The organism is Acidobacteriota bacterium (assembly GCA_028874215.1).
Taxonomy (GTDB): domain Bacteria; phylum Acidobacteriota; class UBA6911; order RPQK01; family JAJDTT01; genus JAJDTT01.
The window spans coordinates 1-53,350 of sequence record JAPPLF010000069.1 but is presented as its reverse complement, the minus strand read 5'-3'; the positions used below and the strand labels follow the sequence as shown (position 1 = coordinate 53,350).

Sequence of the window (53,350 nt, the reverse complement as noted above, 5' to 3'; positions counted from 1 at the left end):
TTAGCTCATCCATTTCCAGGGAGCATGAAATGACAACGGAACACGGGAACCAACCTCCAAAACGAATCTTCAAGCTGGTGATCTATCCGGCCGTGGATGCTCACCGCCTCGCCGCCATCGTGGAAGTTGCGGGCGACGGCGGCACCGTGGTGAACGCGCCCGACGAGGACGCCGCGGCGTCGGCGATCGCCGACGCCGACTCCTTCTTCGGCAAGATGACGCCCAAGCTGCTGGCGGCAGCCACCCGCTTGCGCTGGATTCAGGCACCCAGCGCCAGCATGGAGCACTATCTCTTTCCCGCCCTGGTGGAACATCCCTCGATCCTGACCAACATGCGGGGGATCTTCTCCGACGTCATTACCGAACACGTCTTCGGCTTCATCCTCTGCTTCGCCCGGAATTTCCACCATTACGTCCGAACCCAGGCCAAGGCCACTTGGGAGGTCATGGGAGACCCCAGTTGGAAGGCTCCCAATTTCGCGCGCAGCCTGCGGGACGTCGCTCCCGCGGACCTGGCCCACATCCAGCTCTCCGACTCCACGTTGGGGATGGTCGGGCTGGGAAGCATCGGCGCGGAGGTGGCCCAAAGAGGACTGGCCTTCGGGATGCGGGTGCTGGCGGTCGACCCCAAACGGGAGGAATGCCCCCCGGGCGTCGAGTCGCTCTGGAAACCGGACCGGCTGCACGATCTGCTGGCGGAAAGCGATTTCGTAGTGATCGCCGCGCCGCACACGCCGGAAACGGTCAAGATGTTCCGGCGGCTCCAGTTCCGGCAGATGAAGCGGACGGCGTTTCTGATCAACATCGGACGGGGAGTCATCGTGGACCTGAACGATCTGGTCGCGGCGTTGGAGGCGGGAGAGATCGCCGGAGCCGGCCTCGACGTGTTCGAAACCGAGCCTCTTCCCTCGGAGCATCCTCTCTGGCGGATGGAGAACGTCATCATGACGCCGCATTGCGCCGCCCGGTCCCCCAGGATTCCGGATCGCTTCGCTCAGGTGGTGGTGGACAACGTCCGGCGCTACGCCGCCGGCCAGCCGGTCAAGAATGTGGTGGACAAGACCGCATGGTATTGAGGGAGCGGCGACAGGAAACTCGCCCCTCCTACAGGGAGACCACCTTGCCGGTGGCCGCCGACTCGTAGCCGGCCATGAGCACTTTCAGGACCTCGGCAGCCTCCGCGATGCTCATGTCGCTCTCACGATTCTGCTCGATGCAGTCGATGAAATAGGACTCGTCCGACTGCGCCGCTGGAGGGACCGTACGCCAGTTGAACTTGTGGACTCCGCCGGCCTCCCGCGTGCTGCTTCTCCAGAATCCCATGGGATCTTCGGGATGCGGCGGTCCGGGCCGCCAAGCGGGAGCGTCGCAGGCGACTTCGAACCGGGGGCGTGAACCGTCGACGAATCGGCAACCCCGGGTCCCGGCCAGAAAGATCCCCGAAATTCCCCCGGCCAGGTGACTCAGCCAGCCGATTCTCCCGCCGCTCAGGGTCCCCACCAATCCGTCTTCGAACTCCATGGTCAGGGCCGCGAAGTCTTCCACGTCGTTCTTCTGGTGCTCCCGGAAGAAATAGTTGGCAGTCCGGGCATAGACCCGTTTCACCGCACGGCCTGAGAGCCAACGCATGATCCCGATGGAATAGACCCCCATGGTGAAGAGTTCCCGCTTCGAGTCGATATAAGTGAACCTTCGGGGCGGGAAATGCTCCTGGCGGGGACGGTTCAGGTCGGCGGTCCCGGTGTGGCCCTTGGAGAACAACAGGTCGCTGTGCATGCTCACGAGTTGCCCCAGGGCCCCGCTGTCGGTGAGCCGCCGAGCCCTTCGGGCCCACGGGGAACGGAACAGGCTGTACATCTGGCTCCGAACTCCGGCCTTTCGGATCTCGGAAACCAGGGAGGCCGCCTCCCGGTTGGAGACGGTCAAAGGCTTGTCCACGTAGACGTGCTTGCCCGCTCGGGCGCATTGAGCAGCCACGCGGGCGCGCCGTTCGAACTCCACGCAGACGCTGACGACGTGGACGTCACTGCGCTTGAGCGCATCGGACAGGTCGGGGATGAACGGAATTCCGAAGCGCCGGGCCAACCTTCGATTCAAACGATCCCGCCGTTCCGGAACTCCCGGCTCGTCGGTGACCGCCACCACTCGGCACCGCGGATCTCTGCCGAAAGCCGCACCGTAATTCTCCTGGTGGGTCAAGTCTCCGGCCACCAGGAGTACCCCGTAGGTTTTGCCCATGGATCGTTCCGTTATCCGAGCCGCACCGGCGACCGCTTGCGCAGCGACTCCTCCACCGCCGCGACCAACTCACTCCGAACCCCGTCCGCGCTCCAGAGACCGTCCTCGGTCTCGCCGGCGAGACCGGCTTCCGCAAGGTCATGCCGCAACGTCCCGTGGTTCCCCACCAGCAGCAGGTCCGCTCCCGGATCACCCTCCCGCCTGAGGATCGATATGACCTGGCCGGTGCGTCCACCTTCCAGATGAAGTTGCAACGACAGATTCCCGGACTCTACGCTCCCGGCGGCGAAGACCTCCGTGATCGGCGGCCCGAGCAGTTCCCGGACCACTTGCATGCACGCCACCGAACTGGGGACCAGGTGTCCATGATCGGAAGACGCCACGATCACCAGGCGCACATAGACGGGAGTTCCCAGCCGGCCCTCTTCCAACTCCTTCTTGATGGCTGAGGTCAAGCGGGTCAGGTAGGTCATGATTTCGGCGCCGGTTGTTGCCTGTTTCCGGCGTTCCCCGGAGCGTTCATAGCATGATTCAGTACGGGTCAGAAATCCAGCAGATAGGTGAACTTGGCCAGGATCGTCCGGTCCAGGGTCCGCTGCGTCCGATAGGGGCCGGGCACCATCGGCCCTTCATGCGGGTCGATGCCCGTGGGGTCGAAGTGGCTGTTGTAGACGATAAAAAACCCGGTGCTGCCGGTGCGGAGAAGAGCAAACCGGATGTTGGCCCCGATCTCCCGCTCGGTGCTGTTGTACTGGATCAGCGACTGGATATAGCTCTTGGGAGTGAAGGAGTAGTTCAACTGGACCATGGCCAGATCCGTATTGAAGCGTCCTTCCGGGAGTTCCACCCCATTGCGCACATAGCGGGCGGCCAGCAAGAACTCGGCGCCGACGCGGAACCCTGCCCGCAGGCTCAGGGTCTTGATGTGACCCGAGTAGAATTCCCCCCAGGAATAGTTGGCGACGCCGAATAGATCGGCGCTCTCGTCCGATTCCACAGTCAACAGAAAATTGTCGAAATGGTACCTTCCCTTCGGCAAGACGACGTCCTCGAAGATCTCGAAGGGTTCGAAGAGCTGTTCGAAGTTCTGGTTGTACGCGAGACCCACCGACCCGCCGTTCTGGAAGAAGACCCGCATGTCGTTGTGACGCCAACCCGACTCGGGGGAACCGTCGAAGCGATAGTGCCCGCGCCAGGAATGATGCGGCCAGAAGCGGCGGAAGAATGGATGATTCTTGGGCCGGGGATTGAAGTAGATCCCATAGGAGGGCTTCCGGTAGCCTGACCGGGGCACGAATCCCACTTCCGGATTGAAATCCTCTCCCACTTCCAGGTAACCCACGTCCCAGCTGAAGAAATCGGTGGCGTAGCGCACTTCGGAACTGGCGGCGTGATCGCGTCCGTCGAGGCCCGGAGTCTCGGTGCGGGCCGCGTAGTTGAAGAAGGTCCACCGTTCTCCGATTCCGATATTGGCGTCCATGCCGTAGGTCCGGTTGAACTGGTTCGGCCGCGCCGCGGTACCGGTGGCCACCTTGTTGATGAAGATGGCGCCGAACGCGCTGCGGGAACCCACCTCCCGGGCCACGCGCAGGACGGTGAAGTTGTGAGCCGGCGTCACCTCCTCCACGTCGTTGGTCTGCATGTTGAGGACACCCAGGTTGAAACGATCCAGCTTACCGGTAAGACGGGCGCCGCCCAGGATGGGGACCTCCACGCCAGTGGGATCGATGCCGATGCGGCGGCTGAAGAAGAGTTCCGCCTGCCGCGGACTTCCGACCTGGAAATAGCCGGCGTTCTCCAGGAAGAAGGGTCTCTTTTCCGGGAAGAACAGGTCGAAGCGGGTGAGATTGACCTGCTCTTCGTCCACCTCCACCTGGGAGAAGTCGGTGTTCAGGGTCGCGTCCAAGGTCAACGTCGGCGTGAGCGTGGTCTTCAGGTCCAAGCCGGCGTCCAGAATCCCGTCCTTCAATGGATCGGATCCCCGGTAATCGTGGAGAAACCCGCCCTTGACGTAGGGAATGACCTGGCGGCTCGGACGAAAATCCAGGTCCAGACCGGTCAAATCGCCCGCCATTGAAACACGGTGGATCTCGAATCCGCGGGTGACCGGGGCCCAGTAGGACTGCTCGTTCTTGCGGCGCAGGTTGCGTTTGAAGTTGACCCCCCAGGTGCGATCCGCGCCCGGTTCGTAGCGCAGGCTCCGGAGCGGAATCGCGAACTCGGCTTCCCAGCCTCGCGGAGTGATTTTGGCCTGGACCGTCCAGACCGCATCCCAATTCAGGTTGAAAGCGGACGCCTGGCCCCCTTGCGCTCCACCGAAACCGCTGCCGCCCACGGAGCCGGCGCGGCCCGGTCCTCCTCCGGCGCGGCTCTGGCCGCCGTGGATGATCTGGGCGTCGAACTCGATACCTCCGGGAGTCGTGGCAAAGAGGAATCCGCTCTGGTCGTCGTCGTACGTGTCCAGGAGAACCTCGAACGAATCGGTCTCGTTCAGGACCCCGTCGCGCCGGGCCTGGGTGGAAACGATCTCCTCCGGCCGGGAATCGAAGCAGATGACGCCGATGAAGAGAGTGTTGCGGTCGAATCCGATCCGCACCTCCACCCGTTCGGTCGCCGGGGCCCCTGTTTCCGGAAGCTGTTGTTTGAATCCGGTCGCCGGCTCCATGGACATCCAGGAGTCATCCACCACGCCGTCCAGCACCGGCGGCGCCGACACTCGATAGGCCCTCATGCTTGGGTTGCCGGGGGTGGCTTCCAAGAGGTGTTGGCCTCCCGGCAGGAGCGCCAGCAGAGCGAACAACGGAATAACAGTCGCCGTCGCCAGGAACTGCGACGGATTTTTCAGGCTAGCGCGCATTTCTCACCGGGTGGAATTTCCGAAACTCCTGTGGGTCGATCCATTCAAGAGGTCAGTTGGTTTCCGATTGTCCCCTTCGGATCTCGCCCGGCCAGCGTCCGATTCCCCCGGCCAGATTGTAGAGGTTGACATATCCCTGAACACCCAGTTGGGCGCAGGCCTGCGCCGAGCGGCCTCCGGCGGCGCAGTGGACGATGACGCGGTCGGCCTCCTGCGGGATCTCGGAAGCACGGGCGCTGACTTCCCCCAGCGGGATGAGCTTGGCGCCGGGGATTCGGACCGCGGCGTGCTCATGGGGCTCCCGGACGTCGATGATCAAGGTCTCCGGATGCCGGCGAAGCATATCCAAAGCTCCTTCGCCGTCGATTTCATCGAAAAGGCCGCCTGAGAGAACTGCATCCGTCACATGGTTCCCCTGGGCCACGCGCCGGAGCAGTTGTCCCTGATTCTCGAGTTGCTCCTTCTGCCGGGACCCCGAACTGGCGACGTCTTCTTCCAGGGACTTGAGCGTCCGCTCCAGCTTTCCGGCCCGGCTCTTCGCCGCGGAAGCCGACCTGAGGGCCAGCAGGGCCGACGCCAGAGCCAAAAACGAAACCACGGCCAAAATCGTCTGAGTCTCCATGTTCAACACCTCATTCCCTGGCGAGAATCTGATCGAAAAAGATGCGGCTGCCGGGGATCCCTTTCGCCCTGAGGACCTCCGTCACCATCTTCACCATGATCGGCGGCCCGGCGAGATAGGCCTCGGCTTCGGACGGGGCCTCCACGTGCTTGTCGACGGAGAGCTGAATATAACCCGTCTCTCCATTCCAGTCGTCCCCTTCGCGGGGGGAGGACAGGGCCGGCGTATAGGTGAAGTTCTCTTTTTCCGCCGCCCACTTGGAGAACCGGCCGTGCAGGAGGAGGTCCCTCCGGCTGCGGACACCGAAGAAGAAGTGGATTGTCCGCGTCCGGTCCATTCCCTGTTCGAACCAATATTCCAACAAACCGACGAAAGGCGCGGCGCCGCTGCCCCCGGCCACCACCAGGATGGGCCGGTCGCTGTCCTGGCCCAGGTAGAGAGTCCCGGTGGGATCGCTGAGGTGGAGGACGTCGCCGGGCTGGAGCCGGGTATGGACGTAGGTGGACGCGACGCCGGGCGGCACGTCCTTGCCGGGCGGCGCCCGGAAGTGCTTGATGATGAAGTCGAACTCCGGAAGCCGGCTGGGCGGGGAGGCGAAAGAATAGGGTCGAAAGACCGACCCATGCGCCGTCTCGTATCGGGAGTTCCATTCCTGAACGAATTCTTCCGGGACCTCGAGGAAGACGAATTGTCCCGGCTTGAAGGAGAACCCGCCGGGACGGAGCAACGTCAGCCGCACTCTCTTCACGTCGTGGGTCAGGTCCTCGATGGCCAGCACCCGGGCTCGATGCGGAAAGTCGAGCGCCAGAATCTGGGCGCCCACTCCCAGGCACAGCAGCCAACCGAGACGTATCATCCACCCCATTGGAGCCTCCCGGGGACTCATTGAGCCAGTCTTCTCCTGAGGAAATCAAGGGCGCGCGTGATGAGCCGCTCACGTCCCGACCTGCCGGTGCGGAATCCGACCGACTCGACGGCGAACCCGTGGGCCCTGGACCCGGCGCAGAGGGTAACGCGGTCGGCGTCCCCCTCTTCCAGTTGGGAAACCAGAAGGACCCATCGATCCCGCTGATCACTTGCGACCTTGCGAGCCAGATCGAGGATCGCCTCATTCCCCTCCGGAACCTGTCCCGAAGCCTCCGACCCCTCAGACGCCAGCAATCCTTTTATTCCGGCATTCGTGGCAGCCACATAGCTGCCGAACAGAACCGACGGCGCGGAGGGAGTCCCGGTCAACCGGGATGAGAGGCCGCCTCCCGTCGCCACCTCGGCCACGGCCAACGTCGCCTTGCGATCGGCCAGAAGCCGCAGGATCGTTTCTTCGAGCGTCGATCCGCCAACGGAATAGACATGTTGTCCGAGCTGCTCCAGCATCCGATCCCGCAAACCCAGCAGGCTTTTTCGAATGCCGGGCAAGCCGGAGTGGCCGTAGAAGGTGAGGTCGACCCGTCCCGCTTCGAAGGTGGAGGCGACCCTGACCCCGGACGGCAGGTTGACGTGCTTGTCGATGACACTCTGGATGCTCGATTCTCCGATCCCCACAAAGCGTAGCGTGACCGATTCGACCGCCGCCTGGATCCCGAATCGGCGGGCCAGAAACGGAATCAGTTGCTCCCTGACCATGGGCCGGAGTTCCCGGGGCGGACCGGGCAGCGCCACCACAACTCGTTGTCCGTCGTCGAAGACCAAGCCGACGGCGCTTCCGACCCGATTCTTCAGATAGGCGCCGCGGGACGGAACCTGCGCCTGCCGCCGGAGACTCGGGCGGAATACCCGGTCTCCGTAGCGGCGCCGATACTCTTGGATCACCTGGGACGATTCCTGAAGCGGGATGCCCGTGTATTCGGCCAGGGTCTGACGGGTGATGTCGTCGCCGGTGGGACCGAGCCCCCCGGTGACGATGACGATCCGGCTGCGCCGGGAGGCATATTCGAGGGCTCGCAGCATCTCCTTTTCGTCGTCGGTGACGGTGACCGATCCGACACATCGGCCTCCGAGAGGCAGGAGCGTCCGCGCCAAAAACTGAGTGTGCGCGTCGGCGTAAGCGCCTTCGAGAAGTTCTCTGCCGGTAACGACGACAACGAATTCGGTCTCCGAATCGGAAGCTCGCGGAACCTGCGCGCAGATTTCGGCTGAAAGAAAAATGGCGATAAGCCCGAAAATCAACATCCGCCAGCTTACAGGAAACTGCATCCCACGCTCCCGATCGGCTCCCGGTCCAGTCTACTACGGCGACGCCTCCCAATCCGATGGGCCGGTTGCCGTATCCCGCACGCGCTGGTATCTTTTTGCCGAGCGGGCGCCCCGCTCACCCAGGAACAGCGAAAGGAGATCTCATGCCATTCGAATTGCCGTCCCTTCCCTATGCCACCGACGCCTTGGAGCCCCACATCGACTCCGCCACCATGGGGATCCACCACGGCAAACACCACGCCGCGTACATTGGGAACCTGAACAATGCCCTCTCCTCGCATCCGGAGCTGGCCGGACTGAGCCTGGACGAACTGCTGGCCGACAACTGCGCCGCGGTTCCCGGGAGCATTCGGACCGCCGTGAGGAACAACGCCGGCGGCCACGCCAATCACTCCCTGTTCTGGACGCTCATGGGACCCGGTGGCGGAGGAGAACCCGGCGGCGCCCTGGGCGACGCCATCAATTCGACGTTCGGCAGTTTCGCCCAGTTTCAGCAGGCCGTCGCCGCCGCGGGCATAGGACGGTTCGGATCGGGGTGGGCCTGGCTGGTGAAGAACGCGTCGGGAACGCTGGAGGTCCTCTCCACCGCCAATCAGGACTCTCCCGTCATGGCCGGACAGGTTCCTCTCCTGGGCGTGGACGTGTGGGAGCACGCCTACTATCTCCGCTATCAGAACCGGAGGCCCGACTACATCAAGGCCTGGTGGAACGTCGTGAACTGGGATGCCGTGGCGGAGCGGTTCGGTTCCTGAGATCTCGATCAGCGTTTGACTAGTCCCGCGCTCCGAAGCTTCCCTTTCTGAAAACGGCGAGGCGTTTGGAGCCGCCTCTCTTCAGGCTTCCCAGGAGCAGCCACAGGATCAGGTACAGATAGCGGGGAAGAAACAGCACGGCCTTGACCAGGATCGGCGCCCGATAGCGGAGACCCCTTCTCGAGAGGCGCCGATACGGATCGATCTTGGCAAAAGATCCGGCCCGCAAGAGGCCGGCCAGGCCACGCAGGTTCCGCTTGACGTAGTGGCAATCTCCGTGCTCGTTGAACACCAGGCGAGCGCGTGCGGGTAGCAGCAAAAACAGCCTCTTGTGGGCCCGGAATATGGGCCGGCCCGAAAGGATCGCCACCACCACGTCTACCCTCATCCGGGCCAGCCTCAAAACGATTCGCAGTTTTTTCAGCTTCTGCCCGAATCCGTAGGCGACCACCTCGCTCACTTCCGGCCGCGACTCGAAGAGATCTTTCTTCGCCTCCGAGCAAAACACCAGAATCCGGCCGGGACCGATGATCTTTCGGTCCTGAAGCCTTTCCAGGACCTCCAGGGCGATCGAATCGCTTTCAGTGGGCAGATACAGAATCGTCGCCTCAGCGTCGGGGAATACTTCCCGGTAACGGCTCCGGCGGCGGATCGCGGCGATATTGCCGAGACGCAGCGGGTAGGGCCGAGTCCGCGCATCGAAGATGAGCCGGCGCCGGCCCGGAACCAGAAAGAAAAGGAGCTTCTGCAGCCGGAAGACAGGACGGCCGCCGAAGACCGCGCAGACCAGATCGGCACGGAAACCGGACATCCGCCGCCACAAGCCGGAGAACCGATCGCCCCGCCACCGGGAATAGGGCAGAAACTCCACGTCCGGGAGATCTTCAAAAGACCCCAGGTCCTCCTGCCGGCACACCAGAAGTACCTTGCAGCCGGGATGCAGGTCCGATTTCCTCAATTTTTCCACAGCGGCGCGCACAAGCTCCGGTTGCTCCGTCTGGAGCATGAGGCAACGGGAGACGTGCCGGGAGGCGGCGGAACGCGCTCCTGTTCGCTGAGGACGCAGGCTCGGGGACAGATCAACCATGGTTCAGACCAGAGGACAGCGCTTCAAAGCCTCGAGGAAATTCTCCACGTCTTCAGTCGTGTTGTAGAGATGAGTCGACACGCGAATCCGCTGGGAATCTCCCCAGATCAGGATGCCCCGTTCATCAAACCAATTCATCACGGCCTTGGCCCGGGGGGCGACGAAGCAGGCATTGCCGGCGCGTTCCCGGCGCCGGGACGGCGTCATGATTTCCAAGCCGAGTTCGTCGAGGCCGCGCAACACCCTTTCGCTCAGATCCAGCACATAGCTTTCGATCTCGGGAACACCCACGCGGGAGAGATAGCCCAGGGCGTTCTCCAGGATGTAGACCGAAATCCAGGATGGATTCCCGGGCTCGAATCGGGCGGCGTCGGGCCGCGGCTCGTAACGGGTCGGATGGCGCCAACCGGTGAGATCGGCCGGGGTGTGCCAACCCAGGAACGGTGGCTGCAGGTCGGGCAGGCGACTTCGATTCCAGTAGAAGATGGAAACGCCGTGGGTGCCCAACAGCCACTTGTAGCAACTGCTCATGACGAAGTCGGCGAGCCCCGCTTCCACCGGGACCGCCCCGGCCGCGTGAGTCGCATCGACGCTGAGTAGCGCCCCTTTGGAGCGGACCGCTCGGGAGAGTTCACGAAGCAACTGCCGCTGTCCGGTCAGGAAGCTCACCAAGCTGATCGCCACCACACGGGTCCTGGAGTCGATACGCGAATCCAGATCGGCGACGGACACCCGCCAATTGCGATGCCGCACCAGGCGAAGTTCCACTCCCAGCCGCTCCAGGCGGGTCCAGGGAAGAACGTCGGAAGGGAATTCCACATCGGCGACCACCACATTGTCGCCCGGCTCCCAATCCAGAGCGTGAGCCAACAGGTTGACCCCTTCCGAAGTAGAGGAGAGAAAGGCGATCTCCTCCGGGGAGACGTTGAAAAGCCGTCCCGCCCTCTCCTTGCACTTCAGATAGGTCTCTTCGAACTGCTGCCGGCCATCTTCTCCCCGGGCCTTGCTGCGGAAGAAACGCGCCACGGCGTCCTGATGGCTCTTCAAAACCGGAGTCTCACCCCCGGCGCAAAGATGGACCTGATCATCAAGACCGATGAAGTCGTTCTTGGGCACCAACATCTCGTTCGCTCCTTCCGGCCGGCAAGGCGAGAACCCTGGACAATGGAGGCGGTCCGCATCGCCGGCCACTCATCAAATTATAATGTCCCGGTGCAGGGGCCGGGATACCCGGCATTTGGAGGAAGAAATATCCATGTTCATGACCCATTTGGAGTGCGCACGCTGCGGGGACGTCCACGATTGCGACAAAAGGGCCCACCTTTGCGGATGCGGCGGTCCACTTCTGGTTCGCTACGACCTGAACCGCGTTCGGGAGACGGTGCAACCGTCGGAATTCGCAGGACGTGAGCCGAGCCTCTGGCGGTATCGGGAGCTGCTTCCCTTGCGCGACCCCGATTCGCCGGCTTCTCTGGGAGAGACGATGACGCCGCTTCTGAGATTGCACCGGGCCGGCGCCCGGGCCGGGCTTCCCAGGCTCTACATGAAGGACGAAGGCCTGTTGCCGACCGGGACCTTCAAGGCCCGGGGAGCCGCCGTCGGCGCCTCTCGCGCCCGGGAACTTGGAGTCGAAGCCCTGGCCATGCCCACCAACGGCAACGCCGGGGCCGCCTGGGCCGCCTACAGCGCCGCCGCCGGCATCGAGTGCATCATCGTCATGCCCACGGACGCTCCGCTGATCCATCGCAAGGAGTGCGCCGTGACGGGTTCAACCTTCTACCTGGTGGACGGCCTGATCAGCGACGCGGGCAAGCAGGTGGCCGGCGGGGTGAAGCGGCACGGCTGGTATGACGCCTCGACCCTGAAGGAGCCCTACAGGATCGAGGGCAAGAAGACCATGGGACTGGAGTTGGCCGAGCAATTCCAGTGGCAGCTCCCCGATGTGATCGTCTACCCCACCGGAGGAGGAGTGGGGCTCATCGGCATCCACAAAGTCTTCCGGGAGCTACGGGAGCTGGGATGGCTGGATCAGCCATTTCCTCGAATGGTGGCCGTTCAGTCCACCGGATGCGCCCCCATCGTCCGCGCCTGGGAGGCGGGCCGCCGGGAATCGGAGTTCTGGACCGGCGCCCGGACCGTCGCCTTCGGGATCACGGTCCCCAAGGCCTTGGGAGACTTCCTGGTCCTGGACGCCCTTTACGACACCAACGGCTGCGCCGTCGAAACCTCGGACGAGGAGATCCTGCAGGCCCAACGGCTGTTGGCCAAGAGCGAGGGAACCTTCATCTGTCCGGAGGGAGCGGCCACTCTGGCCGCGGCGCGGAAACTGAGTCAATCGGGTTGGATCCGATCCGGCGAGAGGGTGCTTCTGCTGAACACCGGATCGGGACTCAAGTACCCGGAGTCCGTGTCCACTTCGCCTCCCGTCCTCTCGGCCGGCGACTCACTGCCGTTTTGAATCGGTCTGTTCCGGCGGAGGAGGCGGGGTTTCGGAGCGAAAGCGTTCCAGCGCTTCCTCTTCGGTCTCGTAGATTTCCAAAAGAGGCAGGAGCTGGCTGAGAGAGAGAACGTGCCTGACCCGATCGCCCGCCCGCAGGAGCTTCACCGAGCAGTTGAAACGTTTGGCCAGCCTGATTCCGGCGACCAGTTCGCCGATACCGGAGCTGTCGATCCAGGAGACTCCGGAGAGATTTAACAGGATCTTCTGCCATCCCTCGGCGATCAACTCATCCATGATCTCCCGCAGGATCTGATCCCCGACACCGGCCACCAGGCGGCCTTCCATATCGACGAGGATGACATCCTCCAGGTTTCGGACTTCTACGTGCATTGTCTTTCCGCCAGATTCGAATAGCGAAGGGATGAGCGATCGCGCGTTACTTCCATTCGACACTCTTGGGTGGAGTCTCGTTGCACCGCATGCTCTCCGTCCGGCCCGCGGCCAACACGGCGCAGGCGAGTTCTACAGCCGTTCTTTGAGCTTCTTCCCGAGTCGCCCCGGCCGCCGTTCGGCAGACGGTCTGGCCACGGAATTCGACACAGACCTCGCAACGGAACTTACGGAGACTCAGGCTGGAATACAGGAGGTAGCCCACAAAAAGGGCTACACCAAGCAGGACCAGGAGCTTGGCAGGAGCAGACATGGGAGATGAGCCTTCAGCTACGGCTCATTCGGGCGACTCTGATTCCTGCGTCGCCTGTAAGATAGGGAACGCAACTCACGAATCCGCACGACCCACGCCAGTCCCACTCCGGCAGAGCGTCGGACTGACGTGAGGATGCGAGATTTCGAGCCGTGGAGGGGAAACCCCTCTATTGGGCCACCTTGCTGATCGAGGAGGCGGTCAGCATCATCTTTCCGCCCTCTTTGGCCACGGTGCCCTTGGCCTTGACCTTGGTGCTGCCCTGGCAGACGTTGCCGTGAAACTTCTTGGCCACGTCGTTGGCGACCATGTAGTAGGTGACGGTCTTCCCATCCTTCTTCACCTGGATGGCATTCTGGCAGGAAGCCGTTTCACCCAGGCCGCACTTGGCACAGGTGCCTTCACCCTTGATCGTCTTTTCGTGGCCGGCGCCCATGACAAGACCCGTACCGACGAGCAGGACGAAGACAGAGGCGAATACGAAGATGTGCTTTTTCATGATTCATCCTTTCTGAGCTTTGGCGCCCGGTTGCGCCTTGGTCTCTGAATTGCCTCACGTGACGGCCGATTCAAAAGATCCGGCCACCTCCGACAAAGATTAATCGCTATTGGGAGAAACTTCAACGTATTTATCTCTGATCAGACATCGTTGCATTAAGTAGACCGATATGGCAAGTTGTCGCTATGAAATTCGGAGATTTGCTCGCAGTAGCACCTCCCAATGGAGTATTCAGAACAGGCCAGATTCTCGCTGGGCAAACCTCTCCTGCTCATGTCAGGCGGCAACTGGGCCGGTGGGTCAAGAGCGAACGAGTCATCCGTTTGAGGCGCGGAGTGTACCTGCTGGCCGATCTCTACTCCAAAACTCCAGCTCACCCCTTCGCGGCTGCGAACGCGCTCAAGAAAGCCTCCTACGTCAGTCTACAGTCAGCGTTGGCCCACCACGGCATGATTCCCGAGTACGTTCCGGTCACTACCAGCATCACGACGGGCCGACCGGAAGAGCTTTCGACGCCCAAAGGACGATTCCAGTTCCGACATGTCCGCGTCCCACTTTTCTTCGGGTTTACGGAAATGGAAATCGCAAGAGACCAGATGGCGTTGCTTGCGCGCCCGGAAAAGGCGCTGGTCGACCTGCTCTACCTGACTCCGCACAGCGACCGCGTCGAATACCTGCGCGAACTTCGGCTTGAAAAGCCCCGTGGACTCGACCTGGAAGGACTCCATGCCGTCGTTGAGAGGTGTCGGTCCGCCAAAATCGAACGCGCCGTGGCGCGGCTCCTGGAACTTTGGGAGAACCAAGATCCGAGATGAAACCCCTTCTGTTGGAGATCCTTCGGGATCAGCCTGATGATTTCCGGCGGCGCAGCACGGTTCGGGAATACTTGCAGGCGCGAATTCTCCTGGCGCTCCATGACTCCGGGGCCTTCAGCGACTGGGCCTTTGTCGGGGGTACGGCCCTGCGGTTCCTGTTCCAGCTTCCCCGTTATTCCGAGGATCTCGATTTCTCCCTCGCCAATCCGGGAGAAAATGCTCGATTCGAAAAGCACATGCAGTCCGTCGGCAAGGATCTTGCACTGGAGGGATACGACGTGGAGATCCTGCCCCGGCCACGCCCCCCGGTAGCGACCGCCGCGATAAAGATACGCGGGCTCCTGTACGAAATCGGTCTGTCTCCCCACCCCAGCGAGGTGATCATGGTGAAGGTCGAGATCGACACCAACCCTCCCCGCGGTGCGCGCACAACGACGCGCCTGGTGCGTCGCTTCGTCTGGTTGAATCTTCTTCACTACGACCGGAAATCGTTGCTGGCCGGCAAGTTGCGTGCCGTGCTGATGCGCAAGTATACGAAGGGGCGTGACCTGTATGACTTGGGTTGGTACCTTGCCGATCCCACTTGGCCGGCTCCGAACCTGGTTCAATTGAACAACGCCCTCCGGCAGTCGGGTTGGGACGCACCCAACGTCACACCGGCAAACTGGCGCGGGCTGATCAGGAATAAATTGAACACGATTGACTGGGAACAGGTTCTTCGGGACGTTTCGCCATTCCTGGAACGCAGACAGGACATGGCTCTGATTTCCAGGGACGTTCTCCTTCGGCTGCTGGCCGACCCGTAGACGATCTCCACCCTCGGTCCGAGAGTACGTTTCGGCACAAAGTTATAGTCACGCGGTTACGGAATTCTCCCCCGGCTCGTATGGACCGGGCATCGAACCGGTTGTATAGTCGTTTCAACCAACTCCACGAAACAGCCGCCTGAGAGCCGATTGCTCAATTGGATTCCTGGGCTGTAGGTACCGGCTTTCAAGGAAGGAACGAAATGAGAAGCCATGTTTCTCTAACCTGTCTTGGTGTATTCCTGCTTACCCTCCTGAAGCTTCACGGAACATCCGAACCTACGAGCCTGCTGGAGATCGGGAACCGCAAACAGCTCTTCATCGACGACTACATGATCCAGAGCCTCAGCGATGCCCGGCAGGTGCTCAACCCAGCCACCAAGTCGGCCAACAATCCTGTCGTGAGGCCCGATCGCCCCTGGGAGGGCCGTCTCAGTCCCATCGCCAAAGTTCTCTACGACGAGGAGGAGGGCCTGTTCAAGATGTGGTACAGAACCACAGATGAATACAAGGCCCAGCGCGGGCGCGGAGCGCTGACCGATTACCAATGGACGGACAAGGGCGCAGCCCGGAAGCGGGTGGAAGCGGCCTATCGCTACATAGGGGACCCTGGCCAGTACACTTATCGTCTCTGTTACGCGACCTCCCGCGACGGAATCCACTGGGAAAAACCCGGTCTGGGCAAGGTGGAGTTCAACGGCTCCCGTTCCAACAACATCCTGCCCGAGGACTGCCGGGCCCCGACCTTTTTCGACACCAATGAGAAGGATCCGGCGAGGCGCTACAAGGCGATCCGTCAAACCCGCTCCAGCGATCCCCCAGGCATGCAACTCCACCTCTACACCTCCGGCGACGGCTTCGAGTGGACGCCCCACCCGGACAATCCTGTGATGGATACCACACCGGAGCCGGGACGCTGGGGACCCACGCACTACATGGGCTGGGATCCGATCCGGCAAGTGTATGCGGCCCACATCGAGAACTGCCTCCACCGCGCTTGTCCCCTGGGACTGCGCATCGTGGGAAGGGCCGAAAGTCCCGATCTGAGGAACTGGAGTCTGCCCCAGAACATCCTGCTGCCGGACGAACGGGACTATGTCGATACCGAGTTCTACAATTTCCCCGTCGTCGCCTACGAGGGAGTCTACATCGCCCTGCCCTGGATCTTTCGGACCACCAACAATCTCCACTACCCCACCCTGGCCTTCAGTCGCGACGGGGTGCACTACGAGAGAAGATTCCGCGAGCCCCTGGTCCGAAACGGGGACCACGGCAGTTTCGACGAAGTGAGCATCTACTCCTCGGCACCGATCATGCGTGACGGCAAAATCTGGATCTACTACACGGGCGCCAACTGGAGGGGACCCCAGCAGCTCTTTTTCGCCGGAGATTCGGCGATTCGGGCACCCGGTCTGGCCACGCTTCGGGAGGACGGCTTCGTTTCCATCGACGCCGGAAAGCTTCGGCCCGGGATCCTGCTCACCCACCACTTCAGCTTTGAAGGCACCACACTTGAGGTGAACCTGGAAGCTGCCCCTCACAACTATGGCGCGGGGCGTGCGCAAATCAAGGTGGAGATCCTGGATCATCAGGTCCAGCCCTTGTCCGGCTTCTCCTTGGATCAATCCGATCCCCTGACCATGACGGGAACGCACCAAGCCAGTTGGCAGGGTCGAAACGACCTCAGCGAACTGGCGGGCCGCCCCATTCAACTGCGCTTCTGGATTCGGAACGCCAAGCTCTTTTCCTTCCAGTTCAAGTAAGGTGTGCCCCTGCGCTGCTCCGTTTCGACCGGAGCACGGGAATGGGACCGCCCGCCGGTTGACAGGGGTAGGGGCGGGTGTTCCAATTCCACTCCAGTCAGAGAGGAGAGTTGATGCGAGTGGGACAGGGCGACTATCAGTACGAACCCGTGCGCGATTGGGCCAAGCTCCCGTCGGGTTGGACCTTCGGCTGGATTCCCGCCATCGCCGTCGACAGCCGGGACCGGGTCTACGTCCACAGCCGAAGCGAGCACCCCATGGTCGTCTTCGACCGGGACGGAAACTTCCTCACCTCATGGGGAGAGGATCTGCTGCACCACGCTCACGGTCTCCGGATCGATGCCGAAGACAACCTTTACTGCACCGAGTGGAAAGGCCACTGCGTCCACAAACTCACCACCGACGGCGAACTGCAGTGGACCCTGGGCACCCCCGGCGTCCCCCGTCCTCCCGGCGTGCCGTTCAACCTGCCCACGAATCTGGCCATCGCCCCGGACGGCTGCCTGTTCGTCAGCGACGGATACGGCAACGCCAAAGTGCACAAGTTCTCATCCGAAGGCGTGCTCCTGAAGAGTTGGGGCGAGCCGGGCACGGGACCCGGGCAGTTCGACCTGGTCCACGACGTCTGGGTCGATTCCGAATACCTGGTCTACGTCTGCGACCGCTCCAACAACCGGATCCAGATCTTCGACGGCGAGGGAAACTACTTGAGGGAGTGGGCCGATCCTCATGGTCCCGACTTCGTCTGGTTCGATCCGGACGAGACCATTTTCGTTGCCGAACTCCGGCATCGCGTCAGCGTCCTCGACCGGGAGGGCCAAGTGCTTTCCCGCTGGGGTGAAAAGGGGGACGGTCCCGGACAATTCCCAGGCTTCCCCCACGCCATCTGGGGGGACAGCCGGGGCGACATCTACGTCGGCGAGGTGGGCGTCAACGGCGGCCTGACCAAATTCGTCCGGGTGTGAGAGCCGTCTCCTCCCGGACCTTCATGGAGACCATCATGACAAGAACAGCAACCCTGCTCTCGGGAATATTGGTTTGCTTCGCCTCCTGCGCCGCACCCGACTCGGAGCCGGCGATGGAGGAAGAGGCGGCCCCGATGTTGAACACCCTGACCGACGAGGAGCGGGCCGAAGGTTGGACATTGCTCTTCGACGGAAAGAGCCTGGATCAGTGGCGAGGTTTCCGGAGCCAGGAGACTCCGGAAGGATGGGAGATCAACGACGACTCCATCCACTACACGGGAAAGGTCCGGGCCGGGGACATCCTCACCCGCGAACAGTACGGTGATTTCGATTTGCGGCTGGAATGGAAGGTCCTGGAGGCCGGCAACAGCGGGATTTTCTTTCGGGCCAGCGAGGAATACGAAAGCCTCTGGTACACGGGACCGGAGATGCAGGTTCTGGACGATGCCGGCCACCGCGACGGCGCCAGGCGGGAGACCAGCGCCGGCGCCAACTACGCTCTTCACCCCCCCTCGAAGGATGTGGTTCGAAAGGCCGGCGAGTGGAACCAGGTGGGAATCGTCGCCCACGGCAACCACGTGGAGCACTGGATGAACGGCGAGAAGATCGTTGAATACGAGCTGCGTAGCGAGGACTGGAAAAAGCGGGTAGCCGCCAGCAAGTTCAAGGATCTCCCCCACTACGGGCTCATGGACGCGGGTCACATCGTCCTGCAGGACCACAGCGACCCGGTCTGGTTCCGAAACATCAAGATCAAGAAGCTGAACTGATTCGTCCCTTCGAACAGGAACAAGGAAAGAAGCGGCGGTTTCCTAACCGCCGAACCGGGGCGGCGATTTCCAATCGCCGAACTGGAGCGCCTATTACCGAGAAGGGGACATCCCTGTCCCCTCGACAATCGGATCAAGCATTGATGACCAGGAGGACCTCGCCGGCGAAGATGCGCGGGTTGGTCCGGATCATCACCAGAACACCATCCTGAGGGCTCCGGACTTCCTCCAACGGCGTTCCGTCCAGGTCCCGGATCATTCCCAGCAACTCCCCTTCGCGAACCCGCATGCCCACACGGGCGCCGGAGAAGAAGAGTCCGCTGCTTCCGGACTTCATGGAGACATCCACGTCGCCGTCGCCGCAAAGCCGCAGCGGCTCGTAGTCCACTTCCAGACCGGCCGCGGGGAGTTTCGCCATGTCGAGAAACGCCAGCAGATTGGCCAGCCCCCGGGTGTAGCAATCCACGTCGTCGGGATGGGCGCGGCCTCCTCCCCGGGCTTCGGTGTAAAGGGACGGAATCTCCAGCTTCAGGGTCTCGGTCAGAGTGCGGCCGGGAGAGACCTTGGGATGCTCCCAGACCAAAGGGGCTCCGAAGCACTCCGCTGCCGCCCGGGCCGTCTCGGCCTGCCGGCCCAGGGAGGCGTAGCCGACGAGAGTCATCATGGCGTAGTTCCGGCCCGAGCTGTGCAGGTCGATGTAGAGGTCGGCATGACGGAAGACCTTCTCCAGCATCAGGGCCGCCAGACGCTCGCTCATGGACCCCGACGGAGACCCGGGGAAGATGCGGGCCATGTTGAGGCCGTCCACGGGGTTTGCCCGCGTCGCCTGCCAGAACGCCGGAAGCGTCACCACCGACACGGCGACGAAGGCCCCGGACAGGTTGGAGGGATCCAGGGCTTCGTAGATCCGAAAGATGGCCTCCATGCCCTCGTATTCGTCCCCGTGCACTCCGGCCGTCGCCACCAGAGTCTTTCCCTTTCCCGAGGCGCCCTTCACCGCCAGGACGGGGATCGACAGCGAACCGGCATCCAGCCGCGCCGCAATGGCGTCGGTGATCGCGTCCGGGGAAATCGTGTCGCCGCAGGTCGTCCGAACGGCGCCGGCCAGGCCGGTCAGATCCGGTGCTTCCATCCGCAGCTCGTAGATGTCCTTGCTGGCCTGAGGCAAGTTTTCGAAATCGAATTCCTTTTTTCGGCTCATCAGCAACCCCTCCTGTTGACCGCCCTTGGCGAGAACGCTTCCGAAACGTATCCTCACATGATTGCGATTTCAACAGGGACAGAATCGGAATTGTCGGCATCCACGCGGCAACCCGCGGGACAGCGGACCCAATTGCGACCGAGGAGTGAATCATGCGCGTAACCTGGCTTCGAGTCTTGGCGTTGCTGGCCGTATCTGCGGCTGCGACCGGTTCCTTTATTGCCGCGGGGGAGGCCAATTCCATGGAAACCGTTGACATCGGTTCCCGGCTGGAGTTGTTCACCGACGACCATCTGATCGCCGAGATGGAGGGTGTGGAGATCCGGCTTCACTCACCCTGGTCCGGCGGCAAGGTCCTGGAATTCGATCGTCCCTGGGAGGGGAACACCAGTTGGCAGTTGACCGTCTTCAAGGACGGCGACCTCTTCCGCATGTACTACATGGGCCGCACCGACCCGACCTATGCGAGGAAGGCCGGACTGCGGCAGGACGAGAAGCTCACGCCTGCACATCCCAACTTTCTCTGCTATGCCGAAAGCCGGGACGGAATCCACTGGACGCGGCCGAATCTCGGCCTTTACGAGTTTGACGGATCCACCGAAAACAACATCGTCACCGATAGGCCTCAGGGTGCGCCCCTGCTGGACACCCGGCCCGGCGTCGATCCGGCGATGCGTTTCAAGGCGGGGGGCGGAGTCGGCATCAATCCCAGGTTCGGCCAAACCAGGGAACGCTCCGTGGGCCTGGTGCTCTGGGTCTCGCCTGATGGACTCCAATGGAAGAAGTGGCGGGAGGACCCCCTCTTCGTCACCTCGCTTCCCAATGCCTTCGATTCCGTCAACGTGCTGTTCTGGTCCGAATCGGAGCAACAGTACGTCTTCTACTTCCGCTACATGCTGCAGGACGTCCGCACCTTCGCCCGGACCACGTCCAAGGACCTCGTCGATTGGACGGAGCCGGTCCCCTGCACCTTCAACGGCAACACCCGTCCGGTGGACCACCTCTACACGAATGCCGCGACGCCCTATTTCCGGGCTCCCCATATCTCTCTGGGGTTTCCCAAGCGGTTCCAACCGTTGAGGCAGATCCACGACGACGCTCCCCGGCCCGGTATTTCGGAGACCGTCTTCATGACCAGCCGCGACGGGATCGACTGGAACGTCTGGCCGGAGGCATTCATCCGGCCGGGAAGGGAGGAGCGGAACTGGATCCACCGGACCAACAGCACGGCAGTGGGCGTGGTGCCGATCATCAATGACGAGATGTCGATCTACGTGTCCCGCAACTACACCTACCCGTCCACCTACTTGGAACGATTCGTCCTGCGCACCGACGGCTTCACTTCCATCAAGGCGCCATACTCCGGTGGAGAATTCGTGACCAAGCCGTTCCGGTTCGAAGGCAGGGATCTGGTCCTCAACTTCTCGACCTCGGCCGTGGGCAGCATCCGAATCGAGGTCCAGGACCAGGACGGACAACCGATTCCGGGTTTCACGCTGGAGGAATCGCCGGTCATCTTCGGCGATCACATTCAGAGAAGGATCCGGTGGAGCCGGCCGGGGTTTCTGCCCACCGACCCCATGAGATTCGACCGGCTGGCGGAAAGGCCGATCCGGCTTCGCTTCGTCATGAAGGACGCGGATATCTATTCCTTCCGGTTCAAGTGAGAGGAGCAGACCGACCAGATCGCCGGTCTGAAGATTTCGAGCACGCCGGAAGCCCCGTAAGGTGTGTGTTTCGGCGTAGATGTCGACAGTACCATAGCTTCAAAGACGATCAACCTGCTCCCAGGATCCAATTCACCCTACGATGAGAGGTACAGCCTCGCAGATGCGATTCCGCGTACAGGCTTGGGCAGTTCCTTGCAGCGGTCGGAATCCGTATTTCACCGTGCTCTGCCGAAGGCACTACTTCCATCGACATTTAGGATTCCCTCGAACCCTCTAGCCAGTTGCGATGGAAACTCGCTACGATGACCTTTACTCTTGACGTAACGCATATTTTCGGGTAAATTCGGAATGATCATTAGCTACCGCGACAAGCGGACTAGGGACTTCGCCACCGGGAAACGGATAAAGGCTTTCTCCGGTATCGAACGGGCTTCACTCTTGAAGATCGATCGACTTGAAGCGGCAACCGCTCTTCAGGACCTTGCCGCCTTGCCCGGCAATCGTTTCGAAGCACTCAAAGGTGACCGCAAGGGCCAGTACAGCATCCGTATCAATGACAAGTGGCGGATTTGCTTCGAATGGCCGAAGGAATCCTCTGGACCTGAGAATGTAGAGATTGTTGACTACCACTAGGAGAACCGCTATGAGCTTGCCTGCAATCCATCCCGGCAAACATGTCGCCGAAGAACTGAAAGAGCTCAATATGAGTGCCGCTGCGCTCGCGCGTAACCTGAATGTTCCTACGAACCGCATTACTGAGATTCTGAACGAACGGAGGGCAATTACCGCCGATACCGCCTTGCGCCTCGGCCACTTCTTTGGCACCAGTGCGGAGTTTTGGCTCAATCTTCAAAAACTCTATGAACTGCGCCTTGCCGAGAAGAAAGCCCGCAGGGAGATCAAGACCTTGCCAACGCTAAAGCCCCAACATGCTCATGTCTGAAATCTCAATACGGACCTCCTAGAAAGTTGCCGTGAGATCCTCGGATACGCGAGGTGGGGACAGTCACTTTCTTGCCCAGGATCGGGCCGAGCAGAGGGACGGTCAACTTCGGCTCCGCCGAGTGACTCCGCGAACATATGGGTTTCCCTGGTGTAGGTTGGCTTTTCCTGGGAGTGGCTCCATACATTGGTCACTCAGGAGGGAATGGGTTCGCATTGTGGCGAATCTTCCAGAGCAGGAGGAATCATGAAACTGAAAGTCGTGACCCATGAAGTGGAGGAGGGCGGATACTGGGCGGAGGTGCCGTCCATCCCAGGGTGTGCGACCCAGGGAGACTCATTTGAAGATCTGTTAGGCAACCTCTACGAAGCCGTCGAGGGGTGCTTATCTGTCGAGGCCCGGGATATTACTGTCTCCGAGAAGGACAAAATCATCAAGATTGCCGTGTGAGAACCGTCAGCGGGAAGCAATTCTGCCGGCGGCTCGAGTCGCGAGGTTGACGTTTGAAGCGAGTCAGAGGCAGCCACCACATCTATGTGAAGGCAGGGATTCCTACCCGTATCTCGGTCGCTGTGCACAGCGGCGCTCTGAAACGTGGTCTGCAGAAGCACCTGATGAAGATCGCTCAAATCAAGGAATCTGAACCATAGGGACTGTAAGAGACCTTACCTGGCCTCAATCCCTCCTTCTCTCAGGGGGGCACCAGCCTACCCAGGCCTTGGCCGGAGGAGAACCGAGAAGAACAGTCAGTCTCTTTCTTCCGCCCGAATGATCGTCGCGGAATGACGTCATGCACCGGGACCGGTTCTTCGAAGGGGCTGGTCGTCCGTCAGGATGTGAAGATATTCGTGGTAGGAGTAGGCGCGTCCACGCCGCCTTCCCGTGATCTCGCGCAGCACGCCAAGGCCCTCCAGCAACGCCACGGCCTTGCGGGTCGGCGGCGCCGTGAGGCCGAGGAGATCTGACGCCGCGGCGACGGTCACGACCGGACGGGACGGCAGGCGCTCGATCAGCCGGATGGCGGTCACAGTCGCACGCTCATGGACCAGAACGCGGTCACGGTCGCGCCCGACAAGCGCATGCAGCTCCCGGGCGACCCGAACGCCGTCATCGGCGGCCTCGCGCACGCAGTCGAGGAAGAACCGGATCCAACCCTCCCAGTCGCCATCGCTGCGCACGGCCGCGAGCCGGGTGTAATACTCCGGCTGGTTCCGCTTGAATGCCAGGCTGAGGTAGAGAAGAGGCAGATCGAGCAGCCCCCAGTGCTCCATCAGGAGCGCAATCAACAACCGGCCGATGCGTCCGTTGCCGTCGAGGAACGGATGAATCGTCTCGAACTGTACGTGCGCAAGACCCGCCCGGACCAGCGGCGGGAGATCGCTGTCCTGGTGCAGCCACCGTTCCAGCGCGCCGAGCGCGCCCGGCACCTCCTCTGGTGGAGGGGGCACGAAGCGGGCGTTGCCCGGCCGGCTGCCACCGATCCAGTTCTGCGAGCGGCGGATTTCACCGGGCTGCATGTTCTCGCCTCGTACACCCGCCATCAGGATGTGGTGCGCCTCGCACAGGAGGCGGATGCTGAGCGGAAGCCCCTTGGGATCTGCGATTCGCGCGCGGGCGTGGGCGAGCGCGTCCACATAGTTGCAGACCTCGCGTACGTCGTCCGGACGGTCGCTACGGTGCGTGGCTTCGAAGGTGATCACGTCGCGGAGCGTTGCCTGCGTCCCTTCGATCTGCGAGGTGACGACCGCCTCCTTGCGGACGAATCCGTAGAGGAACCAGTCGATGCTCAGCACCATCGATCCCGCTACGGCAAGGCGGGCCAACGCGGCCATGGCGGCGACCTCGAGCTCGGCCGCCGCGCCGGCCAGGGCCAAAGGTGGATCGTCCGGAGGAAGCGGGTAGGGTACGAATGCGCGCACCTCTTCTCCGAGGGTGCTGGTGATGCGGTATTGACCAGTCTGGCGAGCCACGGTTGCGAACCGCCCCTTTCCTGCGCTGCAATCTAAGGAATCAACCGTTTCTTTGTCAATCTGATCATGAAACGATCGGTTCCTTGTCTGCCCCAGCCCGGGCGAGAACAATTATGGGACAGTCACTTCCTTGCCCCGACGCGGCCTGTGCTCGAACGAGGGCCTGCCAGAACTGATCGGTGGGATCCGGGTCAAGCGTCATGCGGTCATGCCGGCATCCCTGGCTTCATCGCACAGGCGATAGAGGACCCAGGTCGCCACGGAACGCAGCGGCCGCCAGACCTCGGCGCGTTCCAGAACGACGGCCGGAACGGGGCGCTCGTCCAGCCCGTCAAGCAGACGCGCACCCTCGCGGACACCCAGGTCCCCCACGGGCATCACGTCGAGGCGGCCAAGACGGAACATCAGGAACATTTGCGCCGTCCACTCGCCGATTCCCCACACGGACGACAACATCTCCACGATTTCGTCGTCCGTCATCCGGGACACGCTGCGCAGACGGACGGAGCCATCCGTACACCGGGCTGCCAAGTCCTTGACGGCCCGGGTTTTCGGGGCCGAGAATCCCGCGCTGCGAAACGCTTCGTCGGACAGCTCGAGACACTCTTCGACGGTGGGGAAACGTGGTCCCGGGGTCAGAGCGCACACCCGCGAGTAGATTGTGTTCGCGGCCGCAGCGGCGAGTTGCTGAAAGGCGATCGACCTGGCGATCGCCTGAAAGTGCGAACCACGGGCGAGCACCCCCATCGGGAAGCCCGGAAAGGGTGGCAACCGTCGCATGGCCGCCCCCAGCACGGGGTCGCGCCGACCGAGTAGGCGGAGTTCTTCGCGGGTAGGTTTCATGTGTGTGTGAAGGGGACTGTCACTTACTCTCACGATCGCCGTCATGCTCACCTTCGAACAATGTCCCGGTCTCGTCAGCGCCTATAAGGTCGAAGTCGGGCGGCACCGAGATTCTACCGGCCAAAAACCCTATTCGGGACACTGTTCCGTGATCCGGCGTCTCTACCGCGACGACTTTGACCAGCGGCTTGCCGTCACGGGCGATGATAAACGGCTCGCCATTGGCGGCAGCCTGTACGAGACGGGAAAGGTGCATCTTCGCTTCGTGCATACTGACAGTCCGCATGCAATCCTCCTGAGACTTGGTCCAATTAACTTGGTTCATTCAAGATCATGCTGCAAGGGGCGCTTGGACGGGGTCAAAATTATTTTCTGCTGGGCCGGCTCGACGCCTCTTCCGTGAGCAGCAGGTGCTCACCCCGCCTTCACATCGAGATGCGCTCCACGACTCTGCGAGTTGGCGGGGCGTCGGGAACCGAATGCTGCGTCTGCGAACGAAAGGGAGTCAGGGGAGAAGGCGACTTCGTAGAGGGGTGCCGGGGGACGGAATCGAACCGCCGACACGGGGATTTTCAGTCCCCTGCTCTACCGACTGAGCTACCCCGGCTCTCGAAAAGGGTTGTATTCTACCAGAAGCCGGTCCCCCTGCAAGATGGACCCTGGTCACGCGTTACCCCGAAAAATGAGGCCGATCGGAGAGAGCGATCCGCTGTTGGTCTTTGCGGCGGCCTTGCATCCGGCGGTTCCCCGTCGGCCAGAAATAGGGAGACAAGAATGTTTCTCCTTCTTCCGTGAAAAGGGAGGCGATTCCAATCGCCCGTGCGCCGCATTTCCCGAAGTTCCAAGAATCGGCGGTTTGGAAACCGCCGCTCCTGCGGGAGGTGACTTCCAATCGCCCAATCTTGGTCGTCAAGCTGTCACACTGGAGTTCGGCGGTTAGGAAATCGCTCCCATCCGGTGGGAGACCTCCCAGGTTTTTCGACGAAGTGAGCAGGGCCCCGGAGGGGGGAGGTTCCGGGGCCCTCGAGCCCGGGACTTCAGCTGACCCGGACCGCGATCTGCTTGGGCTTCGCCGGCTTGAGCTTGGCGATGGAGATGCTGAGAACTCCGTTCTTCAGCTCGGCCGAGACCTTCTCCCGATCCAGTCCGTGGCGGGGAAGCCGGAAGGAACGCTGGAACCGGCCGTGCCACCTTTGGGCCTGGCGGTAGGTGCGATCCTCCTTCTCCTGGGCCTTGCGCTCGCCCTTGACCTGCAGATAGTCGCTGTTGACGTTGACCTCGATCTCGCTCTTGTCGAATCCGGGCAGCTCCATGGTGAAAACCAGGCTTTCTCCGGTCTCGTACACGTCCGAGATGGGCCGGCGCACGGGGTGGACTTCGTCACTTCCGGCAGGAGCCAGGAAACGGGTGTCCCGAAGGAAATTGTCCATCAACCGGTGCAATCCGTCGAACCCTGCGAATGGCGTTACTCTTGTGAGATGCATTGTTGACCTCCTATTCATATCAACGCTGTCGTTTGTTCCTTCTTGGCCAGCCACTGTTCTAGTAAGATCGGATCCGGGGGCTGTCAAGGTCGATGGCTGGCCGCGGCGTAAACGCCTCCGAGTCTAGGGAACAAATCGGGCGGAGCGGGAGAAGCCACGACAGTGAGGCGGGTCTACCTGGACAACAACGCCACGACGCGAATGGACCCCCGGGTCCTGGAGGCCATGTCGCCCCACTTTCTCCAGGACTTCGGCAACGCCTCGTCGATTCACGAATTCGGCCAGCAGGCGCGCGAAGCCGTGGAGACGGCTCGGCAGGCGGTGGCCGACCTCATCGGCTGCCTGCCCAAGGAGATCGTCTTCACCAGCGGTGGGACCGAGTCGGACAACACCGCCCTCCGGGGAATCGCCGCCGGCCACTCCGCAAAGGGGCGCCATCTCGTCACCACCACCATCGAGCATCCCGCGGTCCTGAGGACCATGGAGCAGTTGGAGGAGGAAGGATTCCGGGTGACCTATCTGCCGGTGGACCGCCAGGGGTTGATCCGGCTCGAGGACCTGCACGCCGCGGTTCGTGAGGACACGATCCTCATCTCCATCATGCATGCCAACAACGAGACCGGAGCGATTCAGGACCTGCGCGCGGTGGGGCGGTTGGCCAGGGAAAAGGGAATCCTCTTTCATTCCGACGCGGTCCAGTCGGCGGGCAAGATTCCCGTGGACGTGAACGACCTTGGCGTGGACCTGCTTTCACTTTCGGCCCACAAGATCCACGGTCCCAAGGGAGCCGGGGCCCTCTACATCCGCCACGGGGTGGAGATGATGTCTCTGCTCCTGGGCGGTTCCCATGAACGGGGACGGCGGGGAGGCACCGAGAACGTGCCGGGCATCGTCGGATTGGGCAAGGCGGCCGCCCTGGCGAAGGACGGCCTCGCGGATTTCGACCACCGGGTTCGATCTCTGCGGGACCGGCTGGAGACGGGACTCCTGGAGCGCATACCCCAGGCCAGGATCAATGGATCGACGCTGCGAAGGATGCCCCACACCACCAACCTGAGTTTTCGAGGCGTCGAGGGAGAGGCCCTGCTCATTTCACTGGACCTCCAGGGAATCGCCGTCTCTACCGGCGCGGCCTGCTCCTCGGGATCGTTGGAGCCTTCCCACGTGCTGAAGGCCATGGGGTTCCAGAACCGGCGGGTGGAGAGCGCGCTTCGGCTCAGCCTCAGCCGGTTGACGACCGAGAAAGAGATCACGACGGCTCTGGACGTGCTCCCCAGCACCGTGCAGAGGATGAGGGAACTCTCCCCACTCTACCGGGAAAGTCGAAACCGTGTACAGCGAGAAGGCCAGAGAGCTCATTCGTGAACTCCCCAACCGGGGAAGTCTCGCCGGCGCCACCCATACGGCCCGAGCCGAAAACCCGGTCTGCGGCGACATCACCCATCTCTACCTGAAGCTGAACCAGGACGTCGTGGTGGACAGCCGCTTCGAGACCTATGGATGCCCGGCCGCAATCGCCGCCTCGGCGGCGGTCACCCAAATGTGCCGGAATCTCCGGAGTGGGGAGTGCCGGGAAATCACGGCCGAATCGATCCTGAACTACTTGGGAGGGTTGCCTTCCCACAAGCTGCACGCCGCGGACCTGGCTGCGGACGCCCTTCGCAAAGCATTGCAGTCTAGCGAACCCTGATCTGGACCCGGCCTCCCACCTTCAGCCCCAGAACCCGGGCTGCCGACCCCTCCGAGATCGCGATCTCGTAGTACCCGCTGCTCCCCTTCAGGTAGACGAGCTCTCCCTCCGGCGCCTCGGCGTAGGTGCGGCAACGCCGGCTGATTCTTCGGCCTCCAGCCCAAAACTCCACCAACACCGGCTCGTAGCCCAGGAGGTCCCGAAGCTCGCGATCGTGGACGCTGGTGATGACGTTCCCGAACCGGTCGACCTGCAGGACCACTCCGCCGATTCGGCCGGGCTCCTCCCGTTGCAGCAGGGTGAGCGGCAGTTCTTGCCAATCCATGATCTCCGGTCCCAGTTGCTCCGGCTCCGTACCGCAGGCCAGCCAGGCCGCGGCGGGGCCGAAGACGTCCCGGCCGTGGAAGGTGGCCGACACCGTCTCCCGGCAATGCCGTTCCGACTCGATGGAGACGACCTGTTTCACCTTCTCCCGCCGGTAGACCAGCGTGAAGAGGCCGTTGTCCGGACCCACGAAGCGGTACCGGTCGGTGGCGACCACGATGCCTCGCCGCTCGGACCCTACGCCCGGGTCCACCACTGCCAGGTGAATGGTCCCGGCCGGAAAGTAGGAATAACTGCAAGCCAGATTGAACGCGGCCTCGAGAATGTTGTGAGAGGAGATCTCGTGGCTGATGTCCACGATTCGGGCTCGGGGGCAGATCTTCAGGATGGCGCCCTTGACCGCGCCGACGTACGGACCACTGCTCCCGAAATCGCTGCTGAAGGTGATGATGGGTGGAAACGCCATCCGACCACCTGCGTCAGGTCCGATTCTGCACGAGCCGGTTGATTCCCGTTTCGAACCGCCGGAGCCCTTTCTTGAGCGATTCGGGCCGACAGGCGAACGAAAGCCTCAGGTAACCTTCTCCCTCGGACCCGAAGGCGGCGCCGGGAATCGTGGCCACCCTGTCCCGGAGCAGCTCCAGACTCGCCGAGAGGCTGTCGAGACCCGTTTCCTCAACCGAGACCATGACGTAGAAGGCCCCGTCGGGCGGAACGAAAGCCTGTTCCATCCGCCGGTCGAGCCAACGGCAGGTGAATCGGCAATTTCGCGCCATTCGTTGGCGCATCCGCTCGATCTCGTCCCTGCCCTCCAGCGTGAACAACGCCAGAGCCGCTCTCTGGGTCAACGTGGACGCACAGATGGAGGTGTTCTGGTGGAGCACGGTCACCTTGTCGATGATGGCCTGGGGTCCGCATGCCCAGCCCAGGCGCCATCCGGTCATGGCGGCTGCCTTGGAGAACCCGCAGATGACGACGGCGGCATCCGTCGCATCCAGAACCGACGGCGGCGGCGATCCGTGGTAGGTCTCCCGGTAGATCTCGTCGCTGACGAGCACCAGATCGTTCTCTTCGGCCAGACGCGCCGCACCCTGGAGTTGTTCCAATGTGAGGCTCCGGCCCGTGGGATTGGAAGGCGTGTTGAGTATCAATGCCCGGGTTCGAGGTGAGACCAGGGCCTCAAGCTCTTCCAGATCCAAACGGAATCCGTCGCGGGACCGCAAGGGGTAAGGGACCGGCGTGGCTCCGGCCAAACGGACCGCCGTGGGGTAGGTGACGTATCCCGGATTGGGAACCAGCACCTCGTCCCCCGGCCCCGCCAGGGCGAACACCACGTCAAACAGGGCCTCCTGGCTCCCGTTGGTCACGCAGACCGTATGACCGTCGCGGCCACCGTGGTACTCGTGGACCCGCCGGCAAAGCTCGGGGACCCCGGCGTTGGGAGAGTAGCCGATCCGTCCACCTTCCAACACCCGGCGCGCCTGCTGCCGGACCCGTGGAGGATCCGGAAACTCCGGCTCCCCCAGTCCCAGGTTCACGCAGCCCGCGGCCCGGGACATGATCTGGCGGATCATCGAGATCTCAATGCCGTCCAGGCGTTGGGCGAATCTGGGACTCATAAGGAAGCGGCGCGAAGGCGGCGGACCGCGTCGACTCTCGCCACGGGCTAACGAAGCAGGTCTTCGAGTTGGACCGACCCCTCGGTCTTCAAATCCCGGTACTTGACGATCACCGGAGCATACAGGGACAGGCCGTGTTGCCTCCCGAAGCCTTCGCGGACGGGTCGCGATCCAGGCACCACCACGGCTCCGGATGGAATCTTGAGAGGAGCACCCGGCGCGGACCGGTAGACCGTCTCTTGCACCAGATCGTAGACCGGCGTCGAGCCCGTCAGTATGACTCCCGCGGCCAGGACCGACTCCCGCCCGACGATGGTCCCCTCGTAGACGCCGGTGTTGCCACCCACCAGGGCGTCGTCCTCCACGATCACCGGCAGCGCGCCCACCGGCTCCAGCACGCCGCCGATCTGGCATCCGGCGCTCAGATGGACCCGCTTCCCGATCTGGGCGCAAGATCCGACCAGCGCATGGGAATCGACCATGGTCCCCTCGTCCACGTAGGCGCCGGCGTTGATGTACATGGGAGGCATGCAGGTCACCCCCGCCGCCACATGGCAACCGCGGCGGATCGACGACCCTCCCGGCACGATGCGCACACCCGAGTCAAGCGAGAACCGCTTCAGGGGAAACGTGTCCTTGTCGAAGTAACGAAACCCGTCGTTGATGGAGACGTCGCTGAGAACCCCCATCCGGAACCCGGCGAGTATTCCCTTCTTGACCCAGCCGTTGACTCTCCATTCTCCGTCCACCTTCTCGGCCGCCCGGACCCGTCCCGCATCCAGGTCGTCCAGAAAGGCGTCCAGGGCAACTCGATCCTGGGGAGTGAATTCTTCAGCTTCGAAAAGGCGCTCAATGGCTTGCGACATGGCACAACTCGAGGCGGTCCAGCTCCCGGTCCATCTTCTCCTTGTTCCCCGCGGCCATGGGGCAGAGGGGCAATCGGTAGGATTCGGTCAGGCGGCCCATCCGCGCCAGGGCGTATTTGACCGGGATGGGGTTGGACTCCACAAAATTGAGGTTCATGAGATTGAGATAGCGGTGGTGCAGGGCGCGCGCCTCGGCCAGTTCCCCTTCCCGGACCAGGGCCATCATTCGGGACATCTCCGCCGGGATCACGTTGCTGGCCACGGAGATGACCCCTTCCGCGCCCAGGCAGGCCATGGGAAAGGCCAGGCTGTCATCACCCGAAAAGACCAGGAACCCGTCGGGCCTTCGCCTCAGCAGGTCCATGATCTGATCCAGGTTCCCGCTGGCCTCCTTGACCCCCACGATGTCGTCCACTCCGGCCAGGCGGAGCTGGGTATCCACCGGAATGTTGGTGCCGGTCCGCCCCGGGACGTTGTAGAACACCAAGGGGACGTCCAAGTCACGGACGATTTCGGAAAAATGGCGGAAAATTCCCTCGGGGGTCGGCTTGTTGTAATAGGGAGTCACCGAGAGGATGGCGTCCGCGCCGTCTTCCTGAGCGCCATACGCCAGTTGGCGAGCATAACGGGTATCGTTGGTCCCCGCTCCGGCCACCACCGGAACCGCTCCCGACGCCGTCTCCACGCAGACCTGAATGACATATGCATACTCCTCCTCAGTCAGGGTGACGCTCTCGCCGGTGGTCCCGCAGGGCACCAGAAAGTCGATTCCCGACTCGATCTGCCACTCCACCAACTTGCGGTACGCGTCCACATCCACATCACGATGAGATGTGAAGGGGGTGACCAGGGCGGTTCCACAGCCTTTCAGTTCAATCATTTTGCTCTCCGAAAACGGCATCCTCGAAAGCATGGAAGCCCTGCTTGCCCTGGATCCACCGGCCGGCGAACAGAGCGCCCCGGGCGAAACCGTCGCGGCTGCGCGCCTGGTGCTCCAGCTTGATGGTATCCACCGCCGAGTCGAACCCGGCGACGTGGATCCCGGGGAAAAATCCCGCCCGGACGCTGACGGCGTTCACCGGACGGCCGTAACACTCGCCCAGGATCTTTTCCATGGTGATGGCGGTGCCGGACGGCGCGTCCAGCTTCTGGACGTGATGGGTCTCCACCAGGTAGGGATCGTATTCCTCGAACCTGGAGAACATCTCGCCGGCGCGGCGGGTCAGTTGAAAGAAGATCTGCACTCCGAGGCTGAAGTTGCCCGCCCAGACACAGGCGCCGCCGCCCTGGACCACCGTGTCCCGGACTTTATCGATCTGGTCATACCAGCCGGTCGTGCCCACAACGATGGGAATTCCGCTACGGACCGCATTCGCCACGTTCATGGGAACGATGTGCGGAGTCGAGAAGTCCATGAGGACATCGGTTCGGGCGATCCAATCGCCTGAGAAACCCGCCTCCAACGGATTCTCGTCGATGTCCATCCAGTAGACGACCTCGTCGCCCGCCTCCCGGGCGGCCGCCTCCACCGCCCTTCCCATCTTTCCGTAGCCGATCAACGTGATGTTCATGTCCACCCCGGACATCTTCTCTAACGGCAAAGGGCCCCGGAACCGCGAACCGTTTTTACCGTACGGGCTCGAACAACTCCGGGTCCGGCTGTCGGAAGAACTCGTCGTGGAGCAGCCGGACGGCCTCCTCCATTGTCTCCTCCGCAACCAGAAATGTCATGTTGATGCGCGACGCTCCCTGGGAGATCATCTGCACGTTGATCCCTTCCAGAGCCCCGAAGATCCGGGCCGCAATCCCGGGGGTCTCCTTCACCTCTTCTCCCACGGTGCAGATGATGGCCGTGTCGGGCGCGACCCGGACCTCGCCGAACTCCGCCAGGTCGCTGCAGATCGCCTCCAGTTCCTGAGAGGAATCGACGGTCAGGGAGACGTTGACCTCGGATGTGGCCACCACGTCCACCACCGTTTCGTGGGCCTCGAACACCTCGAAGATCCGGCGCAGGAAGCCATAGGAGAGCAGCATCTGGGTGGACAGGATGTTGACGATGGTGATGCCCCGTTTGCAGGCGATGGACTTGATGGGACTGGAAGAGGAGACGGGGGCCGCGGAAATGAAGGTTCCCGACTGGTCGATCTGCCTGGAGTTGCAGACATGCACGGGGATGTCCCGGTCGATGGCCGGCACCAGCGTGCTGGGATGGAGCACCTTGGCCCCGAAATAGGCCAGCTCGGCTGCTTCCGCGAAGGAGATGGCCCGAATCTTGTAGACGTCCGGAACGATTCGGGGGTCGGCGGTGAGGACGCCCGGAACGTCGGTCCAGATCTGGATATCTTCCGCATCCAGCGCGGCGCCGATCAGGGAGGCCGTGTAATCGGACCCTCCCCGCCCGATGGTGGTCGTGACCCCATCGACCGTGGAGCCGATGAATCCCGGCGCGACGATCACCTTGCCCTCCCGCAACCGGGGCAGAAGCTGTTGCCGGACGCAACTCCGGGTGAGTTCCTGCAAAACGGAAGCCCTGGTGAATTGGCCGTCGGTCCGGATCAGATCCCGCGAGTCCACCAGCTCGGCGGAAATTCCATTCTCCCGCAACACTTCGGAGAAAATCAGCGTGCTCAAACGTTCGCCGAAAGAGGCGACACGGTCCATGCTCCGGGGACTGGTCTCGCCCAGCAGATAGAGTCCCTGGACGATGTCGGTCATCTCCTGGAAAAGCCCGGACAGCGACCCTTCCACACTCTTCCAGCGGCGGCCCGAAAGGAGCTCGCGAGCCACCCCCAGGTGCAGGTCCCTCAGGCCGTCCCGTATCGACCAGGCCCTGTCGATATCCCCGGACGAGGCACTTCGAGCCATCTCCAGCAGTCCGTTGGTGGTCTTCCCCATGGCGGACAAGACCACGACCTCGCCCCGGGGCAGTTGGCGGCGAATGACCTGGACGGCTCGCGTCACCGCGTCCGTGTCCTGAACTGAGGTCCCACCGAATTTGAGTACGATCACGCCTTCATCTCACGCAATTTCAAGAATCCGTAATATACCCCGAATCCCTCACGGGAGAACCAACGAAGACTGCGTGGGAATCGTCAGGGAAAGAAGGGAACGAGCACTCGGAAGGCAAAAAAAAGTGTCCCAAGTGATATTCGCAAGCTGCACTGCCTCGAAAGGCGCGCTACTCCGACCCGAGTGGGGCCAGTTTCCGCGCCCCCAAGTGGAGCATCCGCCGCCGCGTTCAACCAAGCCCCCGAAGGAACCTGCCCTTGCCCCTGGCGACTTCCACTCCTCTCCAAGGGGGCCGTCCTTCTTTGATGGTCCCCCGGTAACACCGGCTGACCTCAATATCGAAGCGACCTGCCGCCCTGGAGCCGCACCCCCGATAGCAGCGTCTGAACACCCGCCTTCGCCGCCCTCGCCCGAAGACTCCGGCAGACCCGGCGGGCCTCTTCGGCGCTCACCCCTCAACCGGCCGAAACCGGCGAGGAACTCGCCCGCCCGCCACTGGCCGCCTCCCCTTTTCCAGGACCGAAATCCCGGAGCCGGATCGGCTACCCGCGACCGGCGCCGCCTCGGGGCCAACTTGCGTCTACCCCTTGGGACAAGGAAAATTCTACGCCTTTCTCAGGTCTGCGCAACAAGAAAATTCACCAGGAAATTGGGCCATTTTCTTGTGGATTTCGGCAGCATAATCCTATCCACAATTGCAACTTCACTTATGGCCCCACAGCCACAATTTATCCACACCTTGTCCACATACTCTTGAAATCACCCGAAAAACAGCTCCCTCGAAGTTTTTTCGGCAGCGTCTTTATAAAACGAATTTATACCGATTTGGCTGTTTTCAAAACCGAATTTTTCTTCGTGGACCCCTGACAAAAATTGACAATTCCACCTCCGGACACCCGAAATGGAGTCCACGAAAAATTGCGAATTCGAAATCGCCGGGCGGGGGCAGGCATCGTCAATCCGTGCGTACGGTACGTGGCCCCGTGTCCTGGAGCAAAGGCGCACCGTGGAAGGACGACCGAATCGAATCGTCTCGGGAGGACAGACGGGAGTCGACCGGGCCGCGCTGGACGTGGCCCTGGAGCTATCGCTCGGTTGCGGCGGATGGTGCCCGAAGGGCCGCCGAGCCGAGGACGGTCCTCTCGATAACCGCTATCCGCTCCGGGAGACGCCCCTCCGGCGATACGGCCAGAGAACCGATTGGAATGTTCGGGATTCGAACGGGACGCTCATCCTTTTCCGAACTCAGGTTGACGGTGGAACGGGGCTCACCTGGGAGCGGGCCCGAAGCCGGGGGCGGCCCTGCCGGCGGGTGGACCTGGACCAGGACCCCCGAACCGCACCGGTCATGAGCTGGATCCGGCGGCACCGGATCCGGATTCTGAACGTGGCGGGTCCCAGGGAGAGCTCCAGCCCTGGCGTCTACGACCGGGCCAAGGCGTTCCTGGTCACGCTCCTGGAGGAAAGATCCGATCGAAATTGACGGACCGGATCTTGCGCCGATCGTCCCGGTCCAGACCGAGAAGCTCCAAGATCCGCGACTGCTGCTCCCAGACCGGACGTTGCCAGCCCCGCGGAAAGAACGAAGAGTCGGTTCCAAACAGAATCCGGTCCGGCCCCAGGATCTCGAGGGCGCGGGCGAAGACCTGCTCCAGGGTCAATCCCGAGTATCGAATCCAGGAATTGGAGCTGGACGTGTCCAGGTGGACATTGGGACAGAGGTCTCCCAGCATGAGGGCCTCGCGGAACATGCCGGCCCCGAAATGAGGGAGGATGAACGGCAGACCTGGATAGGCCAGAGCCAACGGGTGAACGTTCAAGGGATTCGAATACCGGAGGTCGAACCGGGCCGGCAATCCCAGCTTCTTCCTGGCCCCGACCGTCAGCACGCCGCAATGAATGAACAACGCGGTGCCGGGCACGGAGGCCAGCCGCTCGACCAGGCCGATCACCCGCGGGTCCGAGAGTTCGTATCCGTGCATTCCGGGAAACAGGCAGGCGCAGCGGAGCCCCAGCTCCGTGACCGCTCGAGCCGTCCGGTCTGCGGCCGCGGGCCGCGTCGGATCCACCATGAAGAAGCCGACAAAGCGCCCGGGATGCCGGTCCAAGGCTTCCGCCACCGACTCTTCATCTTCCGGGACACTTGCGATGATCGCCGCCCGGCCGACCTGGTGGCGATCCAGCTCCGCAACCCAACGGTCAGCCAACTCCCGGTTGGAACCGGGCGGGTCCCACGCCAGGATTCGGCAGGCATCGGCCACGGGGTCGTCCCCCCGGATCCCTCTCTCTCCAGCCAGCGTCCGGACGAAGTTCCGGGAGAAGAAATGGCAATGCGCGTCATTCGGCTTCATGATTCTCCCCCTTCTCATCCATCAGCCGATCTGAACCAGCACCACCGAGACGTTGTCCAATCCACCCTTGAAGTTGGCGGCTTGCACCAGATGACGGGCCATGGCGCGGACGGATCCGGATCGGCAGACGTCTTCGATCTCATCGTCTGCGACCTGATCGCTCAGACCATCGGTGCAGAGCAGAAAAAGATCTCCGCCTCGGACGTCCACGGCAAGAACATCCGTCTCGACCGGAGGGCTCAGCCCCAGCGCCTGTTCCACGATGTGCTTGTGCGGGTGCCGGCGAGCCTGCTCCTTGGAGAGAAGACCCTTCTGATAGAGCCGGAAAACCGGTGAGTGATCGATCGTCAATTGGTCCAATTTCTGATTCCGGTACCGATAGACACGACTATCGCCCACGTGTCCGATCCAGGCCTCTACCGGCGCCGGTCCGGATAGCAGGAGCGCGCTGAGAGTCGTGCCCATTCCCTGGCGCTCCGGATGGGCCACCTGATCCCGGTAAACCGCCTCGTCCGCCTGGCGGATGGCCTCGCGCAAGGCCGACGCCGGTGACACGACACCTTCCGCCAGGACGCGCCGGAAAACCGTAGCCGCCAGTGCGCTGGCCACTTCTCCGGCGGCATGCCCACCCATCCCGTCGCACACTCCGAACAGATGATTTTCCGGCGACTCGATCAGCGTGTCTTCGTTCACGGGACGCACCCAGCCCACGTGGGTCGCCGCATGGTGCCGGTAGCCGGGAGTCTTCATCTCGGGAACTTTCACGGCAGCGAATTCAGACCGTTGGGGCCGTCCAGCAACCGAAGATGGCATTGGACCAGCCCATAGACGATCAACACCAGCAGAATCCAGGCGCCCACCTTCTTCCAGGGCGGGTGGGTGAGTTGAACCCCGCAGTAGGGACACCACGTGCTGCGCCGGCTGAGCGTGTAGCGGCAACTCGGACAGACCTCCAGGGAATGGCGTTCGGACTTGCGGTCAGATGTCACGACAAATCCTATCCGATGCAAACCCGGGCCCACGCTCCCGCCGGCAGCCGTCCGGGGGTTGTACCGGTACTCGCGGGACTGTCACCGCGAACTGTCAAGGTTCACCCTGCAGGAGCTTCAGGAATTCCTCTTCGGTCAAGACCGGCACCTCCAATTCACGGGCGCGCCGGAGCTTCGACCCCGCATTGGATCCGGCCACCAGGTAGCCGGTTTTCTTGGAAACCGAACTGGTGACTTTACCACCGTTGGCCTTGATCAATTCGGAGATCTCTCTCCGGCTGTGGGACGGCAAGGTCCCGGTCACCACCAGCGTCTTCCCTTTCAAGGCCGTCGGCGCGGCCCTGTCGCCGTCGGCCATCTTCAACTGCAGGCTGGCCGCCCCCAGCCTCTCCACCTGCTCGCGATTCTCATCGACCTGGAAGTAGTCCGCCACACTGCGAGCGATCTCGGGTCCGATGCCGGGAATCTCCATGATCCGCTCCGGGGACGCCTGCATCAAGCGCTCCACATCCCGAAGCTCCCCGGCCAGGAGTGCGGCGGCGGTTTCTCCTACGTGACGAATCCCCAATCCGAAGAGCACCCGGGGGAAAGGCTGCCGGCGGCTGCCCTCGATCCCGGCCAACAGGTTTTCGATGGACTTTTCCTTGAACCCCTCAAGCCCGCTCAGTTGTTCGGCCGTCAGAGAATAGAGATCGGCCGGACCGGCCACCAGTTCCAGTTCCAGCAGCTTGCGGAGGGTCTTCGGACCCAGGCCCCGGATATCCAGCGCCGCCCGGCTGACGAAGTGCTTGAGCGACTCGAACCGCTGGGCGGGGCAGTTTCCGTTGCGGCAGTAGGCCAGGGCCTCGTCCGGATCCTGGACGATGGGAGAGCCGCATTCCGGACATTCGCCGGGATAGGCATAGGGCTCCCCCCGGCCCTCCTCATCCTTGTCCACCGGCCCCACCACCTGGGGAATGACATCTCCCGCCCGCTTGATCAGAACCCGGTCGCCGGGGCGGATGTCCTTCTTCCGGATGTCCTCCTGGTTGTGCAGCGTGGCGGTCCGGATGGTGACTCCGCCCAATTCCACCGGCTCCAGAATCGCGTAGGGATTGAGAGCCCCGGTCCGGCCCACGTTGAGCCTGATCTCGACGAGGCGCGTGGCCGCGACCTGGGAGGCGAACTTGTAGGCGATGGCCCATCTCGGCTCGCGGCTGACGGCGCCCAGACGATCCTGAAGGTCGAGGCGGTCGACCTTGACCACGACGCCGTCGACCTCATAGTCGATGCTGTCGCGCTGCTCTTCCCACGACTGGCAGTATTCGATGACCGACGAAAGGCCGGCATGGGACCGGTGATGAGGATTGACGGGAAACCCCCACCCAATCAACTGTTGGAGAACCTCCCCCTGTGAGGCGAACCCCAGTCCTTCCGTATGGCCCAGGGAGTAGGCGAAAAACGCCAGGGGCCGGGTCGCGGTCACGGCCGGATCGAGCTGGCGCAGGGCCCCGGCCGCCGCGTTTCGAGGGTTGGCGAAGGGGGCCTCTCCTTCCTCCGATCGCTGCCGGTTGACCCGCTCGAACCCCGAAAGCGGAAAATAGATTTCTCCGCGGATCTCGGCAGTGGACGGGTGGGGTTCCTCACGGAGTCGAAGGGGCAGGGATCGGATGGTCCGGAGGTTCGACGTCACGTCCTCTCCCTCCAGACCGTTTCCCCGGGTGGCTCCGTGATGCAGCCGGCCGTTCTGGTAGGTCAATGAGACCGCCACTCCGTCGATCTTGAGCTCGGTCACCAGCCCGATCTCATCCATTTCCAATTGTTTCGTTACCCGGCGGTAGAAGGCTTGCAGTTCGTCTTCGTCGAAGGCGTTGGCCAGACTCAGCATGGGCTCGCGATGAGCCACCTTTCGGAATCGCTCCTGCGGCTCGGCGCCCACTCTTTGGGTGGGGGAATCGGGCGAGACCAGGTCGGGGTGCTCCTTCTCCAGCTCGACCAATTCCCGGTAGAGAAGGTCGAACTCCCGGTCGGAGACGATGGGAGCGTCCAGTACGTGGTACCGATAATTGTGATCCTCGATCTCTTGGCGCAACTGGGCGACGCGCTCGGCGGGGTTCACGAAATTGGACTCCTGGACCAGCGAAATATAGCAGTCCGCACCTATCGCCGCCACGACGACAGCGAGGTTGCGATCCTGGACATAGACGCCGTCGTTTTGACCACCTTTCACACGAACACCGTCGAGAAAGTTCGGTCTCGACGGTGGTCCCGAGAGCTGCCTGGAGACGTACCGGTTCAGTTGTCCACCGGTATCAGCCTGACCGCCAGCCGCGTGCCGGTTGCTTCGGCGTAGCGGCGCAAGGTAGCGAAGGATGGGGAAACGCCACCGCCTTCCAACCTTGCGATGGCGGACTGAGTCGTGCCCAGACGGCCCGCCAGTTCCTCCTGCGTCAGCTTTGCTGCCGTTCGGGCGCGAATCAGCGCCTCGATCACAGCGAACTCATTATCGACCCGCGCATATTCCTCCCGGAATTCACGGTCCTTCATGAGGCGCTTCTTCAACTTCTTCAGTGTCGTCATGGTGTCACCTGCTGCACATCTGCGATCGCGCGGGAAAACCTCTCATGGCGGCGCCGTTTCCTGTATTTAGGCTATCTGCTATGATGCGAGCGAGTCGATGGCCCAGCCGATTGTATGCAAGATCGCCTTTACCGTGACGTTTCCCGTCCGGTACGAACGGCGGGGTCACGTCTCCGCCCGCCAGATGCATTCTCTTGCCACCCATCAGCTCTCCAACCTGGAAATCATCCAGACCATCGACCACCTCTTCGAGTGTCCCACCTGCCTGGACGCGTACCGGTTCATCCGCACGGCGGTTCTACAGGACTGCAAATAGACCATTGCCGGCGTACCGGAGCGTTGGTTTCCTAACCGCCGATTCCTGAGTTGCAAGGGAACAGCAGAAGAGCCGGGCGATTGGAAATCGCCCTTCCATCGGGAGCGGAACCAGGGTTGGCGTGTCCTGTCGGGACTTGTAAGGAGGGGAGATTATCCCTGATCCCGCTCCCTGCAATGTTTGATGCCGCTGCACCGAAAAAGGTTTTAAGAAATTTTCCCGGGCCGGGCGCGGACCCCCTCTGACCACGCGAAAGATCATGTAGGATGAGCCCCGCAATGCGCGTCGAAAAGGAGTTTTCGTCCCGTCGGACCTGGGCCCGGTCCGTCGTCCTGATCTCGCTCATTGGGCCGCTGGCGGGGCCGGGTTGCGCCAAGGTGGGAGATCCGCTCCCCCCGCTCTCCCAACCGCCTCCCACCATTCGAACCCTGACGCTGGTCCAGGTGGACGATCGCGTTCAACTGCACTTTCCCCTGGCGTCCAGTGAGACGGACCAGATCCGAATCCATCGCTCGTGTCCCGGCGAAAACACAACCCTGGAGCCGGTCCTGACCCTTTACAGGCGTCAGCTTCGGAGACGGGATGACGGCTCCGGGTACCGGATGGAGCTGGAACTGCCCGGGGACGCAACCTCGTGCGGCTATTTCCTTCGCTTCGCGGACCTGGACGGCCTCGTTTCTCCCCCGTCCAATCTGGTGCGAACGGCCTCCGTCAAAGCGGCAGCGGCGCCCCGGAATCTCCGCTGCGAAGTCAACTCGAACCACCTGCGGCTGGAGTGGGACCGGCCCGAGTCCAATCATGACGGGAGCCGTCCCGCCAACGTCGTCGGATACCTGGTCAATTCCCGGTATCGCGTTGCCACCGAAGTGTTTCGGGACCCGGAATTCCGCTTCGGCCATCCCAAGCGCTACAGCGTCCAGGCCGTCAGCCACGATGCCGATCCTTTGATTCTGAGCCGGGCCAGTGATACTTTGACCATCGTCCCCGCGGACTCGTTCGCCCCGGGGACTCCCCAGAATGTCACGGCGGTCTACTGGGAAAGTGAGGTTCGAGTCTACTGGGACCCGAACCGCGAGGCGGACCTGGCAGGCTACTTCGTGTACAGGGAATTGGAAGGCGGAACGGTCCGCAAGATTTCGCCTCTGTTGCAAGATCGAATGTTCACGGACACCACGGTCAGGAAAGGCGAGACCTATCGGTACCGGGTCTCCGCCGTGGACAAGTCAGACAACGAAAGCCCGCCCTCGCCGGAGGCCAGCATCGCCGTCCGAAACTGAGGGGAAGGAGGTCTCATGAAATTTTTCCTCGACACCGCCAACCTGGAAGAGATCCGCAGGGGAGTCGAACTCGGCCTGGTCGACGGGGTCACCACGAATCCCAGCCTGATCGCCAAGGAAGGGCGGGATCTTGAGGAGTTGGCCCTGGAGATCTGCGAACTCGTGGACGGACCCGTCAATCTGGAAGTCGTCTCCACCGACGCCAGAGGCATGATCGAAGAGGCGCGTCATCTCTCCAGCCTCCACAAGAACGTCTACGTCAAGCTGCCCATGATCCGCGAAGGTCTCAAGGCGCTCAACGTCGTCTCCCAGGAAGGCATTTCGGTCAACGTCACGCTGATCTTCAGTCCAGGCCAGGCGCTGCTGGCGGCCAAGAACGGAGCGGCCATCGTGAGCCCGTTCATCGGCAGGCTCGACGATATCTCCCAGGAAGGAATGGGGCTCATCTCCGAAATCCTGCTCATGTACGAGAACTACGACTTCGACACGGAGGTCCTGGTGGCCTCGGTTCGAAACCCGGTCCACGTGGTGGAGGCGGCCAAGATGGGCGCCGAAATCGCCACGCTGCCGGCCAAGGTGCTGGAGCAACTGATGAAGCACCCCCTGACGGACATTGGCCTGGAAAAGTTCCTGGCCGACTGGAACCGGCGAAAGGTCCTGGCCTGAAACGCCGCGGCAGGGGAGAGGCCTCCGGTACCGGCTTCCGCCATGGACACCCGGGAACAGTTTGAAGAGCTGAGACGCCGAAACCGGGAGGCCGAAAAGGGTCACGACGCGGCTCGAATCCAACGCCAGCACGATGCGGGAAAGCTGACCGCCCGGGAACGGCTCGCCCTCCTGCTGGACGAGGGCTCGTTCCAGGAGCTGGACAAGTTCGTCGTCCATCGCTGCACCGATTTCTCCATGGACCAGCGCCGGATCCCCGGCGACGGCGTGATCACCGGGCATGGGCGGATCGACGGCCGCCTCGTCTACGTCTTTTCTCAGGATTTCACCGTCTTCGGCGGCAGCCTGTCCGAGACCTACGCGGCCAAGATCTGCAAGATCATGGATCTGGCCATGAAGATGGGGGCGCCGGTCATCGGCCTGAACGACAGCGGCGGCGCCCGGATCCAGGAGGGCGTCGTCAGTCTGGCGGGTTACGCCGAGATCTTCCTCCGCAACACGTTGGCCAGCGGCGTCGTTCCGCAGATTTCCGCCATCCTGGGTCCCTGTGCGGGCGGCGCCGTCTATTCTCCCGCCATCACCGACTTCATCTTCATGGTGAACAAGACCAGCTACATGTTCATCACCGGGCCCGACGTGATCCGCGCGGTGACTCACGAAGAGGTGTCCAAATCGGAGTTGGGGGGAGCGACGGCCCACAACAACGTGAGCGGCGTGGCCCACTTCGCCAGTCCCACGGAGGAGGAGTGCCTGGCCCAGGTACGGGAGTTGATCTCCTTCCTCCCCTCCAACAACGTCGACGACCCTCCTCATGTCCGGACGTCGGACCCGGCCGACCGGACCTCGGAGGAGCTGAATCACCTGATCCCGGCCGAACCGAACCAGGCCTACGACATCAAGGACCTCATTCAGACCGTGGTGGACGACCGCTACTTCTTCGAAGTCCACGCCGGCTTCGCCCCCAACATCGTCGTGGGTTTCGCTCGCTTCGACGGGCGTCCCGTCGGCGTCGTGGCCAATCAGCCCGCCGTTCTGGCCGGAACCCTGGACATCGATTCGTCGGTCAAGGGAGCCCGGTTCGTCCGTTTCTGCGATGCCTTCAACCTGCCGCTGGTGGTTTTCGAGGACGTGCCGGGGTTTCTGCCGGGCGTGGACCAGGAGCATGGGGGGATCATCCGCCACGGCGCCAAGCTGCTGTACGCGTTCGCGGAAGCCACCGTGCCCAAGATCACCGTCATCACCCGGAAAGCTTACGGCGGCGCCTACTGCGTCATGGCGTCCAAGCAGATCCGGGCCGACCTGAACTTCGCCTATCCCACCGCCGAGATCGCCGTCATGGGTCCGGAAGGGGCTGTCGAGATCCTGTTCCGGCGGGAGCTCCGGGACGAATCGCAGCCGCAAGACTTCAAGGCTCGAAAAACCAGCGAATTTCGAAACAAGTTCGCCAATCCCTACGTGGCCGCCGAGCGGGGCTACGTGGACGAGATCATCGAGCCCAGCCAGACCCGTCCCAAGCTGATCCGGGCCCTGGAGATGAGCGCCAACAAGCGCGACACCAATCCGCCCAGGAAGCACGGCAACATCCCTCTCTGACTTGCCAGCCATGTTCAAGAAGGTGCTGATCGCCAACCGGGGTGAGATCGCGGTGCGAATCCTGCGAACCTGCCGGGACCTGGGGCTTCCGGCGGCCGTCGTCTACTCGGAGGCGGATCTCGACTCGCTCCATGTCCGATTGGCGGACGAGGCCCACTTCATCGGAGGGGCCCGGGCCGACCAAAGCTACCTTTCGGTGGAAAAGGTGCTGGCCGCGGCCAAGGCGGCCGGGGCCGACGCCATCCATCCCGGCTACGGGTTCCTCTCGGAAAACGCGCGCTTCGCAAGCGCGTGCGAGGACGCCGGCCTGGTCTTCATCGGACCCTCGGTATCGTCCCTGCGCCTCATGGGAGACAAGATCGCCAGCCGCCGGATCGCGGAGGAGGTCGAGGTCCCGGTGATTCCCGGAACGCCGGACCCGGTTCGATCTCCGGAAGAGGCGGTCCGGGCGGCCCGCCGGATCGGTTTTCCCATCATGGTCAAGGCCAGCGGAGGTGGCGGCGGCAAGGGACTCCGGGTGGTTTTACGCGAGGAGGACCTGGAGGCGGCCCTGAGCATCGCCGGCAGCGAGGCTCATGCGTCATTCCAGGATTCCCGGGTGTTCCTGGAGAAGTACCTCCAGCAGCCGCGTCACGTGGAGGTGCAGGTCCTGGGGGACCGGAACGGAGACCTGATCCATCTGGGAGAGAGAGAGTGCTCAACCCAGCGCCGGCACCAGAAGCTGGTCGAGGAGGCCCCTTCGCCGGTGGTAACGCCCGATTTGAGGGCCGAGCTGGGGAGGGCCGCCGTGGCCGTCGCCCGCGCCTCCGGATACTACAACGCCGGGACCGTGGAATTCCTGGTGGAAAAGGATCGTGAGTATGGCTGGCGCTTCTACTTTCTGGAGATGAACACGCGCCTGCAGGTCGAACATCCGGTGACCGAATTGGTGACCGGCATCGATCTGGTCCGGGAACAACTGCGAATCGCGGCCGGAGAACCGTTGGGATGGAAGCAGGAGGACGTTCGAATGCGAGGACACGCACTCGAATGCCGCATCTACGCCGAGGATCCCGACAACGACTTCCTTCCGGCGCCCGGCCGGATCCGAGACCTGCTGGAACCGGGCGGTCCCGGAGTCCGATTGGATTCCGGCGTCTACGCGGGGGTTGAGGTTCCCGTCCACTACGACCCTCTGATCAGCAAGCTGGTCACCTACGGCCCGGACCGCCGGGAAGCTCTGCGCCGAATGAAGCGGGCCCTGGACGAATACCGGATCGCCGGCGTGACCACCACCATCCCCTTCTTCAGATCCCTGATGGAGAACCCCGGCTTCGTTGCGGGAGAACTGAATACGGGGCTGGTGGACGAGTTGATGGCCCTCCCCGGCCACCAGGAACAAGCCCAAGACCCTGCCGTGCCTCTGGCGGCCGCCGCCATTCACCGAATGCTGGAAGAGGGGGAGAAGAAGGCTCCCACAGCCGTTCCGGGCAGCGCCTGGAAGACTCGGGGACCCTTTTCCGGCCTGCAAGGGGGTTGGTCTCGGACGTGAAGCTGGATCTTCAATATCAGGAACAATCGTTCCAGGCCGAAATCGACCGGGCCGGGACCGGAGGGGTCCCTGAATTCAGGATCCGGCTTCGGGGACCCGGTGAATACTCCCGAACATTGACGGCTCGGCTCCTGGGCCGAACCGCGGCAGGTTGGCTCCTTGAATTGGACGGACGGATTCAGGAAGTCTCCTCGTGGCGGGATGGAGGAGAGATCCTCATCTCCTGGCTGGGCCGGACCGCCCGGGTCGAGGCCCTGGATCCGAGGGACCGGCTTCGGCGCCGCGGCTCCACCACCGGCCAGGCGGGCGATTCGACGCTGAGGGCCAAGATGCCGGGCAAGGTGATCCGGATCCTGCGCCAGCCGAAGGACCGGGTCGAGGCCGGCGAGGGGCTGGTGGTGATCGAGGCCATGAAGATGCAGAACCAGATCGGCGCTCCGGGCGCCGGGACGATTCAGGCTTGCCACGTCCGCGAAGGCACGAGCGTCACCACGGGTGATCTCCTCTTCGAACTGAAGCTGGACGATCCCAGTTGACCGACCCCTCCTCGATCGCCGACAGGATCTCGCCCACCAGGTAGAAGGATCCGGCCACCACCGTCGTCGCTCCCGCCTCCAGAACCCGCCTCAGCGCAAGTACGGGATCCGGGACTGCGCGGCCGCGGGGACAGACCTCCTTCAGCCGCTGAGGAGCTGCCGCCCTCGCCGACTGGAACGATGTGAAGACAATCCGTTCGAACAACGGAGCCAGGAGCCCGAGCACGACCTCGATGTCCTTGTCCCGCATGATCCCGAAGACCAGTGATCGGGGCGGCCTGGTGTGGGCTTGGAGAAACGCCGCCAGGTTGGCGACGGCGTCCCGGTTGTGTCCCCCGTCCAGGTAAACCGCCGGACGGCCCTCGATCTTCTGCAGCACTCCCAGGGAACGCGCTTTTTCGACGCCCTCCCGAACGCCGGTCCCGTTGCGAGCGAATCCCAGCCGTTCCAGGATTTCCGATGCCTGGATCGCCACGCCCGCATTCTCGATCTGATGCTTGCCGTGCATTCCCAAACGGTAGTTCGTCCCCCGGAAGGAGAAGGAATACCGGCCCCGCCGTTCCTCCAGGGGACGCAGTGCGGGCAGATCGAGATCGTGAACCACGGCACCCACGTGGGCCGCCCGCTCACCCAAGACCCGTCTCACTTCCTTCCTTTGGGGAGAAAGGAGGACAGGCGTCGCGGGCCGGAGCACTCCCGCCTTCTCGAGGGCAATTTCCTCCACCGTGTTCCCCAACTGCGCCTGGTGATCCAGTCCGACGGGAGTGATGACGGAAAGCCGGGGGTCCACCGCGTTGGTGCTGTCCAGCCGGCCGCCCATGCCCACTTCCAGGATCGCCAGTTCCACCCGGCGGCGGGCGAAGTACCGGAATGCCGTCGCGGTCACCGTCTCGAAATAGGTGGGGTGGAACCGCAGCTCCGCTCGCCGGATGGTCTCCGCCACCCGGCTGAAGCAGGCGGCGAATTCCTGCCGGGAGATCGGTTTCCCGTCCACCACGATCCGCTCCTCCAGCCGCATGACATGGGGCGAAGTGATGACGGCGGTCTTCAAGCCGCAAGAGGACATGATGGACCCCAGAAGCCGGGTGACGGACCCCTTGCCGTTGGTCCCGGCGACCACGACCGAAGGAAATCTGCGATGAGGGTGATCCAACTGTCCCAGCAGGCCTCGAAAGGGCTCCAGGCCGAGACGCATGGTGAGCACCTCGTCCCCCAGCCTCCGGAGATAGGCGAGGCACTCGCTGTAATCCATCTTGTCGACGTCAGTGAGCGGAACGTGCGTCCGGCGGGCGGTCGTCACCGGCTCGGGGCATCGTTCATGAAGACGAGCCAGTCTCCGATGAACGCTCTCAGGTCCTTCCTTCGGACCACCGCATCCAGCATGCCATGCTCCAGGAGGAATTCGCTCCTTTGGAAACCCTCGGGCAGCCGCTGCCGGATGGTCTGCTCGATGACCCTGGGGCCGGCGAATCCAATGAGAGCCTTGGGCTCAGCCAGATTCAGGTCTCCCAGCATGGCGAAACTCGCGGTGACGCCCCCGGTCGTGGGATCCGTCAGGAGCGAGATGTAGGGAAGGCCCTCCCGGTCCAAGAGGGAGAGGGCGGAACTGATCTTGGCCATCTGCATCAGCGAGAGCACCCCTTCCATCATGCGTGCGCCGCCGCTGGCGGAAACGATGATCAGTGGGATTTTCCGCTCCAGGGAGCGCTCCACCGCCAAGGTGATCTTCTCACCGACGACCGATCCCATGGATCCGCCGATGAAGCTGTATTCCATGGCGGCGCACACGACCCGATGGCCATGCAGGGAGCCCTCCGCGCAGATGACCGCCTCGTTGAGGCCGGTCGAGCGGCGGGACGCCTCGATCCGGTCGCGGTAGTTCTTCCTGTCCTCGAATTCGAGCGGGTCGGAGGAACGAATCCCGGCAGCGAATTCTTCATATTCGGCATCGTCCAGGAGCAGTTCCAGGCGCTTCCGGGCGCCGATCTTGAAATGGTGGCTGCAGCGGGGGCAGACCAGGAAGTTCTCCGCCAACTCTTTTTTCCAGATGATGCTGCCGCAATCGGGACACTTGGTGAAGACCCCCTCGGTGCGAACGCGGCGGTCTTCTTCCGGCAGCGCCCGAAAAGGCCGCTTTTCCCGCTTGAACCAGGCCATGGCGCCATCATAGCGGAGCGGCGGCATTCCTGTCGCCGGGAGCGGCGGCATCCTGCCGCCGAAGGAGCGGCGGCTTTCTTGCCGCCGCCAAGGGGATTACAGGGGACGGCAGCCCCCCTCTACACTTCCCCCCTCCCACGAAGAAGCCTGCGGGGTGCTAAGGTAGTCGCGCCAGCGGGAACCTCCCCGGATTCGGATGAAGCAACTCGACATGATGGCTCAGTTCGCAGAGTCGGAAGATCGCCGGATCCTGTCCGTTTCGCAGATCGTCTACAAGATCAAGTCCCGATTGGAGACCGGGTTTCGGGACGTCTGGGTCCAGGGTGAGGTCTCCAACCTGCGAATTCCCCCGTCCGGCCACCTCTACTTCACCCTCAAGGACCCGGATGCGCAAATCCCCGCCGTCTGTTTCCGGATGCGGCGCCGCTACCTGAAGTTTCGACCCGAGGACGGCATGGAGCTTCTGGCCCGGGGCTCGATCTCGGTCTATGCCCCCAGGGGGCAGGTCCAACTGATGGTAAGTCACCTGGAGCCTTTGGGCCGCGGCGCGCTCCAGGTCGCCTTCGAGCAACTCAAGGAACGGCTCGCCAAGGAGGGTCTGTTCGACCCCGCCCGCAAGCTGAAGCTTCCGTTGTTTCCCGCCAAGGTCGGGGTGGTGACTTCCCCCAGCGGCGCGGCGGTACGGGACATCCTCCGGGTCCTGCAGGAGCGGAACGACCGGGTCGGCGTCCTGATCTACCCGGCCACGGTCCAGGGACCCACGGCTCCCCCGCAAATCGCCGAAGGCATCCGGGAGCTGGCCCGGCGGGGAGACGTGGACGCCATCATCATCGCGCGCGGCGGCGGCTCGGTGGAAGACCTCTGGGCGTTCAACGACGAGGCTCTGGCCAGAACCATTTTCGAATCTCGTGTCCCGGTGATCTCGGCTGTCGGTCACGAGACCGACTTCACCATCGCCGACTTCGTCGCCGACGTGAGAGCGGCGACCCCGTCGGCCGCGGCCGAAACCGTCTCCGCGGCCCGGGAGGAACTCGCTCAAAGAACGGGACATCTGGAAAAGCGGGCCGTGCAGGCCATGTCGCTGATTCTCCACAAGAAACAGGAACGGCTGCGCATTCTCACCGCCAGCCGCGGGTTCGTGGACGCGGAGACTCGTCTCAAGTTTTTCCTGCAACGCCTGGACGAGCTCCAGGGGAGATTCCGGAAGGCGCTCCCCGCGTTCCTGGCGCCCATCGGTGTCCGGGTGGAGCAATCGAGCACCGCCCTCGAACATCGGATGGACCTGTACCTGAAGGAGTTGAAGCAGGGTCTGGGAGAAACCGCGGGACGCCTTCACGCCTACTCGCCGTTGGCGGTCCTGGAACGGGGCTACGCTATAATCACGACCGGCACCGGACAGGTGGTCCGGGACGCCGCTCAGGTTCTGCACGGCGAACTGGTCAGGGTCCGGACCGGACGCGGCAGCTTCATGGCCAGACGCGAGGACGAAGGTGAAATATAGGGAATTTGAAGGGGCGTTGTCCCGCTTGGAGAAGATCGTCGGAGACTTGGAGAAGGGAGACCTCTCTTTGGAAGAGGCTCTGAAGCTCTTTGAGGAGGGGGTCCGGGTATCCCGTTACTGCGCGCGTGTCTTGAAGGAGGCGGAGCGCAAAGTGGAAATCCTGACCAGGAACGAGGAGGGGGAGCTGGAATCGGGTCCCTTCCAACTCTCCGGGCAGGAAGAGGAGTGATGAAACCCCCGGCGGCGGCCCATGCGGACTCGGCGGAGGTGAGGAGTTATCTCCGTCTCCAGCAGCGGCGGGTCGACGCCAGGTTGGAGAGCGTGATGCCGCCTGCGGACACCTATCCCGGGATCGTCCACGAGGCCATGCGCTACAGCCTCTTCGCCGGGGGCAAACGGGTTCGACCCGCGCTCGCCCTGGCGACGGCGGAAGCCCTGGACGGGGACGAAGAGACCTCGTTGCAACTGGCCTGCGCCCTGGAGCTGATCCACACCTACTCCCTGATTCACGACGACCTTCCCGCCATGGACGACGACGACTACCGGCGGGGGTTGCCGACGTCCCACAGGAAATTCGGGGAGGGCATCGCAATTCTGGCCGGGAACGGCCTGATGACCCTGGCCTTCCAGCTCCTGGCGGAGATGCCGGGAAAAGCGGTTCCGGATTCCGTAAAGCTCCAGGTCATCACTCACCTGTGCCGCGCCATCGGCACCTCCAACGGCCTCATCGGCGGCCAGGTCATGGATTTGCTCTCACAGGGCAAGGCCTATACCGAAAAGGAGGTCCGGTACATTCACTCCTGCAAGACGGGAGCCCTGATCGAGGCCTCCGTCTCGACCGCCGCCCTCCTCTGCATGGCCCCCGGAAGCGCCCGTCAAAGGTTGAGCGCCTACGCCCGGCAGGTCGGCCTCTGTTTCCAGATCGTGGACGATCTCCTGGACGTGGAAGGCTCCCAAAGCGAATTGGGCAAGGGTTCGCAGAAGGATGCCCTGTTGGAGAAGGCCACCTATCCCGCCCTGCTGGGGGTCCGCAGGAGCCATGAGATTGCGGACCGGCTGGTGCGGCACGCGACGCGCGAAGTCTCCTTCCTGGGCTCCAGGGCCCGGATGCTCATGGGAATCGCGGCCTTCATCTCCAGCCGGCGCTATTGACGGCGAAACGGGACAGCTCCACGTTTCCAGCCGGACCTCCAAACGCATGACGAAAAAGATCCGCCTCGACGAACTGCTCGTGTCCGAAAGGATGGCGGCCGATGTCAGAACCGCCGGCGCCCTGGTCCTGAGCGGCCGGGTTTTCCTGGGTGGGCAACGCCTGGACAAACCGGGAACGCTCGTGGCGGCAGGAGAACGGATACGGCTACGAAATGAACCGCCCCGTTACGTGTCCCGGGGCGGTTTCAAGTTGGAGGCCGCTCTGGCCGCGCTCCGGATCCAGGTTCGAAACCGGGTCTGCCTGGACCTGGGAGCGTCAACCGGGGGTTTTACCGACTGCCTGCTCCAGCACGGAGCCCGGGAGGTGTTCGCCCTGGACGTGGGCAAGGGTCAACTCGACTGGAAATTGAGGCAGGACCCCCGGGTGTTGGTCCTGGAAGGAATCAATGCTCGACTCCTGTCCCCCGGCCACCTGCCCCGGCCGCCGGAACTGGCCACCGCAGACCTGTCCTTCATCTCACTCCGCCTCATTCTCCCCCGCTTGGAACTGTTCCCCGAACTGGAGCTCCTGCTACTGGTCAAACCCCAGTTCGAAGCCTTCCAGGGCGAAGTCGAGGCGGGAGGGGTGATCCGGAATCCGGAGAAACGGCGGGAGATCCTGAACCGCTTCAAAGAGTTCGTCTCTTCCTCCGAATTCCAACTGCAGGCGGAGTTTCACTCGCCGGTCCACGGGCGGAAGGGGAATCGGGAGACCTTCTTCCATCTCAGCCGGCGCCCGGATTGAATTCGGCGACGATCCGCAGGAGGCCGTCCAGATACCGGCTCAGCCGGGTCACGTTGGCCTCGAATTCCCTGCGGAATCCCAGGATTCCCGTCTCCGCCGTGTCGGAAACGACTTTGGGAGCCACGGCGGGCACTCCATGGCTCCGGGCCACCTCCAGCACGGCGGCACTCTCCATGTCGCAGATGGAAGCCCCCCGGCTCCGGTGCAACCGCTCACGATCCTGCTTCTTGATGACCGGAATTCGGACCGTGACGCCGGTACCGGAGATTCGCACCCCGTGCTTCCTGAGGAAGGCCACCAATGCCGGATCCGATTCGAAGCATTCTCCAGTCTGCAGACACCAGCGCCTCGGGAAAACGACGTCGCCCATCTTCAACCGGGGATCCAGTTGCCCGGCGGTGCCGGTAAAGACCAGGATCGAGGGGCTCCGAGTGCGGAGATAGGACTCAAGAGCAGTTCGCGTTCTGTTCATTCCCAGGCCGGTCACCAAGTGAGTGCACCTGGTCTCCAGCCGCTCCCGGAGGATCTTCGACTCCTTCTTCATGGCACAGGCAACGACGCAAACTCTCATGTCCTTATCGTTCCCTCCATCGGCCCGGTCATCCGGGGAATCGCGGCGGCGTTCCTAATATAATCGCAACGCCAGGATCGCAGACGTCCGGAGATCATGCCATGACCGAATCTGAGTTGATCCGTTGGATTCGGAATCAGAAACAGGAGCAGCCTCCCTTTGTCCTCAAAGGGGTGGGAGACGACTGCGCCGTTTTCGATCCCGGGCTGCAGTCCCGGCTGGTGGTGAGCACCGACGTCCTGGTGGAAGGCGTCCACTTCCGGCGGCGATGGATGCATCCCTACTTCCTGGGCCGGAAGTCACTGCTGGTCAATCTGAGCGATCTGGCCGCCATGGGCGCCATGCCGTCCGCCTGTCTCCTCACCCTGACGCTTCCTCCCGACCTGACCGGCGGCTTCTTTCGCTCGTATATGGAGGGATTTCTAGAGGAGGCGCGGCGATGGAAGGCGCCCCTCGTGGGAGGAGACCTTTCCCGGGGATCCTGCGTCCACGCCGGCGTCACCATCTGGGGCCACCTGGAAACGGGAGATCCCGTGTACCGTTCCACGGCCAACGAGGGCGACGCCGTCGTTCTGGTGGGGGACGTGGGCCTCTCCGCGGCCGGATTGAATCTCCTGAAGCGCGAGGATCCCACCGAACTGGCAGCCATACGGACGGAGGAGGACCTGGCCGCCTGGGCGGGCGATTCCTTCCGGTGGCGCTGTCTGAAAGCCCATTTTCTTCCCACCCCGCAGATCCAGGCAGGAGACTGGCTTCGCCGCCACGGTTTTGCCAGCGCCATGATCGACGTGAGCGACGGATTGCGCATCGACCTCCAACGCCTGTCCGGGGACAGCGGCCTGTGCTTCGAGGCTGGTTCCCGGATCCCGCTTGAACCCGGGTTGACCGCCCACATCTCCAAGGAGGCCGCTCTGACCGGAGGGGAGGACTATGCTCTCCTGGCCGCGATTTCCGGCGAGCGGTTGGAACGCCTGCGAACCGTGTATCCGCCGCACCTTCCCGGGTGGCGGCGAATCGGAACCCTGCGCCAACCGGACGCGGACGGAGGCGCCGAGGAGGATTCGTCCAATGGCTTCGACCACTTCGCCTAGCAGTCCGTGGTGAAAGTCCCGCGAGCACCGAGACCGTTCCTGCGCCCGCCGGACAAGGCGCGATTCGGGTGCATACCGGGAGTATGTGCCCTAATCGCAACGCAGTCCGCCGGGATGCAGGGACGGTCGAATGCCGTGACGACTTTT

57 protein-coding genes and 1 tRNA gene are annotated in these 53,350 nt (G+C 62.9%); 27 read left to right on the top strand and 31 right to left on the bottom strand.

Features of this window, described 5'->3' with window-relative positions:
* The first annotated feature begins 29 nt into the window (after positions 1–29).
* Entirely contained in the window at positions 30–1,076 is a 1,047-nt protein-coding gene (locus OXT71_14210) for a D-2-hydroxyacid dehydrogenase (GenBank protein MDE2927546.1), read from the top strand.
* A 28-nt stretch (positions 1,077–1,104) separates the two neighbouring features.
* Here the strand turns inward: OXT71_14210 and OXT71_14205 are convergent, their stop codons facing one another.
* The 6 genes from OXT71_14205 to OXT71_14180 all read right to left on the bottom strand — a co-directional run bounded on the left by OXT71_14205 (position 1,105) and on the right by OXT71_14180 (position 7,910).
* A complete protein-coding gene (locus OXT71_14205) occupies positions 1,105–2,238 on the bottom strand; it encodes a Gfo/Idh/MocA family oxidoreductase (protein ID MDE2927545.1) in 1,134 nt (377 codons plus the stop codon).
* A gap of 11 nt (positions 2,239–2,249) precedes the next feature.
* On the bottom strand, positions 2,250–2,711 hold the full coding sequence (locus tag OXT71_14200) for a hypothetical protein (GenBank protein ID MDE2927544.1): 462 nt from the start codon (positions 2,709–2,711) through the stop codon (positions 2,250–2,252).
* Between the two features lie 68 nt (positions 2,712–2,779).
* Positions 2,780–5,095 (bottom strand): DUF5916 domain-containing protein, encoded by a 2,316-nt coding sequence (locus OXT71_14195; GenBank protein MDE2927543.1) that lies wholly within the window; start codon positions 5,093–5,095, stop codon positions 2,780–2,782.
* Positions 5,096–5,147: 52 nt separating this feature from the next.
* Positions 5,148–5,717 (bottom strand): rhodanese-like domain-containing protein, encoded by a 570-nt coding sequence (locus OXT71_14190; protein ID MDE2927542.1) that lies wholly within the window; start codon positions 5,715–5,717, stop codon positions 5,148–5,150.
* 10 nt (positions 5,718–5,727) lie between these two features.
* Positions 5,728–6,573, bottom strand: coding sequence for an FAD-binding oxidoreductase (locus OXT71_14185; GenBank protein MDE2927541.1), 846 nt, complete (start codon positions 6,571–6,573; stop codon positions 5,728–5,730).
* 26 nt (positions 6,574–6,599) lie between these two features.
* Positions 6,600–7,910: a molybdopterin-binding protein gene (locus tag OXT71_14180; protein MDE2927540.1), complete on the bottom strand. Its 1,311-nt coding sequence runs from the start codon at positions 7,908–7,910 to the stop codon at positions 6,600–6,602.
* A gap of 143 nt (positions 7,911–8,053) precedes the next feature.
* Between OXT71_14180 and OXT71_14175 the strand changes: the two genes are divergently transcribed.
* Complete coding sequence (locus OXT71_14175) at positions 8,054–8,662, top strand: superoxide dismutase (protein MDE2927539.1); 609 nt, start codon at positions 8,054–8,056, stop codon at positions 8,660–8,662.
* A 19-nt stretch (positions 8,663–8,681) separates the two neighbouring features.
* On the opposite strand, the gene OXT71_14170 is transcribed toward OXT71_14175, so the two are convergent.
* Positions 8,682–9,620 (bottom strand): hypothetical protein, encoded by a 939-nt coding sequence (locus OXT71_14170; protein MDE2927538.1) that lies wholly within the window; start codon positions 9,618–9,620, stop codon positions 8,682–8,684.
* A gap of 132 nt (positions 9,621–9,752) precedes the next feature.
* Positions 9,753–10,871: an aminotransferase class V-fold PLP-dependent enzyme gene (locus tag OXT71_14165; protein MDE2927537.1), complete on the bottom strand. Its 1,119-nt coding sequence runs from the start codon at positions 10,869–10,871 to the stop codon at positions 9,753–9,755.
* Positions 10,872–11,004: 133 nt separating this feature from the next.
* Between OXT71_14165 and OXT71_14160 the strand changes: the two genes are divergently transcribed.
* The gene (locus OXT71_14160; GenBank protein ID MDE2927536.1) at positions 11,005–12,207 is read left to right on the top strand and encodes a threonine synthase; all 1,203 of its coding nucleotides are present in this window, start codon (positions 11,005–11,007) and stop codon (positions 12,205–12,207) included.
* Here the strand turns inward: OXT71_14160 and OXT71_14155 are convergent.
* The 3 genes from OXT71_14155 to OXT71_14145 all read right to left on the bottom strand — a co-directional run bounded on the left by OXT71_14155 (position 12,193) and on the right by OXT71_14145 (position 13,391).
* On the bottom strand, positions 12,193–12,579 hold the full coding sequence (locus OXT71_14155) for an STAS domain-containing protein (GenBank protein ID MDE2927535.1): 387 nt from the start codon (positions 12,577–12,579) through the stop codon (positions 12,193–12,195). The two genes, OXT71_14160 and OXT71_14155, sit on opposite strands and share 15 nt — an antisense overlap.
* A gap of 46 nt (positions 12,580–12,625) precedes the next feature.
* Complete coding sequence (locus OXT71_14150; protein ID MDE2927534.1) at positions 12,626–12,892, bottom strand: hypothetical protein; 267 nt, start codon at positions 12,890–12,892, stop codon at positions 12,626–12,628.
* A gap of 169 nt (positions 12,893–13,061) precedes the next feature.
* Positions 13,062–13,391 (bottom strand): DUF6370 family protein, encoded by a 330-nt coding sequence (locus tag OXT71_14145; GenBank protein MDE2927533.1) that lies wholly within the window; start codon positions 13,389–13,391, stop codon positions 13,062–13,064.
* A 323-nt stretch (positions 13,392–13,714) separates the two neighbouring features.
* On the opposite strand from OXT71_14145, the gene OXT71_14140 reads away from it, so the two are divergent.
* From OXT71_14140 to OXT71_14120, 5 genes are all read left to right on the top strand, one after another.
* Positions 13,715–14,206 (top strand): hypothetical protein, encoded by a 492-nt coding sequence (locus tag OXT71_14140; protein ID MDE2927532.1) that lies wholly within the window; start codon positions 13,715–13,717, stop codon positions 14,204–14,206.
* Positions 14,203–15,012 (top strand): nucleotidyl transferase AbiEii/AbiGii toxin family protein, encoded by an 810-nt coding sequence (locus tag OXT71_14135; GenBank protein MDE2927531.1) that lies wholly within the window; start codon positions 14,203–14,205, stop codon positions 15,010–15,012. Before OXT71_14140 ends, OXT71_14135 begins: the two co-directional genes overlap by 4 nt.
* A 203-nt stretch (positions 15,013–15,215) precedes the next feature.
* Entirely contained in the window at positions 15,216–16,775 is a 1,560-nt protein-coding gene (locus tag OXT71_14130; protein MDE2927530.1) for a hypothetical protein, read from the top strand.
* Positions 16,776–16,888: 113 nt separating this feature from the next.
* Positions 16,889–17,740 carry a peptidyl-alpha-hydroxyglycine alpha-amidating lyase family protein gene (locus OXT71_14125; GenBank protein ID MDE2927529.1) on the top strand — a complete coding sequence of 284 codons (852 nt, stop codon included), beginning with the start codon at positions 16,889–16,891 and terminating at the stop codon, positions 17,738–17,740.
* Between the two features lie 35 nt (positions 17,741–17,775).
* Positions 17,776–18,510: a DUF1080 domain-containing protein gene (locus OXT71_14120; GenBank protein ID MDE2927528.1), complete on the top strand. Its 735-nt coding sequence runs from the start codon at positions 17,776–17,778 to the stop codon at positions 18,508–18,510.
* A gap of 133 nt (positions 18,511–18,643) precedes the next feature.
* On the opposite strand, the gene OXT71_14115 is transcribed toward OXT71_14120, so the two are convergent.
* Complete coding sequence (locus OXT71_14115) at positions 18,644–19,711, bottom strand: M14 family metallopeptidase (GenBank protein MDE2927527.1); 1,068 nt, start codon at positions 19,709–19,711, stop codon at positions 18,644–18,646.
* Between the two features lie 152 nt (positions 19,712–19,863).
* Between OXT71_14115 and OXT71_14110 the strand changes: the two genes are divergently transcribed.
* From OXT71_14110 to OXT71_14090, 5 genes are all read left to right on the top strand, one after another.
* Positions 19,864–21,378 carry a hypothetical protein gene (locus tag OXT71_14110; protein MDE2927526.1) on the top strand — a complete coding sequence of 505 codons (1,515 nt, stop codon included), beginning with the start codon at positions 19,864–19,866 and terminating at the stop codon, positions 21,376–21,378.
* A gap of 351 nt (positions 21,379–21,729) precedes the next feature.
* Positions 21,730–22,014, top strand: a complete 285-nt coding sequence (locus OXT71_14105; protein MDE2927525.1) for a type II toxin-antitoxin system RelE/ParE family toxin — start codon at positions 21,730–21,732, stop codon at positions 22,012–22,014.
* Positions 22,015–22,024: 10 nt separating this feature from the next.
* Complete coding sequence (locus tag OXT71_14100; GenBank protein ID MDE2927524.1) at positions 22,025–22,324, top strand: HigA family addiction module antitoxin; 300 nt, start codon at positions 22,025–22,027, stop codon at positions 22,322–22,324.
* A gap of 246 nt (positions 22,325–22,570) precedes the next feature.
* Positions 22,571–22,774, top strand: a complete 204-nt coding sequence (locus OXT71_14095; GenBank protein ID MDE2927523.1) for a type II toxin-antitoxin system HicB family antitoxin — start codon at positions 22,571–22,573, stop codon at positions 22,772–22,774.
* 53 nt (positions 22,775–22,827) lie between these two features.
* Complete coding sequence (locus tag OXT71_14090) at positions 22,828–22,974, top strand: type II toxin-antitoxin system HicA family toxin (GenBank protein ID MDE2927522.1); 147 nt, start codon at positions 22,828–22,830, stop codon at positions 22,972–22,974.
* Between the two features lie 138 nt (positions 22,975–23,112).
* On the opposite strand, the gene OXT71_14085 is transcribed toward OXT71_14090, so the two are convergent.
* The 5 genes from OXT71_14085 to OXT71_14065 form a co-directional block, all read right to left on the bottom strand.
* Complete coding sequence (locus tag OXT71_14085; protein ID MDE2927521.1) at positions 23,113–24,198, bottom strand: Fic family protein; 1,086 nt, start codon at positions 24,196–24,198, stop codon at positions 23,113–23,115.
* A gap of 294 nt (positions 24,199–24,492) precedes the next feature.
* Positions 24,493–25,074: a DNA-3-methyladenine glycosylase 2 family protein gene (locus OXT71_14080; GenBank protein ID MDE2927520.1), complete on the bottom strand. Its 582-nt coding sequence runs from the start codon at positions 25,072–25,074 to the stop codon at positions 24,493–24,495.
* An 82-nt stretch (positions 25,075–25,156) separates the two neighbouring features.
* Positions 25,157–25,423, bottom strand: a complete 267-nt coding sequence (locus OXT71_14075) for a type II toxin-antitoxin system prevent-host-death family antitoxin (GenBank protein ID MDE2927519.1) — start codon at positions 25,421–25,423, stop codon at positions 25,157–25,159.
* Between the two features lie 248 nt (positions 25,424–25,671).
* Positions 25,672–25,744 (bottom strand) — tRNA-Phe (locus OXT71_14070).
* Between the two features lie 430 nt (positions 25,745–26,174).
* Positions 26,175–26,621, bottom strand: a complete 447-nt coding sequence (locus OXT71_14065) for an Hsp20/alpha crystallin family protein (GenBank protein MDE2927518.1) — start codon at positions 26,619–26,621, stop codon at positions 26,175–26,177.
* A 162-nt stretch (positions 26,622–26,783) separates the two neighbouring features.
* On the opposite strand from OXT71_14065, the gene nifS reads away from it, so the two are divergent.
* Positions 26,784–27,986, top strand: coding sequence for a cysteine desulfurase NifS (gene nifS / locus OXT71_14060; GenBank protein MDE2927517.1), 1,203 nt, complete (start codon positions 26,784–26,786; stop codon positions 27,984–27,986).
* A complete protein-coding gene (locus OXT71_14055; protein ID MDE2927516.1) occupies positions 27,952–28,311 on the top strand; it encodes an iron-sulfur cluster assembly scaffold protein in 360 nt (119 codons plus the stop codon). The genes nifS and OXT71_14055 overlap by 35 nt, the downstream gene beginning before the upstream one ends.
* Here OXT71_14055 and OXT71_14050 read toward each other — a convergent pair.
* Genes OXT71_14050 through lysC form a run of 6 tightly spaced genes read right to left on the bottom strand, consistent with a single transcriptional unit; the run spans position 28,298 to position 34,129 of the window.
* Positions 28,298–29,101 carry an SAM-dependent chlorinase/fluorinase gene (locus OXT71_14050; protein ID MDE2927515.1) on the bottom strand — a complete coding sequence of 268 codons (804 nt, stop codon included), beginning with the start codon at positions 29,099–29,101 and terminating at the stop codon, positions 28,298–28,300. The genes OXT71_14055 and OXT71_14050 overlap by 14 nt on opposite strands.
* 13 nt (positions 29,102–29,114) lie before the next feature.
* Positions 29,115–30,254, bottom strand: a complete 1,140-nt coding sequence (locus OXT71_14045) for a pyridoxal phosphate-dependent aminotransferase (GenBank protein MDE2927514.1) — start codon at positions 30,252–30,254, stop codon at positions 29,115–29,117.
* Between the two features lie 47 nt (positions 30,255–30,301).
* The gene (locus OXT71_14040) at positions 30,302–31,120 is read right to left on the bottom strand and encodes a 2,3,4,5-tetrahydropyridine-2,6-dicarboxylate N-succinyltransferase (GenBank protein ID MDE2927513.1); all 819 of its coding nucleotides are present in this window, start codon (positions 31,118–31,120) and stop codon (positions 30,302–30,304) included.
* Positions 31,104–32,000, bottom strand: coding sequence for a 4-hydroxy-tetrahydrodipicolinate synthase (dapA, locus tag OXT71_14035; protein ID MDE2927512.1), 897 nt, complete (start codon positions 31,998–32,000; stop codon positions 31,104–31,106). The genes OXT71_14040 and dapA overlap by 17 nt, the downstream gene beginning before the upstream one ends.
* Positions 31,993–32,691: a dihydrodipicolinate reductase gene (locus tag OXT71_14030; GenBank protein ID MDE2927511.1), complete on the bottom strand. Its 699-nt coding sequence runs from the start codon at positions 32,689–32,691 to the stop codon at positions 31,993–31,995. Before OXT71_14030 ends, dapA begins: the two co-directional genes overlap by 8 nt.
* Before the next feature lie 55 nt (positions 32,692–32,746).
* Positions 32,747–34,129 carry a lysine-sensitive aspartokinase 3 gene (gene lysC / locus OXT71_14025; GenBank protein MDE2927510.1) on the bottom strand — a complete coding sequence of 461 codons (1,383 nt, stop codon included), beginning with the start codon at positions 34,127–34,129 and terminating at the stop codon, positions 32,747–32,749.
* Positions 34,130–35,135: 1,006 nt separating this feature from the next.
* Here lysC and OXT71_14020 point away from each other — a divergent pair.
* Positions 35,136–35,612, top strand: a complete 477-nt coding sequence (locus tag OXT71_14020; GenBank protein MDE2927509.1) for a putative molybdenum carrier protein — start codon at positions 35,136–35,138, stop codon at positions 35,610–35,612.
* Here OXT71_14020 and OXT71_14015 read toward each other — a convergent pair.
* From OXT71_14015 to OXT71_13995, 5 genes are all read right to left on the bottom strand, one after another.
* A complete protein-coding gene (locus OXT71_14015) occupies positions 35,578–36,480 on the bottom strand; it encodes an amidohydrolase family protein (GenBank protein ID MDE2927508.1) in 903 nt (300 codons plus the stop codon). The two genes, OXT71_14020 and OXT71_14015, sit on opposite strands and share 35 nt — an antisense overlap.
* A 21-nt stretch (positions 36,481–36,501) precedes the next feature.
* A complete protein-coding gene (locus OXT71_14010) occupies positions 36,502–37,230 on the bottom strand; it encodes a protein phosphatase 2C domain-containing protein (GenBank protein MDE2927507.1) in 729 nt (242 codons plus the stop codon).
* A gap of 11 nt (positions 37,231–37,241) precedes the next feature.
* Positions 37,242–37,469, bottom strand: coding sequence for a hypothetical protein (locus OXT71_14005; protein ID MDE2927506.1), 228 nt, complete (start codon positions 37,467–37,469; stop codon positions 37,242–37,244).
* Positions 37,470–37,563: 94 nt separating this feature from the next.
* Complete coding sequence (gene ligA, locus OXT71_14000; protein MDE2927505.1) at positions 37,564–39,678, bottom strand: NAD-dependent DNA ligase LigA; 2,115 nt, start codon at positions 39,676–39,678, stop codon at positions 37,564–37,566.
* Positions 39,679–39,743: 65 nt separating this feature from the next.
* A complete protein-coding gene (locus tag OXT71_13995; GenBank protein ID MDE2927504.1) occupies positions 39,744–40,028 on the bottom strand; it encodes a helix-turn-helix transcriptional regulator in 285 nt (94 codons plus the stop codon).
* Between the two features lie 97 nt (positions 40,029–40,125).
* Here OXT71_13995 and OXT71_13990 point away from each other — a divergent pair, with 97 nt between their 5' ends.
* The 6 genes from OXT71_13990 to OXT71_13965 all read left to right on the top strand — a co-directional run bounded on the left by OXT71_13990 (position 40,126) and on the right by OXT71_13965 (position 45,947).
* On the top strand, positions 40,126–40,344 hold the full coding sequence (locus tag OXT71_13990; GenBank protein ID MDE2927503.1) for a hypothetical protein: 219 nt from the start codon (positions 40,126–40,128) through the stop codon (positions 40,342–40,344).
* Between the two features lie 278 nt (positions 40,345–40,622).
* Complete coding sequence (locus OXT71_13985) at positions 40,623–41,621, top strand: hypothetical protein (GenBank protein ID MDE2927502.1); 999 nt, start codon at positions 40,623–40,625, stop codon at positions 41,619–41,621.
* Positions 41,622–41,636: 15 nt separating this feature from the next.
* A complete protein-coding gene (fsa, locus tag OXT71_13980) occupies positions 41,637–42,287 on the top strand; it encodes a fructose-6-phosphate aldolase (GenBank protein MDE2927501.1) in 651 nt (216 codons plus the stop codon).
* A 42-nt stretch (positions 42,288–42,329) separates the two neighbouring features.
* Positions 42,330–43,880 carry an acyl-CoA carboxylase subunit beta gene (locus tag OXT71_13975; protein ID MDE2927500.1) on the top strand — a complete coding sequence of 517 codons (1,551 nt, stop codon included), beginning with the start codon at positions 42,330–42,332 and terminating at the stop codon, positions 43,878–43,880.
* A gap of 10 nt (positions 43,881–43,890) precedes the next feature.
* A complete protein-coding gene (accC, locus tag OXT71_13970; protein MDE2927499.1) occupies positions 43,891–45,411 on the top strand; it encodes an acetyl-CoA carboxylase biotin carboxylase subunit in 1,521 nt (506 codons plus the stop codon).
* Positions 45,408–45,947: a hypothetical protein gene (locus OXT71_13965; protein ID MDE2927498.1), complete on the top strand. Its 540-nt coding sequence runs from the start codon at positions 45,408–45,410 to the stop codon at positions 45,945–45,947. The genes accC and OXT71_13965 overlap by 4 nt, the downstream gene beginning before the upstream one ends.
* Here OXT71_13965 and OXT71_13960 read toward each other — a convergent pair.
* Entirely contained in the window at positions 45,898–47,247 is a 1,350-nt protein-coding gene (locus OXT71_13960; protein ID MDE2927497.1) for a bifunctional folylpolyglutamate synthase/dihydrofolate synthase, read from the bottom strand. The genes OXT71_13965 and OXT71_13960 overlap by 50 nt on opposite strands.
* A complete protein-coding gene (gene accD / locus OXT71_13955) occupies positions 47,244–48,104 on the bottom strand; it encodes an acetyl-CoA carboxylase, carboxyltransferase subunit beta (GenBank protein MDE2927496.1) in 861 nt (286 codons plus the stop codon). The genes OXT71_13960 and accD overlap by 4 nt, the downstream gene beginning before the upstream one ends.
* Positions 48,105–48,300: 196 nt before the next feature.
* On the opposite strand from accD, the gene xseA reads away from it, so the two are divergent.
* From xseA to OXT71_13935, 4 genes are read left to right on the top strand one after another with little or no spacing between them, the layout of a single operon-like run.
* Entirely contained in the window at positions 48,301–49,605 is a 1,305-nt protein-coding gene (gene xseA / locus OXT71_13950) for an exodeoxyribonuclease VII large subunit (protein ID MDE2927495.1), read from the top strand.
* On the top strand, positions 49,595–49,834 hold the full coding sequence (locus OXT71_13945; GenBank protein MDE2927494.1) for an exodeoxyribonuclease VII small subunit: 240 nt from the start codon (positions 49,595–49,597) through the stop codon (positions 49,832–49,834). Before xseA ends, OXT71_13945 begins: the two co-directional genes overlap by 11 nt.
* Entirely contained in the window at positions 49,834–50,757 is a 924-nt protein-coding gene (locus OXT71_13940; GenBank protein ID MDE2927493.1) for a polyprenyl synthetase family protein, read from the top strand. The genes OXT71_13945 and OXT71_13940 overlap by 1 nt, the downstream gene beginning before the upstream one ends.
* Before the next feature lie 46 nt (positions 50,758–50,803).
* Positions 50,804–51,541: a TlyA family RNA methyltransferase gene (locus tag OXT71_13935; protein MDE2927492.1), complete on the top strand. Its 738-nt coding sequence runs from the start codon at positions 50,804–50,806 to the stop codon at positions 51,539–51,541.
* On the opposite strand, the gene OXT71_13930 is transcribed toward OXT71_13935, so the two are convergent.
* A complete protein-coding gene (locus tag OXT71_13930) occupies positions 51,522–52,112 on the bottom strand; it encodes a hypothetical protein (protein MDE2927491.1) in 591 nt (196 codons plus the stop codon). The two genes, OXT71_13935 and OXT71_13930, sit on opposite strands and share 20 nt — an antisense overlap.
* A 101-nt stretch (positions 52,113–52,213) precedes the next feature.
* On the opposite strand from OXT71_13930, the gene thiL reads away from it, so the two are divergent.
* A complete protein-coding gene (thiL, locus tag OXT71_13925; protein MDE2927490.1) occupies positions 52,214–53,203 on the top strand; it encodes a thiamine-phosphate kinase in 990 nt (329 codons plus the stop codon).
* Positions 53,204–53,350 lie beyond the last annotated feature (147 nt).

Excerpts from the sequence above, each read along its gene's own strand:
- OXT71_14210 (MDE2927546.1), top strand. The coding sequence starts at position 30 with ATGACAACGGAACACGGGAACCAACCTCCAAAACGAATCTTCAAGCTG.
- OXT71_14205 (MDE2927545.1), bottom strand. The coding sequence starts at position 2,238 with ATGGGCAAAACCTACGGGGTACTCCTGGTGGCCGGAGACTTGACCCAC.
- OXT71_14200 (MDE2927544.1), bottom strand. The coding sequence starts at position 2,711 with ATGACCTACCTGACCCGCTTGACCTCAGCCATCAAGAAGGAGTTGGAA.
- OXT71_14195 (MDE2927543.1), bottom strand. The coding sequence starts at position 5,095 with ATGCGCGCTAGCCTGAAAAATCCGTCGCAGTTCCTGGCGACGGCGACT.
- OXT71_14190 (MDE2927542.1), bottom strand. The coding sequence starts at position 5,717 with ATGGAGACTCAGACGATTTTGGCCGTGGTTTCGTTTTTGGCTCTGGCG.
- OXT71_14185 (MDE2927541.1), bottom strand. The coding sequence starts at position 6,573 with ATGATACGTCTCGGTTGGCTGCTGTGCCTGGGAGTGGGCGCCCAGATT.
- OXT71_14180 (MDE2927540.1), bottom strand. The coding sequence starts at position 7,910 with ATGCAGTTTCCTGTAAGCTGGCGGATGTTGATTTTCGGGCTTATCGCC.
- OXT71_14175 (MDE2927539.1), top strand. The coding sequence starts at position 8,054 with ATGCCATTCGAATTGCCGTCCCTTCCCTATGCCACCGACGCCTTGGAG.
- OXT71_14165 (MDE2927537.1), bottom strand. The coding sequence starts at position 10,871 with ATGTTGGTGCCCAAGAACGACTTCATCGGTCTTGATGATCAGGTCCAT.
- OXT71_14160 (MDE2927536.1), top strand. The coding sequence starts at position 11,005 with ATGTTCATGACCCATTTGGAGTGCGCACGCTGCGGGGACGTCCACGAT.
- OXT71_14155 (MDE2927535.1), bottom strand. The coding sequence starts at position 12,579 with ATGCACGTAGAAGTCCGAAACCTGGAGGATGTCATCCTCGTCGATATG.
- OXT71_14150 (MDE2927534.1), bottom strand. The coding sequence starts at position 12,892 with ATGTCTGCTCCTGCCAAGCTCCTGGTCCTGCTTGGTGTAGCCCTTTTT.
- OXT71_14145 (MDE2927533.1), bottom strand. The coding sequence starts at position 13,391 with ATGAAAAAGCACATCTTCGTATTCGCCTCTGTCTTCGTCCTGCTCGTC.
- OXT71_14135 (MDE2927531.1), top strand. The coding sequence starts at position 14,203 with ATGAAACCCCTTCTGTTGGAGATCCTTCGGGATCAGCCTGATGATTTC.
- OXT71_14130 (MDE2927530.1), top strand. The coding sequence starts at position 15,216 with ATGAGAAGCCATGTTTCTCTAACCTGTCTTGGTGTATTCCTGCTTACC.
- OXT71_14125 (MDE2927529.1), top strand. The coding sequence starts at position 16,889 with ATGCGAGTGGGACAGGGCGACTATCAGTACGAACCCGTGCGCGATTGG.
- OXT71_14120 (MDE2927528.1), top strand. The coding sequence starts at position 17,776 with ATGACAAGAACAGCAACCCTGCTCTCGGGAATATTGGTTTGCTTCGCC.
- OXT71_14115 (MDE2927527.1), bottom strand. The coding sequence starts at position 19,711 with ATGAGCCGAAAAAAGGAATTCGATTTCGAAAACTTGCCTCAGGCCAGC.
- OXT71_14110 (MDE2927526.1), top strand. The coding sequence starts at position 19,864 with ATGCGCGTAACCTGGCTTCGAGTCTTGGCGTTGCTGGCCGTATCTGCG.
- OXT71_14105 (MDE2927525.1), top strand. The coding sequence starts at position 21,730 with ATGATCATTAGCTACCGCGACAAGCGGACTAGGGACTTCGCCACCGGG.
- OXT71_14100 (MDE2927524.1), top strand. The coding sequence starts at position 22,025 with ATGAGCTTGCCTGCAATCCATCCCGGCAAACATGTCGCCGAAGAACTG.
- OXT71_14095 (MDE2927523.1), top strand. The coding sequence starts at position 22,571 with ATGAAACTGAAAGTCGTGACCCATGAAGTGGAGGAGGGCGGATACTGG.
- OXT71_14080 (MDE2927520.1), bottom strand. The coding sequence starts at position 25,074 with ATGCGACGGTTGCCACCCTTTCCGGGCTTCCCGATGGGGGTGCTCGCC.
- OXT71_14075 (MDE2927519.1), bottom strand. The coding sequence starts at position 25,423 with ATGCGGACTGTCAGTATGCACGAAGCGAAGATGCACCTTTCCCGTCTC.
- OXT71_14065 (MDE2927518.1), bottom strand. The coding sequence starts at position 26,621 with ATGCATCTCACAAGAGTAACGCCATTCGCAGGGTTCGACGGATTGCAC.
- OXT71_14050 (MDE2927515.1), bottom strand. The coding sequence starts at position 29,101 with ATGGCGTTTCCACCCATCATCACCTTCAGCAGCGATTTCGGGAGCAGT.
- OXT71_14045 (MDE2927514.1), bottom strand. The coding sequence starts at position 30,254 with ATGAGTCCCAGATTCGCCCAACGCCTGGACGGCATTGAGATCTCGATG.
- OXT71_14040 (MDE2927513.1), bottom strand. The coding sequence starts at position 31,120 with ATGTCGCAAGCCATTGAGCGCCTTTTCGAAGCTGAAGAATTCACTCCC.
- dapA (MDE2927512.1), bottom strand. The coding sequence starts at position 32,000 with ATGATTGAACTGAAAGGCTGTGGAACCGCCCTGGTCACCCCCTTCACA.
- OXT71_14030 (MDE2927511.1), bottom strand. The coding sequence starts at position 32,691 with ATGAACATCACGTTGATCGGCTACGGAAAGATGGGAAGGGCGGTGGAG.
- OXT71_14015 (MDE2927508.1), bottom strand. The coding sequence starts at position 36,480 with ATGAAGCCGAATGACGCGCATTGCCATTTCTTCTCCCGGAACTTCGTC.
- OXT71_14010 (MDE2927507.1), bottom strand. The coding sequence starts at position 37,230 with ATGAAGACTCCCGGCTACCGGCACCATGCGGCGACCCACGTGGGCTGG.
- OXT71_13995 (MDE2927504.1), bottom strand. The coding sequence starts at position 40,028 with ATGACGACACTGAAGAAGTTGAAGAAGCGCCTCATGAAGGACCGTGAA.
- OXT71_13990 (MDE2927503.1), top strand. The coding sequence starts at position 40,126 with ATGGCCCAGCCGATTGTATGCAAGATCGCCTTTACCGTGACGTTTCCC.
- OXT71_13985 (MDE2927502.1), top strand. The coding sequence starts at position 40,623 with ATGCGCGTCGAAAAGGAGTTTTCGTCCCGTCGGACCTGGGCCCGGTCC.
- fsa (MDE2927501.1), top strand. The coding sequence starts at position 41,637 with ATGAAATTTTTCCTCGACACCGCCAACCTGGAAGAGATCCGCAGGGGA.
- OXT71_13975 (MDE2927500.1), top strand. The coding sequence starts at position 42,330 with ATGGACACCCGGGAACAGTTTGAAGAGCTGAGACGCCGAAACCGGGAG.
- accC (MDE2927499.1), top strand. The coding sequence starts at position 43,891 with ATGTTCAAGAAGGTGCTGATCGCCAACCGGGGTGAGATCGCGGTGCGA.
- accD (MDE2927496.1), bottom strand. The coding sequence starts at position 48,104 with ATGGCCTGGTTCAAGCGGGAAAAGCGGCCTTTTCGGGCGCTGCCGGAA.
- xseA (MDE2927495.1), top strand. The coding sequence starts at position 48,301 with ATGAAGCAACTCGACATGATGGCTCAGTTCGCAGAGTCGGAAGATCGC.
- OXT71_13940 (MDE2927493.1), top strand. The coding sequence starts at position 49,834 with ATGAAACCCCCGGCGGCGGCCCATGCGGACTCGGCGGAGGTGAGGAGT.
- OXT71_13935 (MDE2927492.1), top strand. The coding sequence starts at position 50,804 with ATGACGAAAAAGATCCGCCTCGACGAACTGCTCGTGTCCGAAAGGATG.
- OXT71_13930 (MDE2927491.1), bottom strand. The coding sequence starts at position 52,112 with ATGAGAGTTTGCGTCGTTGCCTGTGCCATGAAGAAGGAGTCGAAGATC.
- thiL (MDE2927490.1), top strand. The coding sequence starts at position 52,214 with ATGACCGAATCTGAGTTGATCCGTTGGATTCGGAATCAGAAACAGGAG.